This window comes from Nocardia sp. bgisy118 (assembly GCF_057708605.1).
Window position 1 is genome coordinate 1 of the sequence record NZ_JBYISM010000039.1, and the last position, 56,405, is coordinate 56,405.

The window sequence follows — 56,405 nt, forward strand, 5'->3', positions numbered from 1 at the left end:
GGTCGCCGCGGTGTGAGCTTCAGGCCTCTGTTCGGTCATCTCTTACGCGCACCCTTATGGTCGAAACGTTCAATGGCGTCCGTCTTAGCTTAGGCTAAGTTGACGGACCGCTTGTTTGCACCCTGCGCCACGAGCGCTGGTGATGCTGGCTCGTGGCTCCACGGTCCCCAGGTCGCATACGACGGTGCACTGCCATATGGCTACGGCAGCAGATCTCAATCTCGCGATTCTATCGGTGCTACCCATGGTCACCCGCGCCGGTGCGGTGAACCAGCCGGCCGCCCACCTGCGCGGGCGTCGTACCGGTTCGCTCTCTTCTCCACCATAGCGGCGTCGAGGGGGCCGCTACGAGGGCCGCGTGGCCCACGGCGGGGCCGGGCGTCGGATACCCGCGCCGACCAGGGATGATCGATCCATGACCGAGCAGCAGTCCCCCGACGAAGACGAACCGATCGTCGTCGATCAGACCGACAAGCGTTCCCTCGCGCCGTTCCTGGCCGCGGCCGTGCTCGCCGTCATCGTGCTGGTGGCCATCGGGCTCGGCGGCGTGCTCTCGCCCGCTGAGAAAAATGTCACAGAGGCCGAGAAGATCGCGGGCGCGGTCGGCAACTTCGTCGAGGGCGCCAACAACACCGATATGGTGCCGCCACCTGGTACCGGCTGCGCCGAATTCGACCCCGCCAAGTCGCCGTTGGCCGGGCAGGAAGGTGTCGGCAAGACAATCGAACTCATCGCCGTCACCGATCAGACCCTCAACGGCGATCGGGCCAAGGCCACGGTGACCACGAGGGTCGACGGCAAGGAGTACACCGCGACCTGGAACCTCACCAGGACCGACGGCAAATGGCTGGTCTGCAATGTTTGACACGGTGACCTCGGTGCAGGCAATCTCAGTCCCTAGGTCATGAGAACCAGCGCCAAGCCCCGGCTGGCTGGTCGGCAACCCTCCTCCGCGGTGGGGTGCTCCGGGTGACGACCTGGCCGCGCACCGAACCTGGTGCGGCAAGTGCGGATTCACAGGAGGTTCCAGATGAGTTATGCCGGTGACATCACCCCGCAGCAGGCGTGGGAAGTGTTGCGCGACAACCCCGCCGCCGTCCTGGTGGACGTGCGCACCGAAGCGGAGTGGCGCTTCGTCGGAGTGCCCGACACCAGTTCGATCGAGCGGCCCACCGTGCTGATCGAGTGGGTGGACGGCACCGGCACGCGCAATCCGCAGTTCACCGAGCAGCTGAGCAAGGCGCTGGAGAGCCGCGAGCCGGAGGCGCCCGTCGTCTTCTTGTGTCGCTCCGGCCAGCGTTCTGCGCACGCGGCCACCATCGCCACCCAGCTCGGCATCGGGCCGTCCTACAACGTGATCGAGGGCTTCGAGGGCTCGCTCGACGCGTCCGGACATCGCGGCGCGACCGGCTGGCGCGCCACCGGCCTGCCCTGGCGGCAGTCGTGATCACCGGCGGCGCGTTCGACAAGCCGCTGCCCGAGGGCGTCGGCCCCGCCACCCTCGGCGTGCGCGGCGGCCTGCGCCGCTCCGGCTTCGAGGAGACCTCCGAGGCGCTGTACCTCACCTCCGGCTTCGTCTACGAGAGCGCGGAAGCGGCCGAGGCCGCGTTCACCGGCGAGGTGGAGCACTTCGTCTACTCCCGCTACGGCAACCCGACCGTTGCCATGTTCGAGGAGCGGATCCGCCTGATCGACGGCGCCGAGGCGGCGTTCGCGACGGCCAGCGGCATGTCGGCGGTGTTCACCGCGCTCGGCGCGCTGCTGAAGGCAGGCGATCGGCTCGTCGCCGCGCGCAGCCTGTTCGGGTCCTGCTTCGTGGTGTGCAACGAGATCCTGCCGCGCTGGGGCGTGGAGACGGTGTTCATCGACGGTGAAGACCTCGACCAGTGGGAGCAGGCGCTGTCGGTGCCGACCACCGCGGTGTTCTTCGAGACGCCTGCCAACCCCATGCAGACCCTCGTCGACGTGCGCCGGGTCACCGAGCTCGCGCATGCCGCAGGCGCGAAAGTGGTGCTGGACAACGTCTTCGCCACGCCGCTGCTGCAGAAGGGCTTCGAGCTCGGCGCCGACGTCGTCGTGTACTCGGGCACCAAGCACATCGACGGCCAGGGCCGTGTCCTCGGCGGCGCCATCCTCGGCTCCCAGGAGTACATCGACGGCCCGGTGAAGACGCTCATGCGCCACACCGGCCCCGCGCTCAGCCCGTTCAACGCGTGGACCCTGCTCAAGGGTCTGGAGACGATGCCGCTGCGGGTGCGTCACAGCACCGAGTCCGCGCTGCGGATCGCGCGTTTCCTGGAGGGCAACAAGTCGGTCAGCTGGGTGAAATACCCATTCCTGGAATCGCATCCGCAGTACGACCTGGCGCGCGGCCAGATGTCCGGCGGCGGCACGGTGGTCACGTTCGAGTTGAACGCACCCTCCGACGAGGGCAAGAAGCGCGCTTTCGAGGTGCTGAACCGGTTGCGCGTCATCGACATCTCCAACAACCTCGGCGACGCCAAGACCCTCATCACCCACCCGGCCACCACCACCCACCGCGCCATGGGCCCGGAGGGCCGCGCAGGCATCGGCCTCTCCGACGGCGTGGTCCGCATCTCCGTCGGCCTCGAGGACGTCGAAGACCTCCTCGCCGACCTCGACCACGCGCTGAGCTAGGCCCTCGCAGCGGCTTCACACGCTTCACAGGGGTTGTTGCGCCTGCGAAGCGTGTGGAAGGTCTGCGGGGTACCAGCTTCCGATACGGGAAGCGGTACGGAGGTCGGCGGCGCGCGTCAGGCGGGTCAGCCAGGGAGCGTTGGGGGCTTCGAGTTCGGCCCAGGTCCAGCGGACTACGAGCCAACCGAGGGCGCGCAGCGCGTCTTCGCGGGCTTTCTCGGCGATCACCACGTCTTCGGCGGTGCGCGGGCCTCGGTGTGCCGCACGGTATTTCATGAGGCCGTCGAACTCGCCGACGACGCCGAGTCCGGGAAACAAGAAGTCGACTCGGGCGATACACGTACCCTCCGGTGTGGTGATTCGCGCCTGCAACTCCGGGTTCGGCAGGCCGGCCGCTCGTATGGCGACTCGGCTTCGTGACTCGCCCACGCTTTCGGAGCGGCCGTCCATGGAAGCGATCGCGCGACGGGCGGCGGAATTGCCCGGTCGCCCCTTCGAGCGGCCGAGCTGTTCGAGCAGATCGGCAGGGGTGACCGCACCGAGCCGTAATGCACTGTCGCCGACCACTACTGCCCGCTCGAAGGGGATCGTGCGAGCAAGGTCGACCACTGTTCGCGCCGCACTGGTCATCGTGAGACCGCCGCACCGCACGACCTCGTCGGCCTCGATTCGGGCGGCATGCAGAACGACCTGCCGTGATGTTCGAGCACCCGCCGAGCGGTCGCGGGTCAGGTGCACCCGGTGCGTCGGCACATCCCAATGCGAAAGCCCATGGGCCATCGCGGCCGAGATATGACTGACCACGGCCTTCGGACTGGAAACCTGACATACAGCACGGGCCAGCGCCAAATGCTTCTCCTCGGCCGACAACTCAGCCATCCGCCCGGCATTCAGATATGCGCCGCGCCGCACGCGCCGCCACTCGAGGCCGTGCAACTCCCGATCGGTGAACCCCTCGGCGATCGCCCGCCCCCGCTGTACCGGCACCGGTATGTCCATACCTCGGATCGTCCCGCACACCTACGACCCGAACACCCATCTCCGCCCCCACCTGTGCACAACCCGCCAATTGTGTACAACCCTTCCCAAATCGGGTCCTCGCAGAGACTTCACACACCTCGCAGCGGTTGCTGCTGCTGCGAGGTGTGTGGGCGAGCTGCGAGGACGGATCAGGTGAGGGTGATGCCGAGAATCCAGGTGGCGGTGGCCAGGAGGGCGCCGAGGAGTTCGATGAGCATGGAGAGGCCTACGCCCTTGAGGGCGTGTTTGGTTGTGTGCCAGGCGGGTTGGTTCTGGCCGAGGCGTTGGAGTTCGGAGAGGTAGACGCCGAGGACGAAGCCGACGAAGAGGCCGACGACCGGGATGACGAAGAAGCCGACGACGCCGAGCACCGCACCGAGGAACAGGGCGCGGTTGGAGACGCCGGCGTCCTTCATCTTGCGGCCCGGCCAGGTGTATTTGACGATCCCGGAGAGCACAAGGAAGACCGTGCTGATCGCGAAGACGGTCCACGCGGTGGCGCCGCCGGTCATGATCGCCCAGGCCAGGATCGCGCCGAAGACCAGGATCACCCCGGGGAGGATCGGCACGATGATGCCGAGCAGGCCGACCAGGATCAGGAGGCCGATGACGACCTCGCCCCACACGCTCATGCTGGGATTCTCACCTACCGGGCCGCCCGGTGCACGACGGAGGGTTCCGATAGAAAGTGGCGGCGTTATTGTCATACTGTCAATACATCCGCGGGTGCTGCCCGGGGGACCGCACCGCCGGGCGGTGCGCAGGGATCAACGACGAACCGAGGTAGGGCGTGACCACACCATCCACCGCCACCAAGCAGGGCCCGCTCGCGGGCATCAAAGTTGTCGAGCTGGCCGGTATCGGCCCCGGTCCGCACGCCGCGCTGTTGCTGGCCGATCTCGGCGCCGACGTGGTGCGGGTGCAGCGGCCGAATCTGCTGCCCGGGTTCATGGAGCGTCCGCAGTGGCGCGGCCGGACCATCGTCGAGGCGAACCTGAAGGATCCGGCCGACATCGAGAAGGTGCTCGGGCTGATCGAGAAGGCCGACGTGCTCATCGAAGGCTTCCGTCCCGGCGTCACCGAGCGCATGGGCCTCGGCCCCGACGAGGCGCTGGCGCGCAATCCGCGACTGGTCTACGGACGGATGACCGGCTGGGGCCAGGACGGCCCGCTGGCCGACCGCGCGGGCCACGACATCAACTACATCTCGCTGACCGGCGTGCTGAACGCGATCGGCCGCAAGGGCGAGCGACCGGTGCCGCCGCTGAACATGGTCGGCGACTTCGGCGGCGGCTCGATGTTCCTGGTGTTCGGCATCCTCGCCGCACTGGTGGAACGGCAGAGCTCGGGCAAAGGCCAGGTGATCGATGCCGCGATGATCGATGGCGCGCTTGCCCTTTCGCACATGATCTGGGGCATGCGCGGAGTCGGCCTGTGGTCCGACGAGCGCGGCACCAACCTGCTCGACACCGGTATGGCCTTCTACGACACCTACGAGACCTCCGACGGCAAGTACATGGCCGTCGGCGCGATCGAGCCGCAGTTCTACGCCGAACTGCTGAAGGGTCTGGAGATCGACCCCGAGGGCCTCCCGATGCAGATCGACCCGAACGGCCAGGACCAGCTGAAGAAGCTGTTCGCGGAGAAGTTCAAGACCAAGACCCGCGACGAGTGGGCCGCGGTCTTCGACGGCACCGACGCCTGCACCACCCCGGTGCTGACGCTGACCGAGGCCACCGAGAACGCGCACATCGCCGCACGCAACGGTCTGGTCGACATCGACGGCGTGGTGCAGCACGCGCCCGCGCCGCGCTTCTCGCGCACCCCGGCCGCCATCCCGACCCCGCCGCCGACCGAGGCGACGCCGATCGAATCCGTTTGGGCGGACTGATATTTCCGCCGCGAACGCCCCGTGGCCGAACGGTCACGGGGCGTTCGCTTTCGGGTGCGGCCCGCGAAACTCAGTAGCAGGTGAGCGGATTCAGCGGATCGGCAGCGCGAGGGGTGAGCGCCCCGTAAGCGGAGGCGACGGCTTTCACCGCCAGCCGCAGATCGGCCTCCTGATGCGTGAACGGCAGCCGGAGGAACCGCTCGAAAGCTCCCTGAACGCCGAATCGCGGTCCGGCGGCGAGCAATACGCCGTGATTGGGCGCGGTGGCGGCGAGCGCGGTGGACACCGGGGCGGGCAGCTGAGCCCAGACCGACATCCCGCCCACTCCCGAGCTGATCCGCCAATCCGGCAGCTCTTCGGCCAGCGCTTCGCGCAAAGCGGCTCGCTGGCTGCGCAATTGATCGCGGCGGCGGTCGAGAATGGTGTCGGCGTGCTCCAGCAGGTGCACCGTGGCGAGCTGATCCATCACCGGGGTGCCGAGGTCGACAGTGGAACGAATGCCGAGCAGCTTGGTGATGAGTGTCTGGTTGGTGCGAATCCAGCCGACTCGCAGACCACCCCAGAACGACTTGGACGCCGAACCGATCGTGATGATCTCGGCGCCCTTGGCGAACGCGGCGACCGGCGGCGGCAGGGTGTCCACGTCCAGCCCGAGGTCCACCATCGACTCGTCGACGACGACCGTCATGCGGGTCTCGCGCGCGATGGCTGTCAGTTCCGCGCGACCTTCGGCGTCGAGCAGCATGCCGGTCGGGTTGTTGAAGTCCGGGACGAGGTAGGCCAAGGTGGCCGCGGTTTGCCTTGCGGCGCTGCGGATTCCGTCCAGATCCCAGCCCGAGTGCGGGCTCTCCGGCAGCAGCGGCACCGGGACGGGACGCGCACCGACATCGCGGATGGCCTCGATGGCGTTCGGATAGGTGGGGTGCTCGATCAAGACACGAGCGGCCGGTGCGGTGAGCACGTTGAGCAGCAGGCGCAGGCCGTGCTGGGCGCCGAGCGTGATGAGGATCTGCTCGGGCTCGGTGGGCAGTCCGCGCTCGGTGTAGCGGCGGGCCACCGCCTCGCGCAGCGCGAGCACGCCGACCGGATCCATGCCGTGGGTGCCGAGATAGGCCGGAAGTCCTTGCAGCGCGTCGGAATACGCGTCCTGCATCTCGCGCGGCGCGGCCATCGCGGCGTAGGTCATGTCGATGGTGGTCAGCTCGGGCTGCGCCATCAGCGCCAGGATGCTGCGCGCCGGTTTGGTGCCGTCGTGCGGCACCGCAGGGGGCAACGCCACGGTGCTGCGCGAGCCCTGGCGGCTGATCAGGTAGCCGTGCTCGCGCAGCAGCGCGTAGGTCGAGGTGATGGTCGTCCGGCTGACGCCGAGCGTGCCCGCCAGGTCGCGTTCGCTGGGCAGGGCGACGCCGAGCGGCGCGCGGCCGTCGTGGATGAGCAGCCGAATGCCCTCCGCGAGGGCCAGGTACGCGGGACGAGCCGCGCGCCGCGCCGGGTCGTCGTCACCGGCGCTGCGCCAGCTGCCCAAATCGCGCGCCAGGCTGGCCGCGCCGATCACTCGTGTCGCCATAAGGTCCAGTATTGAGGGATTGGATATTTATTGGCAAGGCCAGTTGGCGGAACGTGTCCAGTATGACCGCCCTGCTCACCTTCCTCGTCGCCGCCGCGTTCTGCTACGCGATCTACCACTACGCGCCGAATCGCACCAAGGACCTATTCGAGCTCGAGCGGTTCCGCCCGCTCGGCTCGCTCCTCGACGCCCGCCCCTCGCACTACGATGACCTGCGGCAATACTCGGATCTCGCGGCCATGCGCGGCCGCGACCACGAGCCGGAGCCGGAGTTTTCGCCGTTGCGGCCTTCGCTGGCCGCCGTGCTGCGGCGAAGCCATGACGCGAGCCGGAGCGCGGTTAAGGCCAGTTCTGAAAAACTGGCCTGATATCCGGCAACAACGGGTTTTGTCGGTGCCGGGGTGCACACTGACGGTATGAGTGAGTCCGCTCGCCCGGCCGTCGCGGCGCTGTTCGACACCGAGATCGGGGTGTGCGCGATCGCTTGGAGCGGTGACGCCGTGTTCCGGTTCCAGCTGCCCGAGGCGGACCGGGAGGCCACTCGTGCCCGCATCACCCGGCGGCGTGCGGGCGCCGAGGTGCCAGAAGGCGCACCGACCCCCGTGATCGCCGAGGCCATCGCGGGCATCCGCGCCCACCTCGCGGGCGAGCTGGACGACCTGCGCTGGATCCCCCTGGACACCAGCGCGATCCCGGAATTCCACCGCGCCGTCTACGCGGTGACCCGCGCCATCGACCCCGGCCACACCCTCAGCTACGGCCAGGTCGCGAACCGCGTCGGCGCGCCGGGCGGCGCGCAGGCGGTCGGTCAAGCGTTGGGGCGCAACCCGATTCCGCTCATCATCCCGTGCCATCGGGTGCTCGCCGCGGACAACGGGCTGCACGGGTTCTCCGCGCCGGGCGGGATCTCCACAAAGGAACGACTGCTGGAGATCGAGCGGACGCCGGGATTCGGGGAGCCGACGTTGTTCTGACGCTCGGAGGGTCCCGGCGGATACCGAAACCGGCGTTGATGCGTGGTCTTCGCACCGGGCGGCTTGCGCCGTTCTCGCCGACGACGGACTCCGGCGGCGTCGTACCCGCCCACGGCGGATAGCGTTGCTCATTGCGAATGATTCGGCGAGTTCGCGCCGTCCGACGACCGACCGAAAAGGAGCGCAGGCATGGAGACAGTCACTTCCGCGGACGGGACGACGATCGCGTTCGACCGCGTCGGCGACGGCACGGCAGGCACGGTGATCCTGATCGGCGGGGCGTTCGGGTATCGGACGTTCCCGAAGATGGTGCAGCTGTCCGAGGCGCTGGCCGAGGGGTACGGACTGACCGTGATCAACTACGACCGCCGGGGTCGCGGCGACAGCGGGGACACTCCCGGCGTGTACGACGTGGACAACGAGATCGACGACATCGCCGCGCTGGTGCGGGCGGCGGGCGGGTCGGCGGCGTTGTTCGGCTGGTCGTCGGGGGCGGTGCTGGCGCTGCGCGCGGCGAGCTCGGGACGGGTGCCCGGCATCACGAAGGTGGTGGCGTTCGAACCGCCGATCGTGGTGGATCGCTCCGAGCGCGTTCCGCCCGCCGACCTGGACGTCCGGCTGCACGAATTGATCGCGGACGACAAACGCGGCAAGACGGTGCGGTACTACATGACCAAGGCGATGGGCGTGCCGTGGACGATGGTGACGGCCATGCGGATGACGCCGTTCTGGAAGAGCCTGAAGGCGGTGGCGCCGTCGACCGCGCACGACTGGGCCGTCGTGCGCCAGTACATGCGCGGTGAGCGGCTGCGCGCGGCCGACTGGTCGGGCGTCACCGTGCCGACGTTGGTCGTCGCGGGCGCCGACAGCGCCGCGCTGCTGAAGAACGCGGCCAAGGCCGTCGCCGCGGCACTGCCCGACGCGAAGCACCGCGAGCTGGCCAAACTCGGCCACGACCCGAGGATCGACATCCTCGCCCCCGCGGCGGGGGAATTCCTCACCACAGCCCAGTGATGAAGTACCGCAGCGCAGCGACGAAGTACCCCCCAGCGCAGCGACGAAGTACCCCAGCGCAGCGATGAAGTACCCACGCAGCGATGAATTCGCATCCGCAGCGATGAAGACCTAGCGGAGCGATTAGTTCGCGGGCGGGGCGCCGTCTACACCCGTGACGGCCCGAAGCGGCCGATGACAACCCCGCCGAGGAGTACTCATGAAGACCGAAAAGCTTTTGGCCGCAGGCATTCTCGCCACCCCGATGTTCTTCGTCGTCGCGCTGGCCCAGGCGTTCACCAAGGACGGATTCGACCTGCGCGAGCACATGATCAGCCAGCTGGCGATCGGCTCGCTCGGCGGAATCCAGATCGCGAACTTCCTGGCGACGGGCGCGCTGTTCGCGCTGATGGCGGTCGGGCTGCGCCGCCGCCTCACCACCGGGATCGGAAGGGTGTGGGTGCCGCGCCTGGCCGGGGTGTTCGCCGCCGGGATGATCGGCGCGGGGGTCTTCGTCTGCGACCCGTACCAGGGTTACCCGGTGGGCGCCACCGAGGTGATGACCTGGCACGGCACGCTGCACGGGGTGTGCGCGGCCGTCGCCGGACTGTCGCTGGTCGCGGCCATCGTGATCCTGGCGCGGCGGTTCCGCAGCGAGCGGCGCACTGGGGCGGCCGTACTCGGCATCGTGATCGCGGTGGTCTACATCGTGCTTCCGGTGTCGATTCCGGCGCTCACCAGCATCACCTTCGCGATCGCCTCGTTCCTGGCCTGGGGTTGGGTCGCGGTGTTCGCGGCCGGGTTGCGCACCGAGCGGGTCGCGAACCCTGTCGTCCCGTCCCGTGGGTTGCAGCCCGCCTGAGTGCCGATGGACGAAGCCCCGGGCCCCTGATTTTCGAATCAGGGGCCCGGGGCTTTCCCATTCACTGTTCCGGCGGATGCTGCCGGTAGAACTCGCACGCCTCGCCGGTGAGATAGCCGTCCATGCAGGCGAAATACGTCTGGATGCAGCTGTTGGTCGTACAACCGAGCTCGAGCAGTCGCTCGTGGATGCGCCGGTTGCGCTCCTGCTGGGGGTTGAGCGCGGGCGCGGTGCTCACCACGGCTGACGAGGGCACAGGCGTCCCCGACTGGGTGCACCCGGACAGCGCCGTGAGCGCGACCGCCGCCACACCCATCGCCACTGTCCACCGCACCATGCTCGACAACCCTTCTCGATCGCTTAGAGGTGACCGTACCCCGTCGGCCCCGGTCATTCGATCCGGTAGCCAGTAGGTGGCCAGAGATCCGACGCACGCCCGAACGCTCCGCGCTGTGGATGCCGCAGCTCGACGAACGCGGCTGCCCACGACCAGCTCGAAGCGCTATGCGGACGATTCCCCACGCATCAACGCCCCCAGCGACTCGCGGTCGGTGACGTCCATCTTGATGCACGCCCGATACAGATGCCCCTCGACGGTGCGGACGGAGACGGTGAGCCGGTCGGCGATCTGCCGGTTGGACAGACCGGCCGCGACCAGATTCGCGATCTCGCGTTCGCGGGCGGTGAGCGGCAGCGGTTGAGCGGCCTTGCGCAGGGCGGGGGTGGCGGCGCCGCCGCAGGCCGCGGCGAGTCGGTTTGCGGCCGCGGCGGATTCGAGGAGGCGGCGGCGGTCGCCCGCCCGCTCGTGCGCCGACGCGGCCTGCGCGGCGGAGTCGGCGGCCGAGAGCACCGCGCCGATGGACTCGAATTCTGTTGCGGCGGCGTCGAGTCCGGGGCCGTCGTGGGCGGCCAGCGCGACCGCGTGTTTGGCCTGAACCTGGACGAGCCGACCGTCCACCCGAGCCGCGAGGTCCGCGAGCCTGCCCGCCACCGAGTGGTCACCGAAGCGCGCTGCGGTGTGCAGCGCCATCGCCTCGATCGCGTGCTGGTGCGAACGCGCTGCCGCGTCGGCCGCGCCGATCGCCAGCCGGACGGCGGGGGTGACGGTGCCCTCGGCGCCCGCCACGCAAGCCTTGGCGATCTCCAGCTGCGGTTCGTAGACGGCGCTGTGCCTGCCGCCGCGCCGTACCGCCTCGGCCACCGATTCGGCGGCGTCGTGCGCCCGGCCCAATGCCGAATACGCTTCCGCCAGACGGATTCTCGCCGGGAACAACCACGCCGCCGCACCCTCGGTGGTCAGCGCGGCCAGTGCCTGCTCCAGATGTTCGATACCGTCGATGAAACGTCCCTGCGCCACATCGACGGTGCCCTGCAAGATCTTGGACATGCCCCACGCCAGATACTGACCGGGCGCGGTGTAACCGAAATACGGTGTGGCGCAACGCCTCGCGGCCTCGAACTCGCCGCTGTAGATCAGCGCCAGCACCTCGGCGTGGGTGGACATGAACCGGTTGAGCCCGTCGATCTCGAGCTCCACCTCGTGCCCGCGGGCGGCATACTGCCTGGCCGCCTCGGCCTTGCCCATCAGCGCCAAGGCCAGCCCGCCGCCGAAGGACGCCCACCAGACCGCCCAGTGCGGAGCGCCTTTGGTGGTCATCACCGACTCGGCCTCGGAGAACGCGTCCTCGATGCGGTTCTCGTTCACCGCGCACGCCGAGGCCAGCCCGGCGAACGTGGCGATGATCTTCGGATGCCGCACCCGCTCCCTGACCTGGGCGAGCACCTCGTCGGCGCGATCGGCATCGCCCATGGCCCATAACAGGTTCGACACCCGGGTGCTGCCCCAGCGGGCCAGCTGCACCTCGTTGAGGTTGTCGGCGTCGAAGCTGGCCAGCGTGCGTTCGGCCTCGATCCGATGCCCCTGCCACAGCAGCGCCCTGGCCAGCAGGTCGGCCGACTCGACACCGCCGCGCCGCTCCACCGCCGCCCTGGCGAACCGTTCGCCGAGCGGCAGGTTGGCCAACCCGATGGCGTCGGCGGCGGCCGCCTCGAAGAGCTCCAGATCGGCGGATTTGTCGCTGTCCAAGGCCAATTCGGCCAATCGTATACGGTCGGCGGCGGAATTGATGCGGCGCTCCTTCAGCGAGGAGTACAGCCTGCCGCGCAGCCGCCGCGCCGACGCGATGCCGAGCCTGCGCCGGATCACCTCGCCGAACAGCGGATGGTTGTAGCGCACGATGAGCTGGTGAGCGTTCTCCACAACCCGGATCACACCGCGGGTTTCGGCGGCCTCCACCGCGTCCTCGCCCGCCAGCTCGGCGAGCACGTCGAGGTCGATCGGTTCGCAGAAGGTGAGCAGCTCGAGCACCCGAAGCACCTGCTCGGGCAACTGCTCGACCCGATCCTCGAGCAGCGCAGCCAATTCCGAGGTCACCGCGGCGCGGCCGCGCAGCTGCCAGACGCCGTTGACCTGGCGCAGGGTGCCCGCCTCCAGCGCGCCCTCCACCAAATGCCGCAGAAACAGTGCGTTTCCGCCGGAGGACTCCCACATCAGATTGGCGGTGAAGCCCTCGAGCTGACCGCCGAGCATCGACTCCACCAGGTCGACGCTCTGCGACTGCGTGAACGGGTTGAGGTCGACGCGCAGCAGGTGCCCGTCCTTCCACAGCGAGGTCACCGCGTCGGGAACCTGCACCCCGCTACGCACGGTGGCGACGATATGGGCGGCTTTGTCGATGGCCAACTGCAGCAGCAAGGTTGCGGACAGTTGGTCCAGAAGATGCGCGTCATCGACGCCGATGATGGTGTGCCCGTCGGCGAGCAGGGCCTCCCGCGCCGCGGACATGAACGTGACCGGGTCGTGTGCGGTGTAGACGCCGACCATGTGCGCGAATACGCCCAGCGGAATACTGCGGGCCGACTCCGTGCCCGCTACCCACCGAATATTCCCGCCGACCGCCGCGGTCGCCTGTCTGGCCAGCGTCGTTTTGCCCACCCCGGCGTCACCGGTCAGGACCGCACCCACATACGCCGATCCGGTGAGCGCGGACCGAATCGCCTCGAACTCGGTCTCGCGCTCGATCATCGGCCAGTTCCGAGCCATGATCTAACTGTAGTTCTTCGCCGTTCATGATCGAAGGGAACTGCGAACGGCAACCGCTCTCAGCGCGTCGTGAGCGGAAAAACGCTGTGGTTCAGCCGAGGACGTCGTGTCGAACGATCGTTTGGTCGCGGCCGGGCCCGACGCCGATGCAGGAGATCCGCGCACCCGAGAGCTCCTCGAGCCGCCGCACGTACGCCTGCGCGTTGACGGGCAGGTCCTCGAAGGTTTTCGCGCCGGAAATATCCTCCCACCAGCCGGGCATTTCCTCGTAAATCGGCTTGGCGTGGTGGAACTCGGTCTGTGTGGTCGGCATCTGCTCGACCCGCTGACCGTCGATCTCGTACGCGACGCAGATCGGCACCCGGTCCAGGCTGGACAGCACGTCCAGCTTGGTGAGGAAGTAGTCGGTGATGCCGTTGACGCGCGTGGCGTAGCGGGCGATCACCGCGTCGAACCAGCCGCACCGGCGCGCACGGCCGGTGGTGACGCCGACCTCGCCGCCCTGCTTGGCGAGGAATTCGCCGTGCTGATCGAACAGTTCGGTCGGGAAAGGACCCGAGCCGACGCGGGTCGTGTAGCACTTCAGGATGCCGAGCACCGTGTTGATCTTGTTCGGTCCGATGCCGGAACCGACGGCCGCGCCGCCCGAGGTCGGGTTGGACGAGGTGACATACGGGTAGGTGCCGTGGTCGACGTCGAGCAGGGTGCCCTGAGAACCCTCGAGTAGCACGGTTTCTCCGCGCTCGAGCGCCTCGTTGAGCTGCAGCCTGGTGTCGGCGATGCGGTGCTTGAAGCTGTCCGCCATGGAGAGCACTTCGTCCACCACCTGCTGCGGGTCGAGCGCGCGGCGGTTGTAGATCTTCACCAGCACCTGGTTCTTGAACTCCAGGGCGGCCTCGACCTTCTGGGTGAGGATCTTCTCGTCGAGCACGTCCGCGACGCGCACGCCGACGCGGGCCACCTTGTCCTGGTAGCACGGGCCGATGCCGCGGCCGGTGGTGCCGATCTTCTTGTTGCCGAGGAAACGCTCGGTGACCTTATCGATGGCCACGTGGTACGGCATGATCAGGTGCGCGTCGGCCGAGAGCAGCAGGCCCGAGGTGTCGACGCCGCGATCCTCCAGCCCGGCCAGCTCGGCGAGCAGCACGGCGGGGTCGACCACGACACCATTGCCGATGACATTGCGCACACCCGGAGTGAGGATGCCGGACGGGATGAGGTGTAGCGCGAACTTGTCGCCGTTGGGCAACACCACCGTGTGACCGGCGTTGTTGCCGCCCTGGTATCGGACCACCCATTGCAGCCTGCCGCCGAGCAGATCGGTTGCTTTGCCCTTACCCTCGTCGCCCCACTGGGCGCCGATGAGGACGATTGCCGGCATGGTCGTGTCTCCTACGGTTCGACGCGCAACACACTTGTGCTGCAGCTACCTGCCGTACTGAGGCGGTGGCCGGAAGCACAGTTTACCGAATGGCCTAGGGCACCCCGGTGGGAAGGCACCCTACGCCGGTCACAATGCCGACTCGGCCCGGGCACAACGGGTTGAACACGGCTATGGTTGCTGCGGGCGGACCGGGGCAGCGTGCCCGCCTGGATAGGTGCGAGGGAGCCGGCGGGGTGTGCCGGCAGGATCCAAGGAGGGTGTACGGCAGTTTGAGTACCCATGTTCTCCGCTGTGATGGCGCGCCCGTCCCGATCGCCCTCGCCGCACTGCCGACAACTCAGACGGCCGCAATCCCCGACACCGCGGTGATCGACGAGCTCCTCCCGGTGCTCGCCGCCGACAGCCTGCCGCGCCTGATCGTGCTCGGCGAAGACGCGGCGCTGGCCGCGGTGCTGACCCACCTGATGCGCACCGAGCGGCTGCACGTCGAGATCGGTTACGTGCCGATCGACAAGACCTACGGCTCGCGCGTCTACCAGACCGGCACCGGCAACGCCGCCGCCAAGCGGGCGATCGAGGGCAAGGCGACCGAGACTCCGCTGGTCCGCGACGACACCGGCAAGGTGCTGATCGGCCGGGCGACCATCACCGGCCCCGGGGGCGCGAAGCTGGAAGGCGAGGCCTACGTGGACGACACCCAGCTGTTCTCCGGCAAGGTCGCCGCGATGCACGTCTCCCCGACCCTGAACCTGCCCGGTGTCCGGGCGACCGTGCGGAAGGGTCTGCGCAAGCGCCGCTGGGTCGCGGGCCGGGCCGCGCAACTCGGGACGCCGGGTGCGGTGGTCACTCGTGACGGCATTCTCACCGAGCGCCCGGTGCCGCGCTCGACCTTCTACCGGCACAACGAATCCTGGCTGTTGGTGCGATGAATTACTCCTTCCCGCAACGCCGAACGGGTCTCGGCGCGGTTCGCCCGAGCCCGGTGTTCCTGCTCGTCGTCGCGATCACCATCGTGGGCGGCGTGCTGGCCTGGGCGTCGGACTACGGCTCGACGCGGGCCGACGTCGGCGTGTTCGTGCTCGTGGTGGCGGGCTGGATCGTGACGCTGTGCCTGCACGAGTTCGCGCACGCGTACATGGCTTGGCGCGCAGGCGATCACGAGGTGGAGCTGCGCGGATACCTCACGCTGAATCCGTTGAAGTACTCGCACCCGCTGCTGTCGATCGTGCTGCCAGTGGTTTTCATCGCGCTCGGCGGATTCGGTCTGCCCGGCGGCGCGGTGTACGTGCACACGCACAGCGTCAGCGCACGGATGCAGCGGCTGATCAGCGGCGCGGGCCCCGCGGTCAACGCGGCCTTCGCGGTGGCGCTGCTCATCGTGGTCGAGGTGTTCGGCAGCCAGACCTCGCACGCCGCATTCTGGTACGGGCTGGCGTTTCTCGCCTTCCTCCAGGTGACCGCGGCGGTGCTGAACCTGCTGCCGATTCCCGGTCTCGACGGATACGGGATTCTCGAGCCGTCGCTGAGTTATCAGACCAGGCGCTCGCTGGATCAGCTCAAGCCACTCGGCATGCTGCTGCTGTTCGCGCTCATTCTGACGCCCGCGGTCAACGAACCGTTCTTCGACGCGATCTACACCATCTGCGAGGTGTTCGGCGTCGAGTCGTCGTGGATCGCCAGAGGCGCAGGCGCCGTGCGTTTCTGGTTGTGAGAATCGGCCGCCCGGCCCTCGCCGGGGCCGGGCGACCTTGCTCCGCACGACGTCGCCGCGCCGCTACCCGCCCGGCCACCACAACCGCTATGGCCGGTGCGTCGCCGCATCGTCGTGCGAAGTGTTCGACCGCAACACCCCTCGTTGTCGCGGTCACGAAACGAGATTAGGGAGCGGGGCGCGGCCGGGCGCGAGTAGTGGACTACCCGAAGATCGGCTCGGCGGTGCCGCAGCAGCCGCCGAATACGTCGCGGGCGGTGCGATTGTCCGAAAACCGCTGAGTAGCTGAGTCAATCCTCCGGGCGCACATAGGGATTCGGGACCGTCGGCGGCAACAGCGCGATCGCCGAGATCCGTTTCATGCCACACACCTGCATCAGGTCGACCACGATCGAACGCACCTGCGCGAACACCACGTGTGCCGAAAGTCCGGCTCCCGCCACGAGTTCCGGCCGCGCGCCCTTGGCGACCGTGCGCAGCACCCTGGCCGCCTCCGCTTGATCGGGCTGCTCACCGGGGTCGGCCAGCATCATCTTGCGCACCACCTCGACGGCCTGGGCGAGCCGCTCCACCTCGTCGACCAGGCGCGGGTCGAGGATTTCGTCGTCGCGCACCAGGCTGAGCGAACGACGCAGCAGCACCCTGGTATTGCGGACGGCGTTGTCGAGCGGGTCGGCGGTGGCGTGAATGCGCTCCAAGCGGGGCCGAGAGTTCCAGTACAGCGGGGAGATTCGGCTGATCTCGCGTCCGCCCTCCAGGCTGGAGCGCAGCGAATCGATCTGCGACTGCGTCGCGCGCGCGGCCGAGAGGCCTACGCGGATCTTCTCCGGATCCTGCTCGAGCAGACCGTCGGCGCACTGGGTCAGCGATTTACCCATCACCGCAAGGATTTCCGCCGCGTGCTCGCGGGCGCGGCGCACCGGATGCAGCGGAATCGCCGCGACGATCACGACCCCGACCAGCCCGCCGATCAGCGCGTCGATCATGCGGTCGAAGCTGCCGCCCGCCGAAGGCGGCATCAGTGTGGCGACCAGCACCGCCGAACCGGCCGCCTGCATGGTGATGATGGACCCGCCGTCGAGGAACACGGCCAACGCCATGGCCACCGCGACCACCAGCGCGATCTGCCAGACGCCGGTGCCCGCGCTGGAGATGAACAGGTCGCCGATGCCGATGCCCACCGCGACGCCGACCACCAGCTCGATGGCGCGCTTGAGCCGAGCGCCGAACGAGATGCCGATGGAGACGACCGCGGCGGTCGGCGCGAAGAACGGCACCGGATGGCCGACGATCTGGTGCGCGATGAACCAGGCCAGCGCCGCGCCCAGCGCGCACTGCACGATCGGGAGAGCCGACAGCCGCAGGCGCGCCCACGCGCCGCGCAGTCGCTCGGCGCCGCCTGCCGTGGCGACGCCGAAACGCGAATCCGGGTCGATCAACTACGACTCAGTCGAGGCCGAGCTCTGCCGCGGCGCGCGGGTCGCAGTCCTCCAGCAGGTCCAGGCAGCGCGCGTATTCCTCGGTCTCACCGATCGCCTTGGCCGCCCTCGCCAGCGCGCCGACGCTGCGCAGGAAGCCTTGGTTGGGTTCGTGGCTCCACGGCACCGGGCCGAAACCCTTCCAGCCGTTCCGGCGGAGCAGATCGAGGCCGCGGTGGTATCCGGTGCGGGCGAAGGCGTAGGCGGCGACGATGTCGTGGTTCACCACGGCGTCCGCCTCCCCCGCGCCGCCGCGCTCGAGAGCGGCCTCGGCGAGGTAGGCCCAGGCGATCGACGCCGCCGGGTGCGCGGCCGCGACCTGCACCGGATCGGCGTTGTCGAGCAGCGCGTCCTCCGCCTCGGGGTTTTCGGGTAGCAGTACCGGTTGCGGGCCGAGCAGATCACCGAACGAGGTCATGCGGTTCATTGTGCACTCCGGCAGGGCGGGCGCGCCCGCGGGCCGTGGCGAGGGCGGTGCCTCGGTGTTTGCTGCGGCCGGGCGCGGGTTATTGACGGACCTCGCCCGGCCGCTCCTATTAGGCTGGCCGTCGACTTGCACAGATCTTAGGAGCGAGGGGTAGTAGGTGTCCGACCCGAACGACGAGAAGAACCCGGCGCGCGACGCCGGTTCCGCCGATCAGGCGGGGGCGCGGGACCCGCGCGACCAGCGTCCCGTCGTGCCGGAGAACCCGCAGGCCACCACCCCCACGCAGCCCATGCCCGCCGCGGGTTCGGGCCAGTCGCGGATCATCTCCGGCGGAGGGTTCGGCGCAGCCTGGGACCAGGACGAGAGCCCCACCGATTCCGCTGCCCCGAGCGCGTCGGCCGACCGCCCCGGCGCATCGCAGGCCGGTCAGCAGGGAACCTCCGCCGCCGCAACCGCCGACCGCCCCGGCGCTGATGCCGCGCAGTCCGGCGCACCCGACGCGGCGACCACGGAAATCCCACGCGGCGGCTCGCCCGCAACCGAATGGGATCGACCGACCGTCGCGGGACCCGCAGCAACTGGAGCCGGGACCACGACCGCCCAGGCGCGGCCCGCCACCGCTGGTGGTGCCCAGTCCGGAGAGCCGAATGCCGCCCCGCAGCAGGGCGACTTCGAAGGCAGACCGGACACGACGCCACGACAGCGTGATGCCGCATCGACCCCCGCCGCAACCACAGACCGCCCCGGCGCTGACCCCGCGCACCCCGGGCGACCCGACGCGGCGACCACAGAAGTCCCACGTGGCGGCTCCACCACATCCGAATGGGAGCGACCGGGACCCGCAGCACCTGCCGGCACAGGAGCGGGGAGCGCCGTAGACACGACCGCCGCCCGGCAGGACGCACCCGGTTCCACGGCCGCCGCTCAGCAGGGCGCACCCGGTTCCACGGCCGCCGCTCAGCAAGGCGCACCCGGTTCCACGGCCGCCGCTCAGCAAGGCGCACCCGGTTCCACGGCCGCCGCTCAGCAAGGCGCACCCGGTTCCACGGCTGCGGCGCAGCAAGGCGCGGCCGGAGCCAACGCTGCTCAGGCCGGCACCCCTGCCGCCACTCAGCCCAGCGCGGCCACGACAGCAGACTCCAGCGCCGCCGCAACCGGTTCCGACGCCGCTGGATCGGGCGCTCCCGGAGCCGACGCTGCCGCCGGACAACAGGGCACGGACGCTTCGCAGGCGACGCCCAGCGTCCACGGCACCACCCCGACGCAGGGCGCTGCTGCCACACAGCAGGGTGGGCCCCGGGGCGCAACCGCCGGACAACAGGGCACGGACGCTTCGCAGGCGACCTCCAGCGGCCACGGCACCACCCCGACGCAGGGCGCTGCTGCCACACAATCCGGCGATGCCGATCGACGAGGTGCAGGCGCTCAGCAGAGCGCTCCTGCCGCACAGCAGGGCGCATCCGCACCCCGAGCCGGTGGCGTTCAGCAGGGTGGACCCGCCGCACCGCAGAACCCGGGCGCGGCCGACGTGGGTCGCCCGGCGGCAGCCGCAGCAGGGGGCGCAGCTGCCGGACAGCAGGGCGCTGCCGCGCCGCAGGCGACGTCCGGAGGTCAGGGCGCGGCCTCGACGCACGACGCTGCCGCCGAACAGCGAGGTTCAGCCGGTCAGCAGAGCGGACCCGCCACGCAGCAGAGCACACCCGCCGGACAAGCCGGTGGCGGTCAGCAGAGCGGACCCGCCGCACCGCAGCGTCCGAACTCGGGAGGCGCGGGTCGCCCCGCCGCGGCCGCAGCAGCTGCGGCCGCCGCGCAGCAGGGCGCGGGTTCGCGACCGCAAGGTTCTGCCGCGCAACAGGGCGGACCCGCCGGACAGGGCGCGGCCGTCGACAACCAGGCTGCCGCGCAGCAGGGCACCGCTCCCGCTCGGCAAGGCGGCCCCGCCGAACAGGGCTCCACCCCCGCGCAGGGCGCTCCCGCCCAGCCCGCCGCCGAAGCCGAAACCACCGAGATTCCGCAGAACCGGCCGGGTGCCGGAGCCGGTGCGGACGAGCAGGGTCCCGCACCGTCGAGTGCCGACTACGAGACCGTGGTCATGCGGCGGGTCGATCTGGTCGGCCAGGACGACGAGGAGGACGAGCCCGGTCCGGCAGGCGCGGAGGCCGCGACCGTGGTGATGCGGCGTGAGCCGCAGGACGCGCAGGCCGATATCGCCGGGGCCGACGCCGCGACGATGGCGATGCGGCGTGAGCCGCAGGATGCACAGGACGATATCGCCGGGGCGGACGCCGCGACGATGGCGATGCCGATCGTCCGGCCCCTCGGTGACGACGACGCGAAGACGATGGCGCTGCCGATTCAGCGTCCGGCGGGCACCGACAAGGTGCAGGGGCAGCGGCCGCTGTCGAAGCCGCCGACCACCCCGCGTCCCGCGCCGGGTCCGAAGCAAGCCGGTCCGCAGGGTCCGGCGGGTCCGCACCAGGCCGGTCCGCAGGGTCCGCCGCCGAGCTCGCCCGACGAGGTCGAGGACACCCGGCCTTCGCCGCCGCGCCCGGCGCCCCAGCAGCGCCAGGTCGCGTCCGCGCCCTCGCCCGCCGACCTCAACGCGACCCGTCCGGCGCAGTCGGTGATGGACGGGGCGGGTCAGCGTCCGCCCCAGCAGCACCCACAGCCGCAGCAACCACGCCCGATGGCCCAGCCGCAGCGCGTCCCCCCGGCTCCGCCGACCCAAACCCCGGCCGCGGAACCGGCGCCAGCGGGTCGCTCGAAGCGCTGGCTGCTCGTGGCGGGCGCCGCGGCCGCGGTGCTGGTGCTCGTTCTCGTCGGGTTGTTCGCGTTTGCGGGCAGTGAAACCGAGGAGGACAAGGTCCGCACCGCGATCGGCGACTACACCAGCGCGCTGCGCGACGGCGACCTCCCCACGCTGCGCGACAGCACCTGCGGGCCGCTGCACGACTTCTACCAGAACATCCCCGACGACCAGTTCGCGGGCGTGCACCGACTCTCCGAGGAACGCAAGAACATCCCGGTGGTGGACAGCATCGACGCGATCCGCATCACCGACGGCACGGCCATCGCTCAGGCCACCGTCTACACCGATGCCGATCCGAGTAAACGTTCGGCGCGCACCTTCGATTTGGAGCGCACCGACAACGGCTGGAAGGTGTGTGATCCGCCCGCGGGAACTCCATAGGCGTCAAGCCGGGTGAGCGGTGCCAGTGATCACACTTACCTGGTCAACGGACCGGTACGGCCAGTAGCATGGCCCGGATCATGCGCAGGGAGCAGACGATGGCGGAGCCGGGAGCCGTGGATACGGCGTCGCTGGCAGGACGACGATTCCAGGTTCGGGACCACTACCAGGTCGGCCGGGAGAAGGTGCGCGAGTTCGCGCGAGCGGTGCAGAACCATCACGACGCGCACTACGCCGAGCCGGGCGCACGCAGGCTCGGCTACGACAGCGTCGTCGCGCCGCCCACCTTCGCCTCGGTGATCGGCATGGCGGGCACCAATGCCCTGCTGGACACGGTGCTCACCGACTACGACCTGACCCAGATCCTGCAAACCGATCAGGTCTTCGAGATGCACCGGCCGATCCTGGCCGGTGACTCCATCCGCACCCAGATGCTGATCGAGTCGATCCGGCAGTTCGGCGACAACGACTTCATCACCGTGAAGTTCGAGCTCGCCAACCAGCACGACGAGATCCTGCAGGTCGGCTCGACCACGATCGTGGCCCGCCGCGGCGCCGAGGTGGACCCGAACCTGATCGAGGCGGTCGACAAGATCTTCATGCACTCGCGTCCGGAGCCGGAGCCCGGTGATCCGTTCCAGCACGACACGCTCGTCCCGATCGAGTCCGACACGGACGAACAGACGCGCATCCCCCCGCCGCGGGCCGTGCACACGGGCCCGAACTTCGACGAGCTGACCGCCGGCGGCCAGCTGCCCCCCGGGACCGCCTCGCTGACCCGAGGCGACCTGGCCAACTACGCGGGTGTCGCGGGCGATCCCAATCCGATTCACTTCAGCGAGCGCGCCGCCGAGCTGGTCGGGCTCCCGACCGTCGTCGCGCACGGCATGCTGACCATGGGCCTGGCCGCCGAGTACCTGACCGCCTGGCTCGGCGATCCCACGGCCTTCGAGAAGTTCAGCGTCCGCTTCTCCGGTTTCGTTCCGGTGCGCGCCGACGCGGCGAGCACGATCGAGTTCACCGGCAAGATCAAGTCGCTCGACCCCGAGCGGCGGGCGGGCACCATCGTGCTCGGCGGCACCGCCGAAGGCCGCAAGCTTTTCGGCCGCGCCGTCGCCGAGGTGCGCTTCTCCTGATCGTCACTCCTCGATGGCGGCGTGCATCAGGTAGACGTTGTAGTCGCTCCAGGTCGAGATCTTGAAGTACAGATCCGAGCCCGTCGACCACGGGTGGATGAAACCTCCGTACAGCTCGGGGTAGTCGAGCACGGTGACTGTCGGCGTGCCCGCGGACCACACGCCCTGCGGCGAATCCGCTTCGCGCACAACGATGGCGGCGCGCGCGGTGTCGAGATAACTCATCTGCCATACACCGCGCGCCGCGTCGTAGCGGACCGAGAGTTCGCCTGCGGGCGCGTCGACGATCGGTGTCGCGCCGCCCGATCCGCCCACGGGCGTCCACTCGCCGTCTCGCCAGTACTGATAGGCGGTGGTGTTGAGGATCTGGTCCTTCGCGACCCTCGCCAGGCCGACACTGCCGAGCCGAGTATTGGGCGTGCCGAACACGTAGACGTGATCGCCGTGCGGAACCATCGCGCTCACTTGGAAATTCGCGAGCCCGAAGATGTTGTCCCAGCGCGCGTGCGGGTCCTTGGTCCAGGTCTGGCCGTGATCGTCGGAGTAGGCGATGCCGCCGTAGTTGGTGAAGAACGTGCCAGGCACGCTGTGCCAGGTGCGCATCGACATGTAGCTCAGGTACTGCCGATCGCCGAGCGCGAAACCGGAGGTCGGGATGGTGGTGATCTCGACGTTGTCGAGCTTGCGGCTGGACAACACCTCGGCGGCGTGGCACCGGCCGTCGGTGACCATCCGGTCGTAGGTCATCCCGTCGGACAACTCGCGGTCGGTGCTGAAGGCGAGCACGTTGCTGCGCCAGTCGCCGCCCATGCCGCCGGGCGGATGGAACCCGCGGCCGACGGTGTCGCCGAACGCGACCGCGATCTCGCCCGGCGCGCTCTCCCACATGATGCCGAGGTCGGTGCCGTCCACCTGCCAGCGCTTGTCGGTGCGGTTCACCGAGTTGGCGCCGGTCTGTTTGGCCACCTCGCGCACCGCGGTGATGCGCGGCGCCGGGCGCTCGGGCGACTGCGCCGCGGGTTCGACGGGCGGGACGACGCGCGGCGGAGGCGGCGGCACCGGACCTGGATCCGGGCCGGGGCCGGGCACGCCGAAGTGGAAAGGCTTGGGGCTCAACAGGATCTCGGGGATGCCGAGCCGACTTGCCAGGCCGGGCGGAGGCGGCGGGCCGTCGGTGAGATCGGAGCACGGGTTCACGCACGGGTCCTCGGGCAGCGCGACGTCGGTGCGCACCGGCACGGGGTCGGGCTGCTGGGGCGGCAGCACGGTGATCACCGGATACGGGATCGGCACCTCGAGGGTCTTGGGAACGAGCGGTTCGTGAACGGGCCGAGGGTCACTCACGCACGGGCCGCTGCCCGGCACACCCGCCGCGACGCCCGGCGGTGGTGCCGCCTGCGCGAGCGGTCGATCGCCGTACACCAACGCGCCGGCCCCGAACACCACGGCGCCGACCGCGGCCATCAGCCGCATGGCCATATGCAACCCCTCGACGTTTGACGGACTCACGGTCGGGTCGACCCTACCGGCCATCACCCGCAGACCAGGAGATACTTTTCGAAATCCCCTGGACAGCCGAGAGTGTCGGCCGGTCGCCGAGGCTGTTGACGGACTCCGTCCTGAGGCGCACGTTGGATGCGTGAGCACTTCAGTGATACGCCGCTGCGCCGTCGCGGCCTTCGGCGTTATGAGCGTGATGGGCGTCGCCACACCCGCTGTCGCCGAGTCGCCGCCGTTTTCGGTGGTGTCGGGCCCGCGGGATGCCGATCCCGGACCGACGTACCGACCGGGACCCAAGGGCAACAACGTGCCGCCGCCGGAGGAGAACGACGAGCGTCCGCGCCGGTACTACACCGACTGCGATCAGGTGCGCGCAGAAGGGGCCTGGCCGCTGTACCGAGGCCAGCCCGGCTACGCGTCGTACCTGGACACCGACGGGGACGGCATCGCCTGCAACTGAGGCGTACCCGCCCTACTGCACCGCCTGGAAGACCAGGACAGTCGCCCCGATCCGGATGACGTCGCCGTCGGCGAGCAGCGCACCGCTCTCGATCGGCTCCTCGTTGATGTACACGCCATTGGCGGAATGCAGGTCCTTGATGAGGAGTCCGGCCCGGCTCGGCATGATGTGCGCGTGGTAGCGGCTGGCCTTCGGGTCGTCGAGCACCAGGTCGTTGTCGGTCATCCGGCCGATCCGCATGCCGCCCAACGCGATCGGCTGCACCCGCCCGTCCGGCATGCGCAGCTGACCGCTGCGCACCGAGCGCGGCAGCTCGGTGACGGTCTCGGTCATGGCGGCGGCCAAACGCTCGGTGCGCTTGAACTCCACGGTGTTCAACGGCTCCTGGCGCAGCACCCGCTGCTCCAGCTCGACCAGCGCGGGGCCGGGGTCGATACCGAGTTCGTCGGCGAGCACGGTGCGCACCCTGCGGCACGCGTCGAGCGCGTCGGCCTGACGGCCGGAGAGGTAGAGCGCGGTGATCAGCTGACCCCACAGCGGTTCACGCAACGGATGCTCGTTGGTGATCGAGACCAGCTCGCTGATCACCGAAGACGTACGCCCGCAGGCGATCTCGGCGTCGATGCGGGCCGAGACGGCGAGCAGCCGCTCCTCGTCCATCGCGGTGGCGAAGCCGTCGGCGAATTGCAGACCGGCGAGGTCGGACATCGCCCGGCCGCTCCACTCGCGCAGGGCGTTGCCGAACAACTGCGCGGCGCCCGCGTGATCGCCGACGCCCGCGGCTTTGGCCGCGGCATCTCTGGTGGCCTCGAAACGGCCGAGGTCGCAGGCCTCCTCGGGGATCTCCAGGCGGTAGCCCGAGGACTCGGTGCGCAACACCTGCGCCGGATCCACACCCGAATTCCGCAGCGCCTTACGGATGTTCGAGACGAACACCTGCAAGCTGGCGGCGTAGGAATCCGGCGGATCCTCGTTCCACACCATGTCGGCCAGTGCGGCCGATGCCACCGCGCGCCGCCGATTGACGGCCAACGCGGCAAGCAACGCTCGCGGCTTGGGCCCGCCGACCGCCACCGGCTCACCACCGACGAGCAGCCGAACGGGCCCGAGCACACGCACATCAAGACTCATGAGCTCGGGCCCCCGGAGAGACAGGGGTCAGGCGCTGATCGACCGCCCCGCAGACTTCAGATCATTGCACGCCTCGAGGACGCGCGCCGCCATCGAGGTCTCGGCCTTCTTCAGGTAGCTGCGCGGGTCGTAGGTCTTCTTGTTGCCGACCTCGCCGTCGATCTTGAGCACACCGTCGTAGTTGGCGAACATGTGCGCGGCGACCGGACGGGTGAAGGCGTACTGGGTGTCGGTGTCGACGTTCATCTTCACCACGCCGAAACGCAGCGAGTCCTCGATCTCCGACTTCAGCGAGCCCGAGCCGCCGTGGAAGACGAAGTCGAACGGCTGCGCGTCCGAGCCGAGGCCGAGCTTGGCGGCCGCGACGCGCTGGCCCTCGGCCAGCACCTCGGGCTTGAGCACCACGTTGCCCGGCTTGTACACGCCGTGCACGTTGCCGAAGGTGGCGGCGAGCAGGTACTTGCCGTTCTCGCCGGCGCCGAGGGCGTCGATGGTCTTCTCGAAGTCCTCGGGCGAGGTGTAGAGCTTCTCGTTGATCTCGGCCTCGACGCCGTCCTCTTCACCGCCGACGACGCCGATCTCGACCTCGAGGATGATGTTCGCGGCGGCGGTCGCCTTGAGCAGCTCCTTGGCGATCTCCAGGTTCTCGTCGATCGGGATCGCCGAGCCGTCCCACATGTGCGACTGGAACAGCGGAAGGCCGCCCGCGTTCACCCGCTCCTGGGAGATGGCGATCAGCGGACGGACGAAGCTGTCCAGCTTGTCCTTGGGGCAGTGGTCGGTGTGCAGCGCGATCGTCACGTCGTACTTCGCGGCGACCACGTGCGCGAACTCCGCCAGCGCGACCGCACCGGTGACCATGTCCTTCACGCCGAGGCCGGAGCCGAACTCCGAACCACCGGTGGAGAACTGGATGATGCCGTCGCTGCCCGCGTCGGCGAAGCCCTTGATGGCCGCGTTGATCGTCTCCGACGAGGTGCAGTTGATGGCCGGGAAGGCAAAGGAGTTCGCTTTGGCCCGACCGAGCATCTCGGCGTAGACCTCCGGAGTCGCGATGGGCACTGTGAAGACCTCCGTGTCGTGCGGCAAAAGGCGGTAGCCAAATTCTGTCAGGCCATACCCTAAGGCAGGGGCGTTTCGCGACCTATACGGCCCGGTATCGCGGGCGGGTCAGTCGGGGCAGCCCGGAACGAACCGGGCGGCCCGTCCGGTTGTGATCCGGACCACGGCCGACCACGGCTCTCGGTCACAGCAGCGGTGCGATCCGCCTGGTTGATCGAGGGTAATTTCTCGCTCGACGGGGGATTCTCAGTCCGACCCGGTACTGTGGGCCGGGTAATTGCGCTGGCAGCTTCCGACGCGGTGGCAAGCAACGTATATAGGCCAGCCGCATCCCGGGACAGGAGGCCGCGTGATTCTGCAGGCAGCGACCGAATCGGTGACGACGAACCTCGCGCTGACCCAGTTGCTGGACCCGATGTACCTGCTCCAGGAGACGTGGCTCAAGAACGCGGTATTGCCCGCGATCCTCGTGATCGTCTTCATCGAGACCGGTCTGCTGTTCCCGCTTCTGCCCGGCGACTCACTGCTGTTCACCGGCGGCCTACTGGCCGCGCAGGACCCTCCGGTGGTGTCCATCTGGGTGCTGGTGCCCGCCGTCGTCTTCATCGCCTTCGCGGGTGACCAGTGTGGTTATTGGATCGGACGCGCCATCGGCCCGGCGATCTTCCGCAAGGAGGACACCCGCTTCTTCAAGAAGTCCTACGTGACGGAGACGCACGCGTTCTTCGAGAAGCACGGCCCGAAGACGATCATCCTGGCCCGGTTCGTGCCGATCGTGCGCACCTTCATGCCGGTGCTCGCGGGCGTGTCCAAGATGGATTACCGCAAGTACGTCGCGTTCGACATCATCGGCGCCGTCCTGTGGGGCGGCGGCGTCACCATCCTCGGCTACTTCCTCGGCGGCGTCGACTTCATCCGCGAGCACGTCGAGGCGATCTTCCTGCTCATCGTGTTCGTCTCGATCCTGCCCGGGATCGTGGCGGTGGCGAAGAAGCTGACGAACCGCGGCGCCGCCGAGCCCGAGGTCGTCGAGCCCGAGCTGACCGCCTCGGCGAACGAGACCACCCGCTGAGGCCGGTGTCCAGCGCGTCGTCGCCCCTCGCGGTGGGCAGTTTCGATCCGCTGATCTCGGCGGGCCCCGCGCTCGTCTGGACGGTGGTACTGACTTTCGTCTTCCTGGAATGCGCGTTCATCATCGGGCTGTTCCTGCCCGGTGACTCGATGCTGATCACGGCGGGCATCGTGATGGCCTCGCACGCCACCGGCGAAGCGCAGGTGTGGGCGCTCTCGGTGGGAGCGATGGTCGCCGCGATCTCCGGCAACCAAGTCGGGTACGTCATCGGGCAACGCACGGGCCACCGCTTGGTGGCCCGCAAGGATGGCCGATATATCAACGCCCGCAATCTGCAACGGGTCTCCGAGTTGCTGCAACGGCACGGTTTTCTCGCGGTGCTGGTGGCCCGGTGGATTCCGTGGGTGCGGACACTGTGTCCGATGGTCGCGGGCGCCGCGGGGATGGAGCACCGCAGATACACCGTCGCCAGCACCATCGGCGCCATCATCTGGGCCCCGGTGCTGCTGCTCATCGGCTTCTACGCGGGCAGCTTCCTGGAGCGCGTGCCGTGGCTGATGCCCGGCGTGATCTGCACGCTGGTGCTCGGCCTGATCATCGGCACCATCCTCGGCATCCGGCACTACCGCCTGGAGATGGCGAAGCCCGCGGAGGAGTTCGACGTGGACGTCGACGCACCGACCGTGGTGCTCCCCCGGGTCGAGTACTGAGAACCGGCGGACCAGCACACGAATCGAGCGCTCGGCGTCGTCGCCGAGCGCCGAAAGTGGATCAGAGCCCGGCCGCGCTCACCTGGTAGGCGGCCTCCATCAGCAGCCAGCCGGACAACTGCACCGACAGATCGCGCTCGGGCACCTTCGACGAGGTCACCGAGCCGCCCGAGGTGAAGTAGCCCGCCCCGGCCGTGCCACCGGGCAGCTGGGCGGGCTTGCTCCAGTCGGCGCCGAACAGCGGCTCGCCCTCGACCTCGAGACGATTCGCCCAGGCCGCCGTGGCCGAGGCTCGCACGATCGCGGCCGCGGCCTGTCGGTCCGCGACCTGCTGGCGATCGTCCCCGGGCAGCATCATCGCGACCACCGCGAGGTAGCGGGCGAGGATCCCGTTGAACAGTCCGCCGTCGCCGCCACCGCCGCCCTTGATGACGCCGCCCGCGGTCATGTGGTCCTCCACCGCGACCAGCAGCCGGTGCACCCGCTCCAGGTGCCGCTCCTCACCGGTGTGCATCGCCAGCTCGGCCTCGACACCGAGCACCACGCCCTGGCAGTAGGTGAACGTCGGGCGCTCGATCACCCCGGAGGGCAGGTGGATGCCATCCAGGATCAGGCCGGTGCCGGGATCGCGCAGGGTCGCGTCCAGCCAGTCCGCCATCTCCTGCGCACGGGTGTGCCGACCGAGGCGGTTGAGCGCGATGGCCGCGGGGCCGTTGGCGGGCGCGTTGTAGTAGTCCGCGCGGACCCGCCACGGGATGCCGCCGCCGACCTCCGGATTCCACGCCTCGTACAGCTTCTTCTCCAGCGCGACCAGCGCGCCGCGCGCCTCGGTGACGCCCTGGGTCCGCTCGGCACGCTCCAAAGCGATGGCGAGCCAGGCCATGTCGTCGTAGTAGTTGTTGGTCCAGCCGGTGATGTTGCGAATGCGGTGCGAGCGCACGAGTTCGCCGATCCGCTTGCGCCGCACCGATGTCGGCGCACGGTTGGCCGCGTCCACCGCGCAGTCGATCAGGTGCGCCTGCCACCAGTAGTGCCAGGACACGAAGGCGCGCTCACGCTTGGTGGCCGGCCAGCCGACGACGCCGAGTTCCGTTCTGGGACAAGCCCACAGGGCCCGCAGGTGCCGGGAGACGATCGCGGATTCCGCCATATCCGCCCGCTCCGACCAAAGCGCGGGCGTTGGTGCAGCATCCTGCCCAGTCCGTGGGCTCCGCGAGGTCATCCCTCAATGGTGCCAGTTGGAAGCCAGTTCCCGCCGCCGAATTGTTACCCGGCCGACGCCGAATCGTGCACACCACAAGATCGTTCACCACGCCGTCGCGAGATCGGCGTGCTGGCGAATCCACGCGTGCATGGCGATCCCGGCGGCCACCCCGGCGTTGATGCTGCGGGTGGAACCGAACTGGGCGATCGAGACCGTCATCGCCGCCGCGTCTTTCGCGTGCGCGGTCACGCCGGGACCTTCCTGCCCGAACAACAGCAGGCAGTCGCGCGGCAACTGCGCGGACTCCAACGGCACCGAGCCGGGGACGTTGTCCACGGCGACCACGGTGAGACCCGCGCGCTCGGCGAAGGCGAGCAGTTCGGCGAGGTCGGTGTGGTGCTCGATGTGCTGGTAGCGGTCGGTGACCATGGCGCCGCGGCGGTTCCACCGCCGCCTGCCGACGATGTGCACCGCGGCGGCGGCGAAGGCGTTGGCGGTGCGCACCACGGTGCCGATGTTCGCGTCGTGCCCGAAGTTCTCGATGGCGACGTGGAACGGATGCCTGCGCGCGTCGATGTCGGCGACGATCGCGTCGCGCGACCAGTAGCGGTAGGCGTCGACCACGTTGCGGCGGTCGCCGTGCGCCAGCAGTTCGGGATCCAGCCGCGGGTCGTCGGGCGGCGGGGCGCCGTGCTCGTCGAGCCACGGACCGACGCCGTGCGGGTGCTCGCCCCACTCGGTGGGCCCGGGGAGGTGCTCCCCCGGGGAAAGGTCCGTGGTGTCCGACGACGAGTAACTCACCTGGACGATGCTAGTTCCGGCGCGCAAACGCACCTCGGCCCGCGCTCCCGACTGCGCGGCGCCGCCCGCGGTCGTCGCCGGGCTGCGCCGCTCAGTAGGACGACGACGAGTTCGCGGCGATGATCGAGATCACGATGACGGCGATGATGCCCACGAGGTAGACGAGCATGATGATCGTGCCGACGATGCCGCAGACATAGCCCGCCTTGACGTTGCCGCGTCCGCCGATCGCGCCGCCCGACGCGTCGATCTCGTCGAGCGCCCGCTTGCCCATCACCCAGGCGAACGGCGCGCAGAGCTGGCACAGCACCAGCCCGAGGATGCCGAGCACCAGGATCGTGGTGGACTGCGGGTGGTCCGGCGGCGGACCGTACGGATTACCGTAGGGCTGCTGCGGATAGCCGTACGGCGGTGGGTAAGTCATGCGGGTGATGCTAGTTCCAAAACCGGCCGGGCGGCCCGGACAACCGCACCGGCCGGTCGCGCCGCTCACGGTCGCGCGATGGTGTAGCTGGCCACACCCTCGATTCGGCGGTCAGCTCCATCGAGAACGCCGAGGTCGGCGAGAAACATGGAGCCCATGACCGAGACACAAGCCGAACCCACCCTCGTGCTCGACAAGCAGGCCGCACCACGCGAGCGGACCGGCCGCGCAGCGCTGTCGGCCGTCCTGCGCGCGCCGATCCAGGCAAGGACCTGGAAGGAGTTCGCCTATCTGATCGCCGCGTTCGTGCTCGGATGCCTCGCCGTCTGCTACCTGTTCTTCGGTTTCGGCGGCGGGCTCTACGCGTCGATCGTCCTGGTCGGCATCCCGCTGCTCGCGCTCGTGCTGCTCGGCGGCCGCGTCTGGGGACGGGTCTACCGGACGCTGTGCCGCGGCCTGCTCGGCACGCCGGTGGAAGCGCCACCGGCGTTCACCCCGCAGCGCGGGCTGTTCGGGTTCCTGAAGAGCGCGTTCACCGACCGGGCGAGCTGGCGGGCGATGCTGTTCCTGCTCGCGCAGTTCGTGCTGGGGGTGGTGATCGGTTATCTGACACTGATCGTCGTCGCGATGGTGGTGTTCATCGCGATCTCGCCGATCCCGTGGGCGCTGTTCGATCCGATCAACGTCGACGAGAACGGGGTCGAACACCATTCGCTCATGCAGTTCGGTTACTTCTACGTCGACTCCTGGCCGCGCGTGCTCGTCGTCGCCGCACTCGGCGTCGTCGGCTGCTTCGCGCTGCCCTGGCTGGTGCGCGGCGTCTGCCACCTGCACCGGCTGCTCACCGTCTGGCTGCTGGCGGCCACCGTGCGAGACCGTCAGCTGGTCGAGCTGCGGGCCAGCAGGCGCGCCGCCGTCGAGGACGCGGCCGCCACGCTGCGGCGCGTCGAGCGCGACCTGCACGACGGCACCCAGGCCCGGCTCGTCACCATCGCCATGGCGCTCGGCAGGGCCGAGGAGCGCATCGCGGCGGGCGGCGACGCCACCGATCTGATCGCCGACGCGCACGCGAGCTCCAAGGAGGCGCTGACCGAACTGCGCGAACTGGTGCGCGGCATCCATCCGCCCGCGCTGGAACTCGGCCTCGGCCCGGCGCTGGAGACGCTGACCGCCCGCAGCGCGGTGCCCGTCGAACTGCGGGTGCACCTGCCGCGGCGGCCGAGCCCGGCCATCGAGGCCATCGCCTACTTCTCCGTCGCGGAACTGCTCACCAACGTGGTCAAGCACGCGCACGCGGACCGGGCGTGGGTCTCGGTACTGCCCGACAGTCTGCCCACCATCGCGGTCACCGTGCGGGACAACGGAATCGGCGGCGTGCTGCCTCCGGCCGAAGGCGCACAGGCCGGGGGAAGCGGCCTCGCGGGTCTCGCGGCGCGGGCGCGCGCGGTGGACGGCACCCTTGCCGTGCACAGCCCCACCGGCGGGCCGACCGTGGTGACCATCCTGCTGCCGAAAGGGGACCCGCAGTGAGCGCGCCGCTGCGCATCGTGATCGCCGAGGACAGCGCCATCCTGCGCGATGGCCTGGCCGGTCTGCTGGTCGAGCGCGGCCACGAGGTGGTCGCGATGGTCGGCGACGCGAGCACGTTGAGCGACGTGGTCGGGGAACACCACCCCGACGTGGCGGTGGTGGACGTGCGGATGCCGCCCTCGTTCACCGACGAGGGCTTGCTCGCCGCCATCGAACTGCGCAGGAAGTACCCCATGACGGGCGTGCTGGTCTTCTCCCAGTGGATCGAAACCCGTTACGCCACCGAGCTTCTCGCCGGTGGCGCCAGCGGCGTCGGCTACCTGCTCAAGGACCGGGTCGCCGACGTGCGCGATTTCGTCGACGCCCTGTACCGCGTCGCCACCGGCGGCACCGCGCTCGACCCCGAGGTGGTGAGCCAGCTGATGGGTGCCTCCCGCCAACAGGATTCGCTGGCCAGGCTCACCCCGCGCGAACGCGAAGTGCTCGAGCTGATGGCACAGGGCCTGTCCAACAACGCCATCGCCGACGCCCTCACCGTCACCGAGCGGGCCGTCGAAAAGCACATCGGCAACATCTTCGCCAAACTCGATCTGCCGCCATCGGATACGCACCATCGGCGCGTACTGGCGGTGCTGCGGCTGAAGGGTTAGACGCGGCGCACGCCTACCGCGCCATCGTGCAGGCCGCGGCGATTTCCTTCGTATCCCAGTAGAACGGGCGGATTTCCGCGATCCGCCCGTCCTCGACGCGAAGCGTCTGCAAGATCGGGAAGCGCAGCTCGCGGCCGGTCGCCCGGGCCCGGGCGCGCACGTCGGTGCGCACCACGGCCGTCTCCCCGGTCGCCAGGAACTCCTGTGCGACCATCTCGAACGACTCCCATACCGCCGCCATCGCCACGAAGAATCGCTCCAGCCCGGCATGCCCTCGCCAGATCCCGCCGTACGGCATCCCGTCGGCCTGGTACAGCACCACGTCCTCGGCGAAGAACGGGGCCAGAGTGGTTGCGAAGGGTGCGCGGCCGGGGCCGCCCGCGGCGAAGTACGCGGCCTCCGCGGCATACATTCCGGTCAGCACGTCGGTAGTGGTTGCGCTCGGCATGGGAACAGCGTGGCGCGCGAGGCGCGCCCGGCGCTGGCGGAGATCGGACAGGGCGATCGGGGGTTCGACGGGCTCGCGGAGGGAGCGACCGCCACCGCACGACCACGCTACGAAACCGATATTCGCAAGGAACCGAATCGGAGCATGGTGGCCGCCTATGCTTGAAGTACGAGGTCAGGAGGGGTGTACACCGACTGGCGCAGCCGGACGAAGTCCGTTCGAAGACCCGGGCACGACCGGACGAAGTCCGTCCACAGACCGCACAGCCGGACGACGTCCAGCCACGACCGCACACAGCCGGACCGAGTCCCCACAGATGCGCACGGCCGAGAGAAGGCGGGAGGCACGCATGGATCACGCACGGATTCTGCGCACGGTGCTCGGCGTCACCGCCGCGTACCTGATCATCCTGTGCTTCTGGCTGGGTTGGCTCGTGCACCGCACGCCGCCCGGCACGGTCCCGTTCCAGATCGTCGCCCTGGTCGGCGTCTTCGGCTCCTGCGTCGGCATCGGCATGATGCTGGCCGCCCGCCCCTCTCGCGCCGACCGCCACCTCTGGCGCCACGGCCTCGAAGGCTGGGCCACCGTCGAAGGCGTGCACCCGCTCGAGCGCACCGACCACCACAGCGAACTCACCGAGATCGACCTCGAGCTCACCGTCCCCGGCTCCGAAACCTACCGGGGCTCCATAGTTTTCGACGTCATGCCCGCCGACAAACCGAAACTGAGCCTCGGCGAGACCATTTCGATCCGCGTCGACCCGGCCAACCGCGACCGGATCATCCTGGTGCTGTGAAGGCGGTGGGCATTCGGTCGGGCGTGTCCTGAACCGCCGTCACCGGACCGGCCGGGGAATGCCGAGAACAGATCGTCCGGTACCCGACGCAGCGGGTTCAGCGTGCGGCGAACCTGCCGTTGCGCACGCCCTCCACAAGGTGATTGATCCGCTGTTGCACGGTATTGATCAAAGCCTGCTGCGGCGCGGGTTTGGCGACGACCTTGTCCTCGCCGAAACTGATGTACCGCCCATCGCCCTCGAAGTCGTTGACCTGAAAGTCCTGCCTGCCCGCGATGTGTCGATTGTCGACACTGCCCAGCGGATACACCGCCACGTGCGCGATACAGGTGGTCGGCCGGTTGAAGAAGCGATCGAATTCGTCCTTCGGGCCGCGCCGCCACGGGTCGGTGTTCACGCCGCGCGGACCGGCCAGATCGCGGACATCGATGGAGAGCGAATCACCGCGTCCGGGAGGGCATTTCGGCAACGCGCCGATGATCGCGGGCGCGACCTGATCCGCGGTGAGGAACGCGAGCTCCACCTCGCCGCCGTGATCGTGATCCACACCCGGCCGCTGCGTGACGATCGCACCGTGCTGGTAGTGCACCCCCGCGTGCGCTCGAATCCGGTGCTCACGCCGCAGACCACGGAATCCTGCCACCTCGACGCGCGCCTCGGGCCGCAGCAGAACGTCCAACGCGCGCAACAGGTTGTCGTCCATATGCGTCCACACCGCCATGGCCGCCACCTGCCAGGCACGACGGAAATCCTCCGGCACACCGGTGTCCTGCCATCGATGCCCCAAGGGGTACGGGAGCACGTCCCGACCCGTCGACTCCCACAGCACCCGAAACTCCAGCGCGCTGAACCGCCAGCGCGTCACCCCGCTCAGCATCGGCTCCGACTCACTCCCCGATCACCGGCGGAACCGTCTTCGGCGCATCGGTCAACCCGGTGAGTTCGTCGCCGTGCTCCTGCGTGATCAGGTAGTCCGGAATACCCTTCGTCGACTCGTCGTCCCCCTTGCCGCGCGCCCCCGGCGCACCCATACCCGGCATACCGCTCATGCCCGTGCGGGCGTTGGCCGCGGCCGGGCGGGTCGCCGCCGGATTCGCGCCACCCGGAATGCCGGGCATGCCCGGCACGCTCGAGCCGGGGCGGCCGGTCGGAGTGCCTGGACCGCCGGGCCCGGGACCACCCGGACCTCCCGGAAAGCCTGGGGTGCCGGGCGTTCCCGGGGCGGTTGGCGTGGTCGGCGACGTCGGCGTCGCCGAAGCCGGAGCAGTCGTGCCGGTGGGCGTCGTCGGCGTCTCGGTGGACGCGGCCTGCGTGTCGTCGTTCGACTGTTGCTGCTGCGAATTCTGTTGGCCCTGTGAGGGATCCTCGGTCTCGCCGGGTTGGGTCGTGTCGTCGTTCGCCGTCGGCTGGCCGCCGTCGTTCGTGCCGCCGGGTTGGACGCCGGTGCTCGTCCCACGCGGTCGCCCACCGTCGTTCTGGCCCGGGTCGACGTTGTTCGCGGTGGGGTTGTGTGGTTTCGGGATCACAGGGACGCGATCGGTTTCCCGGAGCACGGGTTCATACACAGTTGTCAACACCCGCTTGGCTTCGGCCCAGGCGTTGTTGTACGCGTCCTCGTTGTCCTTCCAGCCGCGGCCCGCGATCCAACTCCGGGTGTTCTCCCAGTTGGAGTTGTGTTCGGGGACATGGGGAACGAGTTCCTTGGTCGGGGCCAATCCCGTGGCGAGCTCCTCCGTCTTCCTTGCCATCAGCTTGGCGGCCTGCGACGTCTTCGCCGCGGATGCGAGAAAATCGGTGACACCTTGTGCGACAGCCTGCGCCGACGCTCCGCGCCAGACACCGGGATTCGTCGCCTTCTGCATCTGGCTGTTGAACGCCGTCTGCGCGGTTTCGGCCCGCTTGCCGATCTCGTCCCACGCGTTGCGAAGGTCGTTCACCGCATCGAGATCGATCTTGTCGACCTTGGCTCGCAACTCCTCCAGCGGGTTCTGGAAGTGGTCGCAGCTCTTGATTCCCGACTTGAAATCGCCGACGAAACCGATCTCGCCCGCACTGGTTCGTACGTTATCGCGCTGCCGGTTGTATCGATCCTGCACGGCCGCCGGGTCCACTTCCGGCTGCAACTCCTCACCCGCTATCCAGCTGGTGATGTTGTGCAGCATGTTCTCGCCGAAGGAGTAGTTGTTGAAGAAATCCATGCCGGGAAGGGACATGGGTCAGCCCCCCAATTCGTTGGTGATCCCAGAAATCTGGGCAGCATGATCGACTACCTGACCGGTTATCCGGTTGAGCGAGAGCTGCATTATCTCTCGCATCTCCTGCACCACCTTGACCGTTTCGCCGATTACAGCGTCGATCGAGTCGGTTTCACCCGTAGCTTGACTACGAAACAGCGCCGTCAGGTCGTCGGCGCACGCGAAATCACCGAAGCCAGAAACACGTTGGGCGTCCACAACGTTCTCGGACAGCGCCTCGTAGTCCCTGATCAGCTGATCACACGCAGCGAGGCAAGCATTCGCCGCCTCCTCGCTGTCCAGGTAAAGCTCACCAGCCCTGGCTTGGTCCAAGAACTTTCCCCACTGCAAGTTCTGCTGCTCACTCATCAAGAACCCCCGCGATCAACTAGGAAATATCGGCGCTAGAACTTCAGCCGCTTGCCGCGCCAGCCCGCAGGGATCTTGCGGGTTCGCGTCACTGAGCCTGTTGCCTATGCGCAGTGACACTGCGCCCTGCTGCGCGGAAAAGACGATATCGCAATTGCGGTCCTTGGAAGCGCCTTCGACGCGATACTCGGTCCCGCTCCTCGTCCCGATCCGGACGTCGGACAATTCGATATTTCCGGGCTTATCTCGGACCTCTTGCAGTGTCCGCCCGGTCGAATAGACGGTCAGGAAGTACTTCTGCCCGGACCACTTGCAAATTTCCCACCCCGACTGGGGGACACCGGCCACGCCGCTTTCTTCCGTACCCGGATCAACCGACAGCTGCCGCAACAGATCATCCGGCACCTCTGTGCACGGATTCCACAACGCCGCCTGCGCCGCACTGGTCGAAGTCGTCGCCGCCCCCTCGGTCGACCCCCCACAAGCCGCCACCCCCGGCACCAACACCGCCGCACACAGAGCCAACATCACACGCCGCGCCATCCGCTCCCCCTCAGGGTTATCGACCTGCCTGTCCATGCCACCCTACCGAGCCGCCGATACGGGTGGAATCGCTGCGCAGGGCAGGTTGCGTCTTCACTGTCTTGGACGCGACAGCCCCGCAATCGGTTCCATCGAAACGCGCCGCGCGTCCGATCCACGGCGCGGTCGACGATGTCGGCGGCCGAGTAGCCCTCCGGCGAGTGTCCCTAGGAACGGTCGAGTGACGTCCTGGCGTGGGCTTGCGGGTCGGCCAAAAGGTATTGGGCCGCAGCGTAAGTCGCGAGGATGACGCCCTCCGCCGCACGGCGGGAGCGGGACGTGTGGGTGAAGAGGCGGCGCAGGACGATGAGGCCGTCGGAGACGGTGAACAGGAGGGCGCCGAGGCCGAGGCGGCTGCGCGGGTCGGCGTCGGGGATGTTCAGGCCCGCAACGTTTTTCGCGCCAGGGGCGAGGCGGGGGTCGGAGGCGAGGACGGCGGCCGTGCCGAGGGTGGCACCGTAGGCGGTGAGCGGGGCCGCAACGGTGGGAGCTTTGGCGCGCAGCAGACTGGCGGCGCCGAGCCAGGCGACCACCCGGGGCAGGGCGATCGCGGGGAGGGGACGCGCTCCGCGCCTCCACCACAGCGTCGAGTAGCCCGCCTGCATGACCGCGAACGAAGACGCGCCCGCGATGAGACGGCGGTCGTCGTCGGGTTCGATGAGCAGGATGTCGCCGACGGTCGCGGCGCCGAGCGAGCCGAGCAGGATGGTGCGCTCGGTGGGGTCGATGTCGACGCCGCTGGTCGCCACGTCGGCGGCGAGCAGCGGCATCATCAGGGGTTTGGCGACCCACTGGAGCCGGTCGCGGCCGGTGACCGCCCCGAAGACGGTCACGGCGGCGGCAGCGAGGAATCCCGTGCGAAACGGACGCCCCGCGCCGGGGAACGCCGGGGCTCCGGAGGAACTCATGTCAGAAGCTCGCCTCGGTGGGCGCGGGCGGCAGCGTCACGACCTGACCCGCGTAGCTCAGGCCGGCGCCGAAGCCGAGCAGCAGCGCCAGCTGTCCGCCCTTGGCCTTGCCTGTGACCAGCATTTCCTCCATGGCCAGCGGGATCGAGGCGGCGGAGGTGTTGCCGGTGTTCTCGATGTCGTTGGCCATCGGGATCTCGTCGGCCAGGCCGAGGTTCTTCTTCATCAGGTCGTTGATGCGGGCGTTGGCCTGGTGCGGGATGAAGACCTCGATGTCCTCTTTGGCCACACCGGAGGCCTCCAGCGCATCAGACAGCGCGCGCGGCAGGGTGACGGCGGCCCAGCGGAACACCCGCGGGCCCTCCATGCGCAGCGACATCCGGCCGACCGGCTCGATCGCGGGATCGGTGCCCTGCATGGCCTGGGCCTTGTTCATGTACTCCAGGAAGTCGACGTCCTGGGCGATCGCCTCGGCGTTCTCGCCGTCGCTGCCCCACACCGTCGGGGAGATGCCGTTCTCCTCGCTCGGGCCGACGACGACCGCGCCCGCGCCGTCGCCGAAGATCATGGCGGTGCCGCGGTCGGTCGGGTCGAGTCCGACGGTCATCGTCTCGGCGCCGATCACCAGCACGTAGTCGGCCGAGCCCGCCCGGATCAGGTCGGCGGCGACGCCGAGTCCGTAGCCGAAGCCGCCGCAGCCGGAGGTCAGGTCGAAGGCCGGGATGCCGTTGATGCCGAGATCGGCGGCCACGCTCGGGGCGCCGTGCGGGGTGAGTTTCAGCCAGCTGGACGTACAGAGGATGAGCGCGCCGATCTTGGACCGGTCGATGCCGGTGTTCACCAGCGCGCGTTCGCCCGCGGCCGCGGAGATCGACCGCAGCGTCTCGTCACCACTGATCCAGCGCCGGTTGCGGATACCCGTGCGCTCGTAGATCCACTGGTCGGTCGAATCGAGGACCTTGCACACCTCGTCATTGCTGACGATGCGCTGCGGTCGGTAAGCACCGATTCCGAGCATCGCAACATTTTCGCGACTCTTGTTTACTGCAATGCTCACCACTGGTGACTCACACGTCCCTCAACTGTCGGACAAACTTGACCCGCGTCCAGGCTAACCCAGGGCAAGATCCTTGAGGCCGAGGATCGACCGATACTCCAGTCCCTCGGCCGCGATCACCTGATCGGCGCCCGTCTCCCGGTCGACCACGGTGGCGACGCCGACCACGGTCGCGCCCGCCTCGCGCAGAGCGCGCACCGCGGTGAGCGGCGAGTTGCCGGTGGTGGTCGTGTCCTCGACGACCAGCACCCGCTTGCCGACGACGTCGGGTCCTTCGATCTGGCGCTGCATGCCGTGGCTCTTGGCGGCCTTGCGCACCACGAACGCGTCGATGGGGCGGCCCGGCGCGTGCAGCACCGCGAGCGCGACCGGGTCGGCGCCCATGGTGAGCCCGCCGACGGCGTCGAAATCCCAGTCCGCGACGAGCTCGCGGAGCAGTTTGCCGATCAGCGGCCCCGCGCGATGGTGCAGGGTCGCCCGGCGCAGGTCGATGTAGTAGTCGGCCTCTTTGCCCGAGGAAAGCGTCACCTTGCCGAGCACGACGGCGAGCTCGCGCACCAGCGCGGCCAATTTCTCGCGGTCGGCGCCGAGCGCAGAGTCGTTGGTTGTCGCCTCGTCGATCATGTCTAAGTCCTTCCGCGTGAATTGAACAGGCCCCGATTCATTCGGACCTGCAGGGTTCGCGGGATGAGTCCGACCGCCGCGGTGATCGCCTTGTACTGCGCACCGGGCACGCTGATCACCCGGTCCTTGTCCAGATCACTCAGCGAACCGGCGACGACCTGCTCGACGGAAAGCCACAGCGGTTTCGGCAGCGAGGACATCTCGATACCGGCTCGCTCGTGGAATTCGGTGTGGACGAACCCGGGGCACAACGCCTGGATCCGGACCCCGGTTCCAGCGAGTCCGCCCGCCAACCCTTCCGTGAAGGATACGACGTAGGACTTGGAGGCCGAGTAGGTCGATCCCCGACCCGGGACCAGACCCGCGACGCTGGCCACGTTGACGATCGACCCCTTGGCCTTGGCGATCATCGACGGCAGCGCCGCGTGGGTGAGCTGGAGCACAGCGGTGACGTTGACGTCGAGCTGCGCCTGCAACTGCTCGTAGGGCAGCGTCCAGAATTCTCCTGAATGCGCGAAACCCGCGTTGTTGACCAGGAATTCGATGCCCTCGGCAGCGCGAGCTGCCACCCGCTCCCGGTCCGCGGCCTGCGCGAGATCGGCGACGAGCACCTCCGAGCGGGTGGCGTATTTGCGCTCCAGCTCGGCGGCCAGCGCCTCCAGCCGCTCGGCGTCCCTGGCGACGAGCACCATGTCGTAGCCGAGCGACGCCAGCCGTAGCGCGAACCCGTGACCGATGCCGGACGTCGGTCCGGTGATCAGTGCGATAGGGCGGGTCGCGCCGGGCAGGCGCGCGGGAGCAGAGCTGTCGGTCATCGAGGCACTAATCCAATCGAGCGGTCACTGCGGCACAGGGCCCTGGTACGGACGGAATCCTGGGTGGAAGGGGCCGCCGGCGCGGTCCGCCTCGTCGGCGCGGGCCCCTGGGCGCGGATCCTCGTCCCAGTCGTCGGCGCGGCCGGGTTCCGGCCGCCAGTCGTTCTCGGGCTCGTCGTCGGACCAGCGTTCCTCGCGTCCCCTGGCGTCGGGGACGACGGCCAGCGAGGGACGTCGCGGCTGGTCGCCCGACTCGTCCTCGTCGTCGTAGCCGTCGCTGTCGTCGAAATTCCGATCGTCGCGATCGTCGTAGCCGCGGTCGTCGTCGCCGGCGCCGGGCGGCAGAACGCGGGAGGCCCCGCGTGCGGCGGACGCCTGCGACTCCTCGGCGCGGCCGCGCGTCCGGGGATGCGGGCGGCCCGAGTCGTTATCGGCGTTGTCGGCGCCGCGCGAGTCGCTGACCGGCGGCAGCACGTGCAGCAGACCGGACAGGCGCAGCACCGAGTCGATGGCGGACTCCCAATCCTTCGAGGCCGTACCGACATTCAGCATGCCGAGAGTCCAGTTGCCCTCGCTCCAGAGCATCTGCACGGTGTCGGGCAGCGTCTCGATGAACGCGACCATCCGCTGATCGACCGCGTGCCTGGCGATCTCCGGGTTCGTCGCGAAGACGACCCGGCCGCCGATGGCGCCGAGCAGTTCCAGATCCGCGTCCTTCGGCGGGGACGCGGTCTTGAGCCGCATGTCGACATCGATGTCCGAACCGATCTGGCGGCGCACCGCGACCAGCGTCGCGGCGTCCTCCAGATCGAACAGAACGAACTTCTCGCCCTTGCGAATACCGGAAACCACGTCGACCGCCGACAGATAGCCGAGCTTGGCCAGCGCACCGCGCCGCCACGTCGACGGGAGTGCCGGTTCCACCGACACGTAGGTGTATCCCTGGGCCTTGGCCCACACCTGGCGCGCGTGACCGGACCGCTGCCGCTGGACCCGATCGAAATACAGCAGCACGATCGCGCCAACAAGCGCGATCGCCGCCAACCCGAACCACATAGCCGTCATCGCGGTCTACCCTAATAGGCCCGGCCGGTGGAGGGCCTTCTTTGGTGCCGCGCCGGGCCGTACGTCTTGTGCCGCCGCACGAAGTCCCGCCTCGCCGCTCATCTTCCGCCGCCGGGCAGCGCGGTGCTGATGATGATCTTTGCGCGGATCGATCCGTCCGGTCCCTTGTCGCCCTGCACCATGACCATGTCGCCGACGGGCAGGTCGGCGGGCTTGGCGCCGGACAGCGAGATCACCTGGGTGAGTTCGTCGGTCCGGACGGCGACGGTGTTGCCGGAGACGGTGTCGATGGTGAGCTGGCCGCCGTCGTTGGCGCTGATGGTGCCCATGGTCGCGCCGATGCCGTCGAGTCCGGGCAGACCGGGCAGACCGCTCGGCGATGGCTGGCGGGGCGACGGGTTCTGCGTGGGGAAGGCGCCGCCGGTCGGGAAGTTCGCGGTGGTGTTGCCGCCCGCCGTGGTGGTGGACGAGTCACGGCCGCCGAGCACCAGCCCAGCGACCACCCCGGCCACCGCGACGAGCGCCACGACGCCGAGCACGAGCGCGATCCACAATCCCGTATTGCGTTTGGGCGGTTGCTGATCCGTGGGCGGGCCACCCGGCGGTGCCGCGCCCGGCGGCATGGCCGCGTGGTGCGGATCCGGCGGACCGGGGTACTGCTGGCCCGGGTACTGCTGGCCGTAGCCGCTCTCGTAGGCGCCCCACTGGCTCTCCATCGGCGGGAGCTGCTTGGTGGCGTTCGCGGGCGGCGGGCCCCACTCGAATTGCTCGGTCGAGGGGTATCGAGTGGTGTCCCCGGACGGGTCGTAGCCGGACGCACCCGGCGGACCGAGGTGTTCGGTCGGCGCATCCTCCGGCCGCTGCCCCCAGGGATCCTTCGGGTTCGTCATGCCCTCCAGGGTAGGCGTACCTTCGCCGTCGCTCCGGCCCGTGCGCAAGGTCAATGCCGGATTTCGTCCGGCAGCGCCCCTCGTGCGTACCGCCACGGAGTCGCCGCCCGCGACCCGCCGATGACGCTTCAGTCGAAGAGCTGCTCGACGTCGGTGATCGTCACCGCCCGCCGCAACCATTCGCTCAGCTGGTCGAGATCGGTGCACGAAGTGATCCTTCGCCGGGCCGCCTCGGAAACAGGCACAGCGGCGTGCCGCCAGGCGACACGCGGAACCGCCGGGAGTCGCGCCGATTCGGCGAGATACGCGGACGCCCCCGCCCCACTCGGAGCGGGGGCGTCCGGCGCACTCAGCGGCCGACGATCAGGCCGTCGCCGTCCTTGCTGACGCCGACCTTCACGGTGTCGCCGTCGGTGACTTCGCCTGCGAGCAGTTCCTTGGCGAGGGTGTCGCCGATGGACTGCTGGATCAGCCTGCGCAGGGGGCGGGCGCCGTAGGCCGGGTCGTAGCCGCGCACCGCGAGCCAGAACCTGGCCGAATCGCTGACGTCCAGCTTGAGCCTGCGCTGCGACAGGCGCTTCTGCAGCTGGTCGAGCTGGATGTCGACGATGAGTTCCAGCTGTTCCTCGTCGAGCGCGTGGAACATGACCACGTCGTCGAGCCGGTTGAGGAACTCGGGCTTGAACGCCGAGCGCACCGCGTTCATGACGAACTCCTTGTCACCGCCCGCACCCAGGTTCGAGGTGAGGATGAGGATGGTGTTGCGGAAGTCCACCGTGCGGCCTTGGCCGTCGGTGAGCCGACCCTCGTCGAGCACGGCGAGCAGGATGTCGAACACATCCGGGTGCGCCTTCTCGATCTCGTCGAACAGCACCACCGTGTACGGCCTGCGCCGCACCGCCTCGGTGAGCTGGCCGCCCTGGTCGTAGCCGACGTAACCGGGCGGCGCGCCGACCAGGCGGGCCACCGCGTGCTTCTCGCTGTACTCGCTCATGTCGATCCGCACCATGGCGCGTTCGTCATCGAACAGGAAGTCCGCCAACGCCTTCGCCAGTTCGGTCTTGCCGACGCCGGTGGGGCCGATGAACATGAACGAGCCGGTGGGGCGGTTCGGGTCGGCGACGCCGGCGCGCGCCCTGCGCACCGCGTCGGAGACCGCCTGCACGGCCTCACGCTGCCCGACCACACGACGCCCGAGCTCCTCCTCCATGCGGAGCAGCTTCTGGGTCTCGCCCTCCATCAGCCTGCCCACCGGGATGCCGGTCCACGCGGACACCACCTCGGCTATGTCGTCGGGGCCGACCTCCTCCTTGAGCATCACCTCGCCGTCCGGCGCGGCTCCGTTGGCCTTCTCGGCCTTGGCCAGCTCCTTCTCCAGCGTGGGGATTCGGCCGTAGCGCAGTTCGGCCGCCTTGCCGAGATCGCCGTCGCGCTCGGCGCGCTCCGACTCGCCGCGCAGGCTCTCCAACTGCTCCTTGAGGGTGCGGACCTGGTCGATGGCCTTCTTCTCGTTCTGCCACCGGGTCGTCAGCTGGTTGAGCTTCTCCCGGTCGTCGGCCAGTTCCTGGCGCAGCTTCTCCAGACGCTGCTTGGAGGCCTCGTCGGTCTCCTTGGTCAGCGCCACCTCCTCGATCTCGAGGCGGCGCACCGCGCGCTCGACCTCATCGATCTCCACCGGGCGCGAGTCGATCTCCATGCGCAAGCGCGAGGCGGACTCGTCGACCAGGTCGATCGCCTTGTCCGGCAGGAACCGCGAGGTGATGTAGCGATCCGAGAGAGTGGCCGCGGCCACCAGCGCGGAGTCGGTGATGCGCACGCCGTGGTGCACCTCGTAGCGCTCCTTGATGCCGCGCAGGATGCCGACCGTGTCCTCCACCGAGGGCTCGCCGACCAGCACCTGCTGGAAGCGGCGCTCCAGTGCGGCGTCCTTCTCGATGTGCTTGCGGTACTCGTCCAGCGTGGTCGCGCCGACCAGGCGCAGTTCGCCGCGGGCCAGCATCGGCTTGATCATGTTGCCCGCGTCCATCGCGGATTCTCCGGTCGCGCCCGCGCCGACGATGGTGTGCAGCTCATCGATGAAGGTGATGATCTGTCCCGCGCTGTTCTTGATCTCCTCGAGCACGGCCTTGAGCCGTTCCTCGAATTCGCCGCGGTACTTCGCGCCTGCCACCATCGCACCGAGATCCAGTGCGACGACGGACTTTCCGCGCAGCGATTCCGGCACGTCGCCCGCCACGATGCGCTGGGCGAGCCCCTCGACGATCGCGGTCTTGCCGACGCCGGGCTCGCCGATCAGCACCGGGTTGTTCTTGGTGCGGCGGCTCAGCACCTGGACCACGCGCCTGATCTCGGTGTCGCGCCCGATGACCGGGTCGAGCTTGCCGGAGCGCGCGGCCGCGGTGAGGTCGGTGGAGTACTTCTCCAGCGCCTGGTAGCTGCCCTCGGGGTCGGGGCTGGTCACCCTGGCGCTGCCGCGCACGGCGGTGAACGCGTCGCGCAGGGCGTCGGCCGTCGCGCCGTGCTTGGTGAGCAGCATGGTGACGTCCGAGTCACCCTCGGCGAGGCCGACAACGACGTGCTCGGTGGAGACGTACTCGTCGCCGAGTTCGGTGGCCAGACGCTGGGCCGCGGTGATGGCGCCGAGCGCCTCGCGCCCGAGGTTCGGCGTCGTGGTCGCACCGGTCGCCCTCGGCAGCCGGTCGACAATGTCCTGTGCCTCGCGCCGGACCGTCGCCGGGTCGACGCCGACGGCCTTCAGCAAGGGTGCGGCGATGCCGTCGGTCTGATCCAGCAACGCCACCAGCAAGTGCGCCGGACGAATGTCCGGGTTGCCCGCGGCCGACGCCGCCTGGAGGGCCGCGGTCAAGGCCGCCTGGGTCTTGGTGGTGGGATTGAACGAGTCCACGAGTCACCTTCCTACTAGTCGATTCCCCAGCATCGAGTGCCCTTCCCGCGCGCGATGACGCACAGGCTCGTGCTGTTCCTATCGGTCTCAACGTGGGAGAGGTTGAGTCTGTTCCGCTCAAGTTTGAAAATTTTGCGACAGCCCGCCGCCGGGCCGATTCGGCGACTCAACGCTACGCCGCGCCATCGTCGAATGCCGTGAATCGCAGCGCCGGTGGTGTAGGGATGCATACGAGCACCAAGACGGTTAGTGATGCATCACCCTTCAGCCGAACCGAGGAGCGAAACCGATGCGCGCGATCGTGGTACGGAAGTTCGGAGATCCCGTCGAGCTGGCCGAGATGCCGGTGCCCGAGCCCGGCCCGCAGACGGTCAAGGTGCAGCTCGACGCCGCGGGCGTCAACCCCTTCGACCTGAAGATGTCCAAGGGCATCCTGGAAGGCAAACTGCCGCACGACTTTCCGGCGATCCTGGGGGTGGACGGCGCGGGCAGCGTCGCCGCGGTCGGCCCGGGCGTCACGAAGTTCACGGTCGGCGACCGCGTGGTCGGCAAGTTCCTGGTGCCGCCGGCAGGCCACGGCAGCTTCGCCGAGTACTCGGTGCTGCCGCAGGACGCGACGCTGGTGCCCATCCCGGAATCGATCACCACGCTCGCCGCCGCGGCCCTGCCGACCGCGGGCGTCACCGCGCAGGACCTGGTCGACGCGGCCCAGATCCGGCCCGGCCAGAAGGTGCTGATCGTCGGCGCGACGGGCGGCGTCGGCTCCTTTCTCGTGCAGCTGGCCAATATCGCGGGCGCGCACGTCATCGCGACCGCGCGCGGCGACACCGCCGATCGGATGGCCAGGCTCGGCGCGGCCGAGACGGTCGACTACAGCCAGGCGCCCGTCGCCGATTCGGTGCGTTTCACCAACCCCGACGGCGTCGACGTGCTCTTCGACCTGGTCAGCCCGCCCGAGGCGCTCGCGCCGCTGACCGAACTCGTGCGTGAGGGCGGCGCGGTGTACTCCATCGTGTTCTCGGCCGACGAGGCCGCGCTGCGCGAGCGCGGCCTGCGCGGCGGCAACTTCGAATCCAAGGGCCGCGCGCCGGAACTCACCCGGCTGCTGACCCGCGTCGCGGCGGGCGACGTGGTGGTGCCGATCGACGCGACCGTCCCGCTGGAGGAGGCGCCCGCCGTCCTCGGCGCGGCGGGCGCACGCGGCAAGACCGTGCTGGCCATCTGAGCAGCCGACCGAGGGCGATCCGAGGCAGCAGGTCCGCCACTACGTCGAGCAAGTCGCACCCGCTGTTCGCGCCACCGTTGCCGGGGCATCCTGACATCGGGTCGCCGGTGATGCGGTCAACTTGTGCGTAGACGGCGCACGAGCAGCCCCTGTCCTCCCGTTGCAGGTACCCATCCAGAGAACCACACCGTGGGCAGGTTCACCTGCCCCCGCTATCCTGGTCGGTGGCCCAACCATGGGGCCGAGCGCAGCGAGGCAGCAGCGGGCGCGTGAGCGCCGCGAGCCAGCCGGGCAGACGTCCCGAGCTGCAGACTTAGCCGAGGGATAACCGGAGCGGTCGAGAGCATGCTGCGCATACCCACACGACCACGGACTTTTCGGGGATACTTGTCCGCGAAGGACCGCCGGTTAGGGGCACGTCCCTGCGCAGCAGTCGATAGCGGATGCGCAGCTATAAGCGGGAAGAAAGGAAATCTCGTCGTGGATGCGCGTTCGGCAGCGCTGGTCCGCGCCAACTTCCGTTCGGTGACCGAGTCACCAGGCGGACCCGAGCGGTTGATCAGTGCGTTCTATGGTCATCTGTTCGCCGAGAATCCACGCCTGCGCGAGCTGTTCCCACCCGCGATGGACATGCAACCGAAGCGGTTGTCCACGGCCATCCAGTTCGTGCTCGACCACCTGGAATACTGGGATCGCGCGCAGAAGTTTCTCGAGCAGTTGGCGCGCGACCATCGAAAGTACGGCGTCGAGGCCGCCCATTACGATCAGGCGGGCCGCGCGCTGCTCGCCGCGATCCGCGTGTACAACGGCGCGGCATGGAGCCGTCAGCTCGAGGAGGGCTGGCGCGACATCATGATCTTGATATCGGCGTCGATGGCCATCGGCGCGAACTCGGACAAGTCCCAGCCTTACTGGGAGGCGACGGTGGTCGGCCACCGCAGGGTGCTCGAAGACCTGGCCATCGTGCGCTTGCAGTCCGACAGCCCGGTGCCCTACCAAGCCGGGCAGTACGTCCCGATCGCCGTGCCGCAGCGGCCCAAGATGTGGCGCTACCTCTCGCCCGCGATTCCGTCGAATCCCTACGGCGAGATGGAATTCCACGTGCGCAAGATTCGCGGCGGATGGGTGAGCCCGGCCATCGTCAACGAGACGCAGGTGGGCGATCGCTGGCTGATCGGCGGCCCGCTCGGCGGACTACACGTGGACCGCGACACCGGGCGCGACGTGCTGCTCATCGGCGCGGGCACCGGCATCGCCCCGCTGCGCGCCCAGCTCATCGAGATGAGCCAGCGCGGCATCAACCCGCGCGTGCACTTCTTCATCGGCGGCCGCTACCCGTGCGACCTGTACGACGTGGAGAACATGTGGCAGCTCTCGCAGAGCAATCCGTGGCTCACCATAGTCCCGGTCTGCGAGCAGAAGACCAATCCGTGGTGGTACCCGCACCCGGCCTCCGACGCGCCCTACGGCATGCACCGCACGCTGGTCGGCAACCTGGGCGCGGTGGTGGCCAGCTTCGGCGCGTGGGCCGACCGCCAGATCCAGATCGCGGGCTCGGCGCGGATGATCGCCGACACCCGGAGGGCGCTCATCGCGGTCGGCACGCCCGAACACGTCATCAGCTGCGATCCCGTCTGATCCGCCGCGGCCACGCGCCGCGGCACCCCACAACAGCAGAGGAGTTCCCATGACGGAGCCGGGCGCGCTCGGCAACGGAGTCGCGCAACAGGAGTGGACCTCGACCGTCGTCGGCCACCATCGTTTGCGCCACGACGTAGCGGTGATCCGTCTGATCGGCGAGTTCGTGCCGTTCGTCGCGGGCCAGTCCGTCGAGGTCCGGGTGCCACAGCAGCCCGGAGTGCGCCGCAGGCTCTCCCCCGCGCTACCGCCTTCGCTGGACGGCAAGCTGGAATTCCACGTGCGCACCGTGCCGGGCGGCTGGCTCAGCGGCTCGTTGGTCGCCGACACCCAGCAGGGCGACGAGTGGCGGATCGCCGCGCCGCAGGGCGCGTTCACCGTCGATCCGGCGGGTGACGAGGTGGTGATGATCGCGGGCGGCACCGGTCTCGCGCCGATGCGCGCGCAGATCCTGGAACTGGCCAGGCTGCCCGAGCCCCCGCGCACCTACCTGTTCGTCGGCGGCAGGTCCCCGCGCGACTTGTACGCCTCCGACATGCTCGTCCTGCTCGCCGAGGAGCTGGACTGGCTCACCATCGTGCCGGTGGTGGAGAACCTGGAGGACCCGAACTGGGAAGACGAGTGGTACGAGCACACGCGCGTCGACATCGGATTCCCCGTCGACGAACTGCTGCAAGGCACGCTGGCCGACGTGATCGGCTCGCACGGCGCGTTCGACCGTCACCAGGTGCTCGTCTGCGGTTCGCCCGCGATGACGCGGGCCACGGTGGACCGGCTCGTCGAGACCGGCACGCCCGCCGAACGCATTCAGTACGAAGGCCTTTGACCGCCGTCGTTCCGGCGAAGGCAGGGATCCAGTCGAAGACTCGCGGATAGTCGTCACCCGCTTGGATCCCGGCCTTCGCCGGAACGGCGAGGGCGTCCGCTAGAACAGCGGATCGTGGCGGATGTGTTTGGTCTGGGTGCCCGCCGCCATCAAGCGGAACTTGGTGGTCTGCACCATCGAGGGCGAGCCGACGATCTGCACGTCACGATCGGCCCACGAGCCGTAGCTGGCGACGACCTTGCCGAGCTGGCCGGTCATGCGCGGCTCCAGTCCCGGCCATATTCGCTCGACCTCTCCGGATTCGTAATACCACCACGGGTTTTCGTCGCTCTCGCTGACCGGCGTCACGGTCAGCCAGCGGTTGGCCATGGCCAGCTTGCTCAGCGTCTCCAGATCGTAGAGATCGCACGGGTGATGGCCGCCGATGAACAGGTGCACTTTCGGATTCGTTCGCCGCAACGCCATTTGCATCAGCTGGGCCCGCAGCGGCGCGATACCGGTGCCGCAGCCCACCATGAGCATCTTGCGCTTGGTGTTGCGCGGCACGCCGAGCCCACCGAGGGGCGAGCCGATCAGCCACTGGTCTCCCACCTGCGTCTGGCCGATGATGGCCGGGCTGACCCAGCCGCCGAGCACGCCGCGCACGTGAAATTCGATCTCGCCGTTGGCGTTCGCGGGCACGGCGGGCGAGAGATAGCGCCACATCCGCGGCCGCGAAGGGATCTGCACGCTCATGTATTGACCCGCGGCGTATTGCATCGGCTGGTCGAGTTGTAATCGCACGATCGCCAGATTGCGCAGGACCAGCCGGTTCTCCAGCACCCGGCCGGACCAGACGGCGGGCGTGGCCTCCTTCTCGGCGGCGCCCATCATCGTGTCGCCGATGACGGTCAACCCTTCGTCCCACGCCTTCTCGACCTCGTCGGTCCACATCTCGGTGCCCGCGAAGCGGCGCATCGCGATCTTCAGAGCGGTGGCCACCGCAGCGTAGTGTTCGGCCTGCACACCGTATTTGCGGTGATCGCGGCCGAGCTGGGCGAGGAACGGCAACAACTTGTCGGGCTCCTCGAGCCGGTCCAAGGCGTAGCCGATAGCTTTGACGAGGCGGTCGCGCTGTGAATCCATCGCAGCGGGGAAGAAATCACGGACTTGCGGGTAGTCCGTGAACAGGATCGCGTAGAACGACCTGGCCAGCCTTTCCGGTCCGCCGTCTTCCGCAGCAACCGCCTTGAACGTTGTTCTGATCAAAGCGACAGTCCGCGAATCCATTTGTGTCACAACCCCATTTCGCACTAGAACGCAGAGCGCGCCGGCGAGTGAAAGTGCTGCGGGACACTCGACAGCAGCCGATGCCAAGGAGTGTAGGCGAGGTTTGCCAGCAACGGAACGCAACGAATAAACATCACGCGTGGAATTCCGTGGAAACAAGAAACGGAAGCGCAAAACTCGCGAATAACAGACCGAAAGACCGTACTAGAGCGGTGAATTCAGTCGCACACTCACCGAATTCGCGCGCCTCGGTTTGCAAGACTCGTCCAGTTGACCCGAGTGGAGCGATCTTGTGGCAACTCCGCGATCGGAGCCGAGAGTTGCTGCGGGGCAATCTTTGCGCATCCCAGGGCGACAGCAAAAGCGGACCGGTCGGTTGCTCATGTGGCGAACCATGATCATCGGAATCCACTGCGTCCCAGCAAACTCGGATACTCGCACAGCAAACTCGAACTCGCCGGTAACAACATTCGCCTCGGCTTTTCCTCATCTTTTCGGCCGAGGAAAAGCCCCGGAATTGAGAAAGGGCCCCGCCGCGGACCCGAAAACGAGTCGGCGGCGAGGCCCGAATTCCACTCGCCTCAGCGCTGGTTGCGTGGTTTCCACACCACCAACGCCGTACTGCGTTGCGGCGGAGCGAGATCCGGGCGATAACTCGCCCGCAGCCGCTCCACCTCCGCGCGCATCTCGGCGAGCTGCTCCCGCAATTCCTCGACCTGATTGGTGAGTTCGATGATGCGTTTGATGCCCGCCAGGTTCACGCCCTCGTCCTGGGACAGCCGCTGCACCTCGCGCAGCAGCTCGACGTCCCGCGCCGAATAACGTCGCCCGCCGCCCGAAGTGCGTTGCGGCGTCACCAGTCCCAGCCGGTCATACGTGCGCAGTGTCTGCGCGTGCATGCCCGCCAGCTGGGCCGCCACCGAGATCATGAAGAACTCGGCTCGCGACCCACCGGACGCCTTCTTCGGATCAGTGGACATCACGCACCTGCCCATCCCGCACGAGGATCGAATCCGCTGGACCGCTCCGCCTCCTGGTAACGCTTGAGCGCGTCGGTGGCATCGCTGTCCAATTTCTGCGGCACCGCGACCTTGACGGTGACCAGCAGGTCACCGGCGCCGCCGCCGCGCTTGGGGACGCCGCGGCCACGCACCCGCAGGATCCGCCCGTCGGCGGTACCCGGCGGCACCTTGACGCCGACGCGACCTTCCAACGTCGGCACGGAGACCGTTGTGCCGAGCACCAATTCAGCGTAACTGACCGGCAGCACCAGGGTCAGGTCGTCGCCGTTACGGCCGAAGACCTTGTCCTGGCTGACGTGCACGGTGACGAACAGGTCGCCCGAAGGCGCACCGCGCAGTCCCGCCTCACCCTGTCCGGCCAACCGGATCCGCTGACCGTCGCCGACGCCAGGCGGAATCCGCACCGTGATGGTCCGGGTGCGGTTCTGGATGCCGCTGCCGTGGCAGTCGACGCACGGGTCGTCGATGATCGAGCCGGAACCCCGGCACTCGTCGCACGGTTCGCTGAATCCGAACGCACCCTGGTTGCGGCTGACCACCCCGGTTCCGTTGCAGTTGGCGCAGACCCGGGGACTGGTCCCCGGCTTGGCGCCGCTGCCGTGACATGTGGTGCACGGCGACGGACTGGTCATCCGCAGCGGAACGGTCACGCCCTGCGCGGCCTCGCGGAAGCCGAGCGTCGTCTCGGTCTCCACATCGGCGCCGCGCCGCGGACGGCTCGTGGTGCGAGCGCCACCCCGGTTGAACAAGCCGCCGAGCAGGTCGCCGAGCCCGCCGTCGCCCGTGGTGGCGCCGCCGAAGATGTCGCCGATGTTGAATTCCTGCGAGAAGCCGCCTGTGCCGCCGGGAGTGAACCCGCCGCGCGGATAACCGCCGCCCGCGAAGAGCTTTCGCGTGTCGTCGTACTCCTTGCGCTTGGCCGGATCCGACAGCACGGCATGCGCCTCGCTGACGGCCTTGAAGCGCTCCTCGGCCTTGGTGTCACCCGGATTGGCGTCCGGGTGCAGGTCGCGGGCGAGCTTGCGGTAGGCCTTCTTGATCTCGTCCTGCGAGGCGCTGGAGGAGATACCCAGCTCCTTGTAGAAGTCCTTTTCGATCCACTCCCGTTGGCTCACCGAGTATCTCCTCCTCCCAAGGTGTTAATTGTCGTCCGCATTGGCATCTACATCCGATGCCTCGGTCTCGGCCAGATCGGCCACGCCATCGGTTACCCCGACGAGCGCGTGCCGCAGCACCCGATCGCCGAACCGATAGCCCTTGCGCATCACGACACCGAGCACCGGATCCGCGCCGGAACCCTCGTGCTGCACGGCCTCGTGCAGGGTCGGGTCGAAGGGCTCGCCCTCCGCGCCGAACTCCTCGAGGCCTTGCTTGCGCAGCGCCTCGACCAGCTTGTCCGCCACCGACTTCAGCGGTCCGGACTCGAGGTCGCCGTGGGCCCTCGCGCGATCCAGATCGTCGAGCACACCGAGCAGTTCGGTGACCACGGCAGCCTTGGCGCCGTCGATGGCGGTCTTGCGATCGCGCTCGACGCGGCGCCGGTAGTTGGCGTATTCCGCGGTCAGCCGCTGTAGGTCGGCGGTGCGCTCGGCGAGCTCGACACCGATCGTCTCGGCCAGCGCTTCGGCTCCCTCCGGAGTCAGAACGCCATTGCCTTCAGCACCGTTCCCGACCTCGGGGCCGGGCCCGGCCGCGGTGTCCGCGACCGGTTCCCGAACCTCACCGGTGGCCGGGTCGACCTTGCGCTTGTCGACGAAGGTGATCGGTTCCTGTGCCGAATCGGCCTGGTTGCCCTCAGTCACTTCTTCTCCGTGTCGACCGGCTCGTCAACGACCTCGGCATCCACGACCTGGTCGTCGCTCGCGGAGCTGGACGCGCCGTCGCCGGACGCGGCCTGCTCGGCGGCGGAGGCCTCGTAGATGGCCTGGCCGAGCGCCTGCGACTCGGTGGCGAGCTTCTCCACCGCGGACTTCACGGCCGCGATGTCGGTGCCCTTCAGCGCCTCGTTGGCCTCGGCGATGGCCGCCTCGACCTTGGACTTCACGTCCGCGGGCACCTTGTCCTCGTTCTCCTTGATGAACTTCTCGGTCTGGTGCACCAGCGACTCGGCCTGGTTGCGGGTCTCCGCCTCCTCGCGACGCGCCTTGTCCTCGGCCGCGTGCGCCTCGGCGTCCTTCACCATCCGGTCGATCTCCTCCTTGGACAGACCGGAGCCGTCCTGGATCTTGATCGTGTTCTCCTTGCCGGTGCCCTTGTCCTTGGCGGTGACGTGCACAATGCCGTTGGCGTCGATGTCGAAGGTGACCTCGATCTGCGGCACGCCGCGCGGGGCAGGCGGGATGCCGGTCAGCTCGAAGGAGCCGAGCAGCTTGTTGTGCGAGGCGATCTCGCGCTCACCCTGGAACACCTGGATCTGCACCGACGGCTGGTTGTCGTCGGCCGTGGTGAAGGTCTCCGAACGCTTGGTCGGGATGGTGGTGTTGCGCTCGATGAGCCTGGTCATCACGCCGCCCTTGGTCTCGATGCCCAGCGACAGCGGGGTCACATCGAGCAGCAGGACGTCCTTGACCTCACCCTTGAGCACGCCGGCCTGCAGGGCGGCGCCGACGGCGACGACCTCGTCCGGGTTCACGCCCTTGTTGGGCTCCTTGCCGCCGGTGAGCTCGCGGACCAGGTCCGAGACGGCGGGCATACGGGTCGAGCCACCGACGAGGACGACGTGGTCGATGTCGGCCACGTTGATGCCCGCGTCCTTGATCACGGACTGGAACGGCGCACGGGTGCGGTCCAGCAGGTCCGAGGTGATCTTCTGGAATTCGGCGCGGGTCAGCTGCTCGTCGAGGAACAGCGGGTTCTTGTCCGCGTCGACGGTGATGTAGGGCAGGTTGATCGAGGTCGACTGCGACGAGGACAGCTCGATCTTGGCCTTCTCCGACGCCTCGCGCAGGCGCTGCATGGCCATCTTGTCCTTGGTCAGGTCGATGCCCGAGCTGGCCTTGAACTTGTCGACCAGCCACTTGACGACCCGCTCGTCCCAGTCGTCGCCACCGAGGTGGTTGTCACCGGAGGTCGCGCGAACCTCGACGACGCCCTCGCCGATTTCCAGCAGCGAGACGTCGAAGGTGCCGCCACCGAGATCGAAGACCAGGATGGTCTGTTCCTTGTCGCCCTTGTCCAGGCCGTACGCGAGCGCGGCCGCGGTGGGCTCGTTGACGATGCGCAGCACGTTCAGACCGGCGATCTGACCGGCTTCCTTGGTGGCCTGGCGCTGCGAGTCCTCGAAGTACGCGGGCACGGTGATGACCGCGTCGGTGATCTCCTCACCGAGGTAGGCCTCCGCGTCGCGCTTGAGCTTCATCAGCACGCGCGCGCTGATCTCCTGCGCGGTGTACTTCTTGTCGTCGATGCCGACGGACCAGTCCGTGCCGATGTGACGCTTGACGGAGCGAATGGTGCGGTCGACGTTCGTGACGGCCTGGTTCTTCGCAGGCTGACCGACCAGCACCTCGCCGTTCTTCGCGAACGCGACGATCGACGGGGTGGTACGCGATCCTTCCGAGTTGGCGACCACGACCGGCTCGCCGCCTTCGAGAACGGCGACGACCGAGTTCGTGGTCCCGAGGTCGATTCCGACCGCACGAGCCATGTTTGTTTCCTCCTAGTTGACGTACTTGTGTGTCGGTGCCAGGCGAGACAGCTCGCCCTGCGGCGTGTTCTGTCGACCGCCGCGAGACCTCGCCCCTAGCACCTCACGGAGCACGGTCCCAGCAACGCTGAGCGTGGTCGGCTCAATCCTGCACCCAATCCACACCGGGCGTCAAACGAAACTTGAGTCCGGCTCGCTCAACATTGTCGAAAACCTCAACCGGCGACCCGTGCGCGATATTCCCGGCAGCCGCGGTATCGGACTCGCGACGGCGCGCCGCCTGACCGCCGAGGGCTTACGCGCGGTCGGCGGGGCCCGCCAACCCACCGCCGAACCCGAGGCGACCGGGCGCGACGGCCGTTGCGGTCGGCCTCGCGACGCCGGGCGGCGCGGACGAACCGGTGGCGCGCGCGACGGCCAGAGGTTGGCACGTGCACCGGTTCTCTCGATTCCACTGTGTAACAACCTTTTCCGCGTCATCGATGCAGGCAGATCAGCACAATGCTCGGGGATGAGGGACGAATGCAGATCGCAATCGGGATCGCCATGATGACCTTGGTCGGCACGCTCGCCTACAAGAAGGGATTGCAGCCGTTGGCCTGGCTGCTCGCGGCCGGTCCGATCGGCTTCATCGTGTTGTTCTTCCTCCCCTCGGCCAAGGAGGAGGGACTGGACAAGGCCACCCGCGCGTCCCGGACCGAACTGGGAAACACGATCGGATGGGGCATGTCGGGCCTCGTCGTCCTCGCGACGGCCGTCCTCTTCGCGGTCGGGTAGTGCGGCGACTACGACTCCTACCGAGTTCGCCGCAGCGGCAACGGCATTGAAAGTGCGGCGGCGTGATTCACTCACGCCGCCGCGGTCGCTCCCGACAGCGGTTCGCGACGAATCCAAGTCAAGGCGCCCACGGCTCGCTGACCGGAGCGCCGACCCTGCCCTCGTACAGGTAGACCAAAAGTAGGTCGGCTGACCGTTGCACCACCCGGCGAACGAGTGGTCATTCGGCTCACTTCTATCGGCACACCTCCATGGGAGGCGGGACGCTTCCCATCCTATCCGAACATACGTTCGAATCAAGGGCGGAGCGACGGATTTCGCGGCGCACTCGGAACTGTTCGACATGGAGCGCACTCCAACTCCTAGCGTCT

The 56,405-nt window shown here is 68.7% G+C and carries 53 protein-coding genes and 1 riboswitch; of the genes, 22 read left to right on the forward strand and 31 right to left on the reverse strand.

Going from position 1 to position 56,405, the window contains the following annotated elements; genetic code table 11:
* The first annotated feature begins 415 nt into the window (after positions 1–415).
* The 3 genes from AC3EO7_RS33965 to AC3EO7_RS33975 all read left to right on the forward strand — a co-directional run bounded on the left by AC3EO7_RS33965 (position 416) and on the right by AC3EO7_RS33975 (position 2,658).
* Positions 416–865 (forward strand): Rv0361 family membrane protein, encoded by a 450-nt coding sequence (locus AC3EO7_RS33965; RefSeq protein WP_431968014.1) that lies wholly within the window; start codon positions 416–418, stop codon positions 863–865.
* A 35-nt stretch (positions 866–900) separates the two neighbouring features.
* Positions 901–1,015: riboswitch (SAM riboswitch) on the forward strand.
* Between the two features lie 15 nt (positions 1,016–1,030).
* Positions 1,031–1,447, forward strand: a complete 417-nt coding sequence (locus tag AC3EO7_RS33970) for a rhodanese-like domain-containing protein (RefSeq protein ID WP_431968016.1) — start codon at positions 1,031–1,033, stop codon at positions 1,445–1,447.
* Complete coding sequence (locus tag AC3EO7_RS33975; protein WP_435593437.1) at positions 1,444–2,658, forward strand: O-succinylhomoserine sulfhydrylase; 1,215 nt, start codon at positions 1,444–1,446, stop codon at positions 2,656–2,658. Before AC3EO7_RS33970 ends, AC3EO7_RS33975 begins: the two co-directional genes overlap by 4 nt.
* 24 nt (positions 2,659–2,682) lie before the next feature.
* On the opposite strand, the gene AC3EO7_RS33980 is transcribed toward AC3EO7_RS33975, so the two are convergent.
* Together AC3EO7_RS33980 and AC3EO7_RS33985 are read right to left on the reverse strand one after the other, a co-directional pair.
* Complete coding sequence (locus AC3EO7_RS33980; RefSeq protein WP_431968020.1) at positions 2,683–3,657, reverse strand: hypothetical protein; 975 nt, start codon at positions 3,655–3,657, stop codon at positions 2,683–2,685.
* A 170-nt stretch (positions 3,658–3,827) separates the two neighbouring features.
* Positions 3,828–4,310 carry a DUF456 domain-containing protein gene (locus AC3EO7_RS33985; RefSeq protein WP_435593438.1) on the reverse strand — a complete coding sequence of 161 codons (483 nt, stop codon included), beginning with the start codon at positions 4,308–4,310 and terminating at the stop codon, positions 3,828–3,830.
* 158 nt (positions 4,311–4,468) lie between these two features.
* Here AC3EO7_RS33985 and AC3EO7_RS33990 point away from each other — a divergent pair, with 158 nt between their 5' ends.
* A complete protein-coding gene (locus AC3EO7_RS33990) occupies positions 4,469–5,569 on the forward strand; it encodes a CaiB/BaiF CoA transferase family protein (RefSeq protein ID WP_431968024.1) in 1,101 nt (366 codons plus the stop codon).
* Between the two features lie 70 nt (positions 5,570–5,639).
* Here AC3EO7_RS33990 and yczR read toward each other — a convergent pair whose 3' ends face one another.
* Positions 5,640–7,136, reverse strand: a complete 1,497-nt coding sequence (gene yczR, locus AC3EO7_RS33995; RefSeq protein WP_431968026.1) for a MocR-like transcription factor YczR — start codon at positions 7,134–7,136, stop codon at positions 5,640–5,642.
* A gap of 62 nt (positions 7,137–7,198) precedes the next feature.
* On the opposite strand from yczR, the gene AC3EO7_RS34000 reads away from it, so the two are divergent.
* The 4 genes from AC3EO7_RS34000 to AC3EO7_RS34015 all read left to right on the forward strand — a co-directional run bounded on the left by AC3EO7_RS34000 (position 7,199) and on the right by AC3EO7_RS34015 (position 9,965).
* Positions 7,199–7,504: a hypothetical protein gene (locus AC3EO7_RS34000; RefSeq protein WP_435593439.1), complete on the forward strand. Its 306-nt coding sequence runs from the start codon at positions 7,199–7,201 to the stop codon at positions 7,502–7,504.
* 48 nt (positions 7,505–7,552) lie between these two features.
* Entirely contained in the window at positions 7,553–8,110 is a 558-nt protein-coding gene (locus AC3EO7_RS34005; protein WP_435593440.1) for a methylated-DNA--[protein]-cysteine S-methyltransferase, read from the forward strand.
* Positions 8,111–8,299: 189 nt separating this feature from the next.
* Positions 8,300–9,124, forward strand: coding sequence for an alpha/beta fold hydrolase (locus AC3EO7_RS34010; protein ID WP_431968032.1), 825 nt, complete (start codon positions 8,300–8,302; stop codon positions 9,122–9,124).
* A 199-nt stretch (positions 9,125–9,323) separates the two neighbouring features.
* Positions 9,324–9,965, forward strand: coding sequence for a DUF998 domain-containing protein (locus AC3EO7_RS34015; protein WP_431968034.1), 642 nt, complete (start codon positions 9,324–9,326; stop codon positions 9,963–9,965).
* A gap of 61 nt (positions 9,966–10,026) precedes the next feature.
* Here the strand turns inward: AC3EO7_RS34015 and AC3EO7_RS34020 are convergent, their stop codons facing one another.
* The 3 genes from AC3EO7_RS34020 to AC3EO7_RS34030 form a co-directional block, all read right to left on the reverse strand.
* Entirely contained in the window at positions 10,027–10,302 is a 276-nt protein-coding gene (locus tag AC3EO7_RS34020) for a hypothetical protein (RefSeq protein WP_431968036.1), read from the reverse strand.
* Positions 10,303–10,467: 165 nt separating this feature from the next.
* On the reverse strand, positions 10,468–13,068 hold the full coding sequence (locus AC3EO7_RS34025) for a helix-turn-helix transcriptional regulator (RefSeq protein WP_431968038.1): 2,601 nt from the start codon (positions 13,066–13,068) through the stop codon (positions 10,468–10,470).
* A gap of 91 nt (positions 13,069–13,159) precedes the next feature.
* Complete coding sequence (locus AC3EO7_RS34030; RefSeq protein WP_431968040.1) at positions 13,160–14,449, reverse strand: adenylosuccinate synthase; 1,290 nt, start codon at positions 14,447–14,449, stop codon at positions 13,160–13,162.
* 272 nt (positions 14,450–14,721) lie between these two features.
* Between AC3EO7_RS34030 and AC3EO7_RS34035 the strand changes: the two genes are divergently transcribed.
* Together AC3EO7_RS34035 and AC3EO7_RS34040 are read left to right on the forward strand one after the other, a co-directional pair.
* Entirely contained in the window at positions 14,722–15,381 is a 660-nt protein-coding gene (locus AC3EO7_RS34035; RefSeq protein ID WP_435593441.1) for a hypothetical protein, read from the forward strand.
* Positions 15,378–16,163, forward strand: coding sequence for a site-2 protease family protein (locus AC3EO7_RS34040; RefSeq protein ID WP_431968044.1), 786 nt, complete (start codon positions 15,378–15,380; stop codon positions 16,161–16,163). Before AC3EO7_RS34035 ends, AC3EO7_RS34040 begins: the two co-directional genes overlap by 4 nt.
* Positions 16,164–16,453: 290 nt before the next feature.
* Here the strand turns inward: AC3EO7_RS34040 and AC3EO7_RS34045 are convergent, their stop codons facing one another.
* Together AC3EO7_RS34045 and AC3EO7_RS34050 are read right to left on the reverse strand one after the other, a co-directional pair.
* The gene (locus AC3EO7_RS34045) at positions 16,454–17,602 is read right to left on the reverse strand and encodes an FUSC family protein (protein WP_431968046.1); all 1,149 of its coding nucleotides are present in this window, start codon (positions 17,600–17,602) and stop codon (positions 16,454–16,456) included.
* Positions 17,603–17,609: 7 nt separating this feature from the next.
* Positions 17,610–18,059 (reverse strand): DUF3151 domain-containing protein, encoded by a 450-nt coding sequence (locus AC3EO7_RS34050; protein ID WP_431968048.1) that lies wholly within the window; start codon positions 18,057–18,059, stop codon positions 17,610–17,612.
* A gap of 166 nt (positions 18,060–18,225) precedes the next feature.
* Between AC3EO7_RS34050 and AC3EO7_RS34055 the strand changes: the two genes are divergently transcribed.
* Complete coding sequence (locus AC3EO7_RS34055) at positions 18,226–21,258, forward strand: Rv0361 family membrane protein (protein ID WP_435593442.1); 3,033 nt, start codon at positions 18,226–18,228, stop codon at positions 21,256–21,258.
* A 98-nt stretch (positions 21,259–21,356) separates the two neighbouring features.
* The gene (locus tag AC3EO7_RS34060; RefSeq protein ID WP_435593443.1) at positions 21,357–22,394 is read left to right on the forward strand and encodes a fused (3R)-hydroxyacyl-ACP dehydratase subunits HadA/HadB; all 1,038 of its coding nucleotides are present in this window, start codon (positions 21,357–21,359) and stop codon (positions 22,392–22,394) included.
* 3 nt (positions 22,395–22,397) lie between these two features.
* Here AC3EO7_RS34060 and AC3EO7_RS34065 read toward each other — a convergent pair whose 3' ends face one another.
* Entirely contained in the window at positions 22,398–23,873 is a 1,476-nt protein-coding gene (locus AC3EO7_RS34065) for a glycoside hydrolase family 183 protein (protein WP_435593462.1), read from the reverse strand.
* Positions 23,874–24,033: 160 nt separating this feature from the next.
* On the opposite strand from AC3EO7_RS34065, the gene AC3EO7_RS34070 reads away from it, so the two are divergent.
* Positions 24,034–24,354: an excalibur calcium-binding domain-containing protein gene (locus AC3EO7_RS34070; protein ID WP_435593444.1), complete on the forward strand. Its 321-nt coding sequence runs from the start codon at positions 24,034–24,036 to the stop codon at positions 24,352–24,354.
* Between the two features lie 12 nt (positions 24,355–24,366).
* Here AC3EO7_RS34070 and AC3EO7_RS34075 read toward each other — a convergent pair whose 3' ends face one another.
* Together AC3EO7_RS34075 and fbaA are read right to left on the reverse strand one after the other, a co-directional pair.
* Positions 24,367–25,485: a BTAD domain-containing putative transcriptional regulator gene (locus tag AC3EO7_RS34075; RefSeq protein ID WP_431968056.1), complete on the reverse strand. Its 1,119-nt coding sequence runs from the start codon at positions 25,483–25,485 to the stop codon at positions 24,367–24,369.
* 27 nt (positions 25,486–25,512) lie between these two features.
* Positions 25,513–26,547 carry a class II fructose-bisphosphate aldolase gene (gene fbaA / locus AC3EO7_RS34080; protein WP_431968058.1) on the reverse strand — a complete coding sequence of 345 codons (1,035 nt, stop codon included), beginning with the start codon at positions 26,545–26,547 and terminating at the stop codon, positions 25,513–25,515.
* Between the two features lie 415 nt (positions 26,548–26,962).
* On the opposite strand from fbaA, the gene AC3EO7_RS34085 reads away from it, so the two are divergent.
* Both AC3EO7_RS34085 and AC3EO7_RS34090 read left to right on the forward strand, forming a co-directional pair.
* Complete coding sequence (locus tag AC3EO7_RS34085) at positions 26,963–27,619, forward strand: DedA family protein (RefSeq protein WP_431968545.1); 657 nt, start codon at positions 26,963–26,965, stop codon at positions 27,617–27,619.
* A gap of 5 nt (positions 27,620–27,624) precedes the next feature.
* Positions 27,625–28,329, forward strand: coding sequence for a DedA family protein (locus AC3EO7_RS34090; RefSeq protein WP_431968060.1), 705 nt, complete (start codon positions 27,625–27,627; stop codon positions 28,327–28,329).
* A gap of 61 nt (positions 28,330–28,390) precedes the next feature.
* On the opposite strand, the gene AC3EO7_RS34095 is transcribed toward AC3EO7_RS34090, so the two are convergent.
* From AC3EO7_RS34095 to AC3EO7_RS34105, 3 genes are all read right to left on the reverse strand, one after another.
* On the reverse strand, positions 28,391–29,479 hold the full coding sequence (locus AC3EO7_RS34095) for a glycoside hydrolase family 76 protein (protein WP_431968062.1): 1,089 nt from the start codon (positions 29,477–29,479) through the stop codon (positions 28,391–28,393).
* Between the two features lie 156 nt (positions 29,480–29,635).
* Complete coding sequence (locus AC3EO7_RS34100; protein WP_431968064.1) at positions 29,636–30,334, reverse strand: TrmH family RNA methyltransferase; 699 nt, start codon at positions 30,332–30,334, stop codon at positions 29,636–29,638.
* A 91-nt stretch (positions 30,335–30,425) separates the two neighbouring features.
* Positions 30,426–30,758, reverse strand: coding sequence for a DUF4190 domain-containing protein (locus tag AC3EO7_RS34105; RefSeq protein ID WP_431968066.1), 333 nt, complete (start codon positions 30,756–30,758; stop codon positions 30,426–30,428).
* Positions 30,759–30,914: 156 nt separating this feature from the next.
* Between AC3EO7_RS34105 and AC3EO7_RS34110 the strand changes: the two genes are divergently transcribed.
* Both AC3EO7_RS34110 and AC3EO7_RS34115 read left to right on the forward strand, forming a co-directional pair.
* Positions 30,915–32,288, forward strand: a complete 1,374-nt coding sequence (locus tag AC3EO7_RS34110) for a sensor histidine kinase (RefSeq protein WP_435593445.1) — start codon at positions 30,915–30,917, stop codon at positions 32,286–32,288.
* Positions 32,285–32,938 carry a LuxR C-terminal-related transcriptional regulator gene (locus tag AC3EO7_RS34115; protein ID WP_431968070.1) on the forward strand — a complete coding sequence of 218 codons (654 nt, stop codon included), beginning with the start codon at positions 32,285–32,287 and terminating at the stop codon, positions 32,936–32,938. Before AC3EO7_RS34110 ends, AC3EO7_RS34115 begins: the two co-directional genes overlap by 4 nt.
* Before the next feature lie 13 nt (positions 32,939–32,951).
* Here AC3EO7_RS34115 and AC3EO7_RS34120 read toward each other — a convergent pair whose 3' ends face one another.
* Positions 32,952–33,386: a nuclear transport factor 2 family protein gene (locus AC3EO7_RS34120; RefSeq protein WP_435593446.1), complete on the reverse strand. Its 435-nt coding sequence runs from the start codon at positions 33,384–33,386 to the stop codon at positions 32,952–32,954.
* A gap of 349 nt (positions 33,387–33,735) precedes the next feature.
* On the opposite strand from AC3EO7_RS34120, the gene AC3EO7_RS34125 reads away from it, so the two are divergent.
* Complete coding sequence (locus AC3EO7_RS34125; protein ID WP_431968074.1) at positions 33,736–34,182, forward strand: DUF3592 domain-containing protein; 447 nt, start codon at positions 33,736–33,738, stop codon at positions 34,180–34,182.
* 97 nt (positions 34,183–34,279) lie between these two features.
* On the opposite strand, the gene AC3EO7_RS34130 is transcribed toward AC3EO7_RS34125, so the two are convergent.
* The 11 genes from AC3EO7_RS34130 to clpB all read right to left on the reverse strand — a co-directional run bounded on the left by AC3EO7_RS34130 (position 34,280) and on the right by clpB (position 45,631).
* Positions 34,280–35,047, reverse strand: coding sequence for an ESX secretion-associated protein EspG (locus AC3EO7_RS34130; protein ID WP_431968076.1), 768 nt, complete (start codon positions 35,045–35,047; stop codon positions 34,280–34,282).
* Between the two features lie 22 nt (positions 35,048–35,069).
* Complete coding sequence (locus AC3EO7_RS34135) at positions 35,070–36,395, reverse strand: hypothetical protein (protein WP_435593447.1); 1,326 nt, start codon at positions 36,393–36,395, stop codon at positions 35,070–35,072.
* Between the two features lie 3 nt (positions 36,396–36,398).
* The gene (locus AC3EO7_RS34140) at positions 36,399–36,785 is read right to left on the reverse strand and encodes a hypothetical protein (protein ID WP_435593448.1); all 387 of its coding nucleotides are present in this window, start codon (positions 36,783–36,785) and stop codon (positions 36,399–36,401) included.
* Positions 36,786–36,800: 15 nt separating this feature from the next.
* Positions 36,801–37,364 carry a DUF3558 domain-containing protein gene (locus AC3EO7_RS34145; protein WP_435593449.1) on the reverse strand — a complete coding sequence of 188 codons (564 nt, stop codon included), beginning with the start codon at positions 37,362–37,364 and terminating at the stop codon, positions 36,801–36,803.
* Positions 37,365–37,534: 170 nt separating this feature from the next.
* On the reverse strand, positions 37,535–38,275 hold the full coding sequence (locus AC3EO7_RS34150) for a lysoplasmalogenase (RefSeq protein ID WP_435593450.1): 741 nt from the start codon (positions 38,273–38,275) through the stop codon (positions 37,535–37,537).
* A 1-nt stretch (position 38,276) separates the two neighbouring features.
* Positions 38,277–39,335 (reverse strand): beta-ketoacyl-ACP synthase 3, encoded by a 1,059-nt coding sequence (locus AC3EO7_RS34155; protein ID WP_435593451.1) that lies wholly within the window; start codon positions 39,333–39,335, stop codon positions 38,277–38,279.
* A gap of 51 nt (positions 39,336–39,386) precedes the next feature.
* Positions 39,387–39,956: an orotate phosphoribosyltransferase gene (pyrE, locus tag AC3EO7_RS34160; protein ID WP_431968088.1), complete on the reverse strand. Its 570-nt coding sequence runs from the start codon at positions 39,954–39,956 to the stop codon at positions 39,387–39,389.
* Between the two features lie 2 nt (positions 39,957–39,958).
* Complete coding sequence (locus AC3EO7_RS34165) at positions 39,959–40,771, reverse strand: SDR family NAD(P)-dependent oxidoreductase (RefSeq protein WP_431968090.1); 813 nt, start codon at positions 40,769–40,771, stop codon at positions 39,959–39,961.
* A 24-nt stretch (positions 40,772–40,795) separates the two neighbouring features.
* Positions 40,796–41,836, reverse strand: coding sequence for a type III secretion system chaperone family protein (locus tag AC3EO7_RS34170; protein ID WP_431968092.1), 1,041 nt, complete (start codon positions 41,834–41,836; stop codon positions 40,796–40,798).
* Positions 41,837–41,934: 98 nt separating this feature from the next.
* Complete coding sequence (locus tag AC3EO7_RS34175) at positions 41,935–42,726, reverse strand: DUF5666 domain-containing protein (protein WP_431968094.1); 792 nt, start codon at positions 42,724–42,726, stop codon at positions 41,935–41,937.
* Positions 42,727–43,075: 349 nt separating this feature from the next.
* Complete coding sequence (gene clpB / locus AC3EO7_RS34180; RefSeq protein WP_431968096.1) at positions 43,076–45,631, reverse strand: ATP-dependent chaperone ClpB; 2,556 nt, start codon at positions 45,629–45,631, stop codon at positions 43,076–43,078.
* Positions 45,632–45,920: 289 nt separating this feature from the next.
* Between clpB and AC3EO7_RS34185 the strand changes: the two genes are divergently transcribed.
* From AC3EO7_RS34185 to AC3EO7_RS34195, 3 genes are all read left to right on the forward strand, one after another.
* Positions 45,921–46,856, forward strand: coding sequence for an NADP-dependent oxidoreductase (locus AC3EO7_RS34185; protein ID WP_431968098.1), 936 nt, complete (start codon positions 45,921–45,923; stop codon positions 46,854–46,856).
* A 480-nt stretch (positions 46,857–47,336) separates the two neighbouring features.
* Complete coding sequence (locus AC3EO7_RS34190; protein ID WP_431968100.1) at positions 47,337–48,494, forward strand: FAD-binding oxidoreductase; 1,158 nt, start codon at positions 47,337–47,339, stop codon at positions 48,492–48,494.
* 49 nt (positions 48,495–48,543) lie between these two features.
* The gene (locus AC3EO7_RS34195; RefSeq protein ID WP_431968102.1) at positions 48,544–49,320 is read left to right on the forward strand and encodes an FAD-binding oxidoreductase; all 777 of its coding nucleotides are present in this window, start codon (positions 48,544–48,546) and stop codon (positions 49,318–49,320) included.
* 99 nt (positions 49,321–49,419) lie between these two features.
* On the opposite strand, the gene AC3EO7_RS34200 is transcribed toward AC3EO7_RS34195, so the two are convergent.
* The 5 genes from AC3EO7_RS34200 to dnaK form a co-directional block, all read right to left on the reverse strand.
* Positions 49,420–50,589, reverse strand: coding sequence for a globin domain-containing protein (locus AC3EO7_RS34200; RefSeq protein ID WP_431968104.1), 1,170 nt, complete (start codon positions 50,587–50,589; stop codon positions 49,420–49,422).
* 581 nt (positions 50,590–51,170) lie between these two features.
* Entirely contained in the window at positions 51,171–51,569 is a 399-nt protein-coding gene (locus tag AC3EO7_RS34205) for a heat shock protein transcriptional repressor HspR (protein ID WP_431968106.1), read from the reverse strand.
* Complete coding sequence (gene dnaJ, locus AC3EO7_RS34210; RefSeq protein ID WP_431968108.1) at positions 51,569–52,726, reverse strand: molecular chaperone DnaJ; 1,158 nt, start codon at positions 52,724–52,726, stop codon at positions 51,569–51,571. Before dnaJ ends, AC3EO7_RS34205 begins: the two co-directional genes overlap by 1 nt.
* Positions 52,727–52,750: 24 nt before the next feature.
* Positions 52,751–53,413, reverse strand: coding sequence for a nucleotide exchange factor GrpE (gene grpE / locus AC3EO7_RS34215; RefSeq protein WP_435593452.1), 663 nt, complete (start codon positions 53,411–53,413; stop codon positions 52,751–52,753).
* On the reverse strand, positions 53,410–55,257 hold the full coding sequence (dnaK, locus tag AC3EO7_RS34220) for a molecular chaperone DnaK (protein WP_431968112.1): 1,848 nt from the start codon (positions 55,255–55,257) through the stop codon (positions 53,410–53,412). Before dnaK ends, grpE begins: the two co-directional genes overlap by 4 nt.
* 522 nt (positions 55,258–55,779) lie before the next feature.
* Between dnaK and AC3EO7_RS34225 the strand changes: the two genes are divergently transcribed.
* On the forward strand, positions 55,780–56,034 hold the full coding sequence (locus AC3EO7_RS34225; protein WP_431968116.1) for a hypothetical protein: 255 nt from the start codon (positions 55,780–55,782) through the stop codon (positions 56,032–56,034).
* Positions 56,035–56,405: the final 371 nt, after the last annotated feature.

Coding starts and splice junctions, on each gene's coding strand:
- AC3EO7_RS33965 (WP_431968014.1), top strand. CDS start 416: ATGACCGAGCAGCAGTCCCCCGACGAAGACGAACCGATCGTCGTCGAT.
- AC3EO7_RS33970 (WP_431968016.1), top strand. CDS start 1,031: ATGAGTTATGCCGGTGACATCACCCCGCAGCAGGCGTGGGAAGTGTTG.
- AC3EO7_RS33980 (WP_431968020.1), bottom strand. CDS start 3,657: ATGGACATACCGGTGCCGGTACAGCGGGGGCGGGCGATCGCCGAGGGG.
- AC3EO7_RS33985 (WP_435593438.1), bottom strand. CDS start 4,310: ATGAGCGTGTGGGGCGAGGTCGTCATCGGCCTCCTGATCCTGGTCGGC.
- yczR (WP_431968026.1), bottom strand. CDS start 7,136: ATGGCGACACGAGTGATCGGCGCGGCCAGCCTGGCGCGCGATTTGGGC.
- AC3EO7_RS34000 (WP_435593439.1), top strand. CDS start 7,199: ATGACCGCCCTGCTCACCTTCCTCGTCGCCGCCGCGTTCTGCTACGCG.
- AC3EO7_RS34005 (WP_435593440.1), top strand. CDS start 7,553: ATGAGTGAGTCCGCTCGCCCGGCCGTCGCGGCGCTGTTCGACACCGAG.
- AC3EO7_RS34010 (WP_431968032.1), top strand. CDS start 8,300: ATGGAGACAGTCACTTCCGCGGACGGGACGACGATCGCGTTCGACCGC.
- AC3EO7_RS34015 (WP_431968034.1), top strand. CDS start 9,324: ATGAAGACCGAAAAGCTTTTGGCCGCAGGCATTCTCGCCACCCCGATG.
- AC3EO7_RS34020 (WP_431968036.1), bottom strand. CDS start 10,302: ATGGTGCGGTGGACAGTGGCGATGGGTGTGGCGGCGGTCGCGCTCACG.
- AC3EO7_RS34025 (WP_431968038.1), bottom strand. CDS start 13,068: ATGGCTCGGAACTGGCCGATGATCGAGCGCGAGACCGAGTTCGAGGCG.
- AC3EO7_RS34030 (WP_431968040.1), bottom strand. CDS start 14,449: ATGCCGGCAATCGTCCTCATCGGCGCCCAGTGGGGCGACGAGGGTAAG.
- AC3EO7_RS34040 (WP_431968044.1), top strand. CDS start 15,378: ATGAATTACTCCTTCCCGCAACGCCGAACGGGTCTCGGCGCGGTTCGC.
- AC3EO7_RS34050 (WP_431968048.1), bottom strand. CDS start 18,059: ATGACCTCGTTCGGTGATCTGCTCGGCCCGCAACCGGTACTGCTACCC.
- AC3EO7_RS34060 (WP_435593443.1), top strand. CDS start 21,357: ATGGCGGAGCCGGGAGCCGTGGATACGGCGTCGCTGGCAGGACGACGA.
- AC3EO7_RS34065 (WP_435593462.1), bottom strand. CDS start 23,873: ATGGCCATGCGGCTGATGGCCGCGGTCGGCGCCGTGGTGTTCGGGGCC.
- AC3EO7_RS34075 (WP_431968056.1), bottom strand. CDS start 25,485: ATGAGTCTTGATGTGCGTGTGCTCGGGCCCGTTCGGCTGCTCGTCGGT.
- AC3EO7_RS34085 (WP_431968545.1), top strand. CDS start 26,963: ATGTACCTGCTCCAGGAGACGTGGCTCAAGAACGCGGTATTGCCCGCG.
- AC3EO7_RS34095 (WP_431968062.1), bottom strand. CDS start 29,479: ATGGCGGAATCCGCGATCGTCTCCCGGCACCTGCGGGCCCTGTGGGCT.
- AC3EO7_RS34105 (WP_431968066.1), bottom strand. CDS start 30,758: ATGACTTACCCACCGCCGTACGGCTATCCGCAGCAGCCCTACGGTAAT.
- AC3EO7_RS34110 (WP_435593445.1), top strand. CDS start 30,915: ATGACCGAGACACAAGCCGAACCCACCCTCGTGCTCGACAAGCAGGCC.
- AC3EO7_RS34120 (WP_435593446.1), bottom strand. CDS start 33,386: ATGCCGAGCGCAACCACTACCGACGTGCTGACCGGAATGTATGCCGCG.
- AC3EO7_RS34125 (WP_431968074.1), top strand. CDS start 33,736: ATGGATCACGCACGGATTCTGCGCACGGTGCTCGGCGTCACCGCCGCG.
- AC3EO7_RS34135 (WP_435593447.1), bottom strand. CDS start 36,395: ATGTCCCTTCCCGGCATGGATTTCTTCAACAACTACTCCTTCGGCGAG.
- AC3EO7_RS34140 (WP_435593448.1), bottom strand. CDS start 36,785: ATGAGTGAGCAGCAGAACTTGCAGTGGGGAAAGTTCTTGGACCAAGCC.
- AC3EO7_RS34145 (WP_435593449.1), bottom strand. CDS start 37,364: ATGGACAGGCAGGTCGATAACCCTGAGGGGGAGCGGATGGCGCGGCGT.
- AC3EO7_RS34150 (WP_435593450.1), bottom strand. CDS start 38,275: ATGAGTTCCTCCGGAGCCCCGGCGTTCCCCGGCGCGGGGCGTCCGTTT.
- pyrE (WP_431968088.1), bottom strand. CDS start 39,956: ATGATCGACGAGGCGACAACCAACGACTCTGCGCTCGGCGCCGACCGC.
- AC3EO7_RS34165 (WP_431968090.1), bottom strand. CDS start 40,771: ATGACCGACAGCTCTGCTCCCGCGCGCCTGCCCGGCGCGACCCGCCCT.
- AC3EO7_RS34170 (WP_431968092.1), bottom strand. CDS start 41,836: ATGACGGCTATGTGGTTCGGGTTGGCGGCGATCGCGCTTGTTGGCGCG.
- AC3EO7_RS34175 (WP_431968094.1), bottom strand. CDS start 42,726: ATGACGAACCCGAAGGATCCCTGGGGGCAGCGGCCGGAGGATGCGCCG.
- AC3EO7_RS34185 (WP_431968098.1), top strand. CDS start 45,921: ATGCGCGCGATCGTGGTACGGAAGTTCGGAGATCCCGTCGAGCTGGCC.
- AC3EO7_RS34195 (WP_431968102.1), top strand. CDS start 48,544: ATGACGGAGCCGGGCGCGCTCGGCAACGGAGTCGCGCAACAGGAGTGG.
- AC3EO7_RS34200 (WP_431968104.1), bottom strand. CDS start 50,589: ATGGATTCGCGGACTGTCGCTTTGATCAGAACAACGTTCAAGGCGGTT.
- AC3EO7_RS34205 (WP_431968106.1), bottom strand. CDS start 51,569: ATGTCCACTGATCCGAAGAAGGCGTCCGGTGGGTCGCGAGCCGAGTTC.
- dnaK (WP_431968112.1), bottom strand. CDS start 55,257: ATGGCTCGTGCGGTCGGAATCGACCTCGGGACCACGAACTCGGTCGTC.
- AC3EO7_RS34225 (WP_431968116.1), top strand. CDS start 55,780: ATGCAGATCGCAATCGGGATCGCCATGATGACCTTGGTCGGCACGCTC.